A 57,671-nucleotide genomic window follows, 5' to 3' on the forward strand; every position below is an offset into this window, starting at 1 on the left:
TATTTCGATTAATTCACCTTTTAGGTATTCTATTTTTGATAATAATTTTACTTCATTATTGCTAGGAATAGTATTTTTCATATCAAGGTACTCCTTTGATTCAAAAGTACTATCTTTTATTATAAATGATTATAAATGATTATCCTAAATTTGTAAATCTTTTATTTGAAATAAATATCATTAATTAAAAATATTTTCCAGCTAGGCAAGGGAAATGTGAGAAAATTGAAACTTATTGTCGATTAATACGTTAATAATAATAGTGTCATAAGATTAGGCATTCTTATTACTATATTCAAATTAATCCTATGTAATCTATAAAGTAGTGTTTGTCGTATGCTAGTAAGTTAACAAGAGAAGAGTAATTGCTAATCAAGTATATTTTTTTTAGTCAATAGAGGAAAAGGGAGAAGATACGATTGTTATTACATTATAAGTGCCCAAATTGTGGGGACGATATGGCTTTTGATAGTGAATCGGGGAAACTTTTTTGCCATAGCTGTGGCAGAAAAGATACGATTGATCAGTTTAATGAAGATTTAATTGAAACAACATTTGAAGAGAATGAAGCAAAGGAATATCAATGTGAAAACTGTGGAGCCATCGTCATCACAGATGCAGATACGACCGCTACATCGTGCAGCTTTTGTGGAGCGGGTGTTGTCTTAGCTGACAGATTATCCGGTGAGCTTGCACCTGCAAAGGTTATCCCATTTACAATCAGTAAAGAGGAAGCTACTGAGGCATTTAAGAAATGGTGCAAAAATGGCTTGTTAACGCCAAAAGGATTTATGAATGCGAATCGGATAAAAGAAGTGACAGGTATGTATGTTCCGTTTTGGATGTATGACTTAAATAGTCAAGCAGAAGTGCATGCGACTGGAACAAAGGTTCGAACATATACACAAGGTGATTATATCTATACAGAAACAAAATATTATGACGTGTATCGTGCTGTCGATTTAAACTATGAAAAAGTACCAGTTGATGCTTCTGAAAAACTAAACGATGAGTTAATGGATAAGCTTGAACCCTTTGACTACAGTGAGTTAAAAGAGTTTAAAACACCATATTTAGCAGGATATTTAGCAGAAAAATATAATTATACAGACGAAGAGTTACTATCAAGAGTTAAAACAAGGATCGACGGCTTTGTTGAATCGTACGTTCGCTCAACAATATCTGGTTATTCAACCGTTCAATACAAGGACAAACATGTCCATACTCAAAAAAGAAGAAGTATGTACGTGCTGTTACCGGTATGGCTTGTTTATTATGACTACAATAAACAAGAGCATACATTTGCGATGAATGGTCAAACAGGTAAAATTGTTGGGAAACCACCTCTAAGTTATGGAAAGATTACCGCATGGTTTTCAAGTATTGCAGGTGGAGTTTTGTTAACTCTTAAACTCGTATCACTGATGTTAGGAGGGGGTTTTTGGTGAAAATGAAAGCAATATGCTCATTTTTAGTGTTTCTATTTCTACTTCAACCAATAACTGCTTTTGCAAATGATACTTCTGAGAAACAATATGTGTATGATTTCGCTGGAATCTTAACGGAGGATGAATTACAAGAGTTACAGACAATTGCTACAGAATATTCAAATAAACGTGAAACTGACTTTATTTTATTAACGACAAATGATACGGAAGGCAAAGATATTATCCCGTATATGCAAGATTTTTACGATGAAAAAGCACTAGGATACAATAAACCACATGGAAATACAGCAATTCTAACAATTGATATGGAGCATCGGGATTTTTATTTAGCTGGTTTTGGAGTTGCAGAGACATATCTACATGATTCAAGACTTGATACGATCCGTGATGAAATAAACCCTGACTTAGCAAATGGAAGTTATGCAGATGCATTCATTTCATTTATTACATTAGCTGATGAATATTTTGATATCGAACCTGAAGAAGAGATTTATGATGAGTCGGGGGCAGAATCCGGGTATTATGAAGACTATGCAACGACAGATGAATACGAACAAAGTGCAGGAAATATTCTCTTTCAATTTTGGTTTCAGCTTTTAGTTTCACTCGGAATCGCTGTGATAGTTGTAGGAATGATGATTTATCATTCAGGTGGTAAAGTGACAATAAATCAACGTACGTATTTGAATGAAACCAACTCTAGGTTAACAGATCGGCGCGATACATATGTAAGAACCTCTGTTACGAGACAATTAAGGCCACAGAATAATAATAACAACTCTGGTGGTGGTGGCGGTGTTACTGGCGGGGGTCATTCACATAGCGGCAGTAGAGGCAGCTTTTAATAAAGCGAAATAAGATACAGAAGGGAATGGAGTAGATGTCTTTTTTTAGAGGACAATTTGCAAATGTTGTTGAGTGGGAAGAATTTAGAGATGATATGATTTTTTGGAAGTGGAATAACAAGGAGATTAAAAAAGGCAGTAAATTAATTATCCGGCCTGGACAGGATGCAATCTTCATGAATAATGGCAGAATAGAGGGGATTTTTACAGAAAGCGGAGATTATAACATCGAGTCAGATATTATCCCATTTCTCTCAACATTAAAGGGCTTTAAATTCGGCTTTAACAGCGGCATGCGTGTCGAAGTGTTATTCGTTAATACGAAGGTGTTTCAAGTGAAATGGGGTACTAAAAATGCGATAAATATTCCATCTTCACAGCTTCCAGGTGGGATTCCAGTTCGTGCGAATGGGACATTTAGCTTTAAAGTGGATGATTACATTACATTAATTGACCAAATTGCTGGAATTAAGGAAAGCTATGTGGTTGATGAAGTTAAGCAGCGTATTTCAGCAAATCTTGACCAACTATTAATGAAGTGGATTACGAAGGAAGGAAAGGACCTATTTAATCTGCAAGCCAATGCTTTTGAGATTTCTGAAGGAATTAAAGAAGACCTTGATATGATAATCTTAAAGAATGGATTAACGATTGAGGAATTTAACGTCATGAGCTTTAACTATCCGAAAGAAATTCAAGAGATGATTACAAAGACAGCCTCACATGGAATGGTTGGCGATATGAATCGTTATCAAAAAATTGCTATGACAGAGGCAATGGCTAAATCCTTGTCAGAAGGCGGTAATAAATCAAGTTCGGCTGCAGATATGGCAGGGATAACGATCGGCATGAATATGGCAAATGAAATGATGAAACAAATGAAACAATCAGATAAAGAAGGGCAATCAACGCAGGAGAAGCAACAAAGTGAGCCTCCGAAACAAGAAAATACAGTGCCGAACTTCTGTCCTAATTGTGGAGAAAAAACAACCGGTACAAAATTTTGCCCGAACTGTGGATATAAATTAGTGTGATTTCGTTAATGAATGATTACAAGAGGATGTGAACACGGTCATGAATTACTACATTGTAACAGGTGCATCAAAAGGGTTAGGTGAAGCAATTGTAAAAGAACTGTTTCATCGTGACTCTTCTATTATTTACTTATCTAGAAATAAGAACACCTTACTTGAGAAACTAGCTGACAATCATGGTGTAACGATTGTTCATCAACAATGTGATTTAAGCAATGTCGAGACAATAAAAGCAACGGCAGTGAAAGTTTTTTCTCTGATAGATATGAATCAAGCTCATTCGATTACACTTATAAATAATGCTGGAATGGTCGAGCCAATTAAACATGTCGGTGATGCGAACGAGCAAGAAATCGTCGAACATGTCAACTTGAATCTTATTTCACCAATGTTACTCTGTGAATTTTTTATAAAAGAGTACAATCAATTTCAAGGACAGGTACGCATCGTAAACATTACTTCAGGATCAGCAAACAGGCCAACAGCCGGCTGGAGTACATATTGTAGTACAAAATCAGGATTGAATATGTTTACAAATACAATTGCGATTGAGCAACATGACAAAGAGAATCCGATTATCGCAATTGGCTTCTCACCAGGCATTATGGATACGGACATGCAAAGTACGCTTCGCACTGCTAAAGATACCGATTTTCCATCTATCGATCAATTTAAAGCCTACCATGAAAAAGGAATGCTAAGAAGTCCGAGCTTTGTTGCCAACACACTTGTGACGCTATTAACTCAACCTTTAGAAAATGGCCGGATTTATGATATAAAAGAATTTATCTGAATGTATTCAATATGACAACATACATAACAATTGTCTTGTCAAAAGTCATTACATGTTGTGGGAAAAAGTTCTCTTATAAAAAATAGGCAATTAGAAATGAAAATTTTCAAAAATATTGTAAAAAAGATTCGCAAATTTTGTCATCTGGTGTAATAATATCTGTAGGTATGAAAAAATGTTATGGGGTTATATTTTGCAAGTACAATTAAAACTCATACATTTTTTGTAAAGTAATCAGATTATAAACGTATAGAGGTGGCTGAAAATTAAACGAATAAAACAGAAGAAGTTTGCAGTCATCATCTCCGTAACAATATTAGTCATTATGGTACTCTCTTCAATTAACTTATATGCAACTTACTTGAATATGAAAAAGACGATTGAAATAACGATAGGGAATCTAGGAACGTTCAAAGCTCAAACTGTTTTAAATAGCATGGACCCAGATGTACTTCAAGAATATTTACTGGGCAAGGTATCAAATCCGGAGAATTTGCAAATATTGAACGAAGAAGTAAGAAAGGCAGAAAAGAATACGGGCATTCAATCAATTTATATAATTCAAGCTGATGAAAATGGCCAACCAAGATTAATAGTAGATGGATCGTTTTTAGAAGCTTCGGATAGGAAAAAAGGAAGTGTAAGTAAACACTCTGAAGCCTTTCATACGATGTATTTGCAGGATGCTCCATTCTATACTAGATTAGAAGATTCAACTAATAGTGTGTCAGTGCTAGCAGGGGTACCTATTTTGAGCCAAGACGGTAAAAATATAGGTTCTCTTGTCATTGAAGAAAGTTCTGAAACAGTCAATCGTATTACAGAAGAGGTCATGTCCGATAGTTTGCCATTTTTTATTTTTAGTGGTTTGTTTGTTTTATTCGCCTTCAGTACATTTTTTGTCTATCAATTTTGGCTTCGTAAGGAAATTAGCTATCAAGTTGGTGAAACGGAAGAAACATACCAAGGTGAGTTCCAATCAATCCTTCATACAATGCGTTCAATACGACATGATTTTATTAACCATATTCAAGTAATCCAGGGATTGTTAACATTAAAAAAAGAAGAGCGTGCTCTAGAGTATGTCAATTCACTAACAAGTGAAGTCGTTTCGATTGAACTCCCTTTGAAAGTGAAAAACCCGGCACTTTTTATCTTACTTCAATCTAAATGGGCTCGTGCACAAAATGATAAAGTTGATATGCATTTATTCGTAGATGATGACCAATTCCTAAAAATAAAATCAATTGACCTTATAAAAATTCTTTCTAACTTAATAGACAATGCTTTTGATGCAACAACAACACTGCCCGAGACAGAGAGATTTATCCGAATCGAAATCAAGGCAACCAGTTCGAACTATTCATTTACGATTGAGAATATCGGACCCACTATTCCAAAGGAAAACATAACTAAAATTTTCAAAACAGGCTTCTCAACTAAGGAAGAACGATTAGGAGTGCCAAGAGGTGATGGTCTGAGTATTGTAAGACAAGTTGTAGATAAATATGGCGGTACGATTAATGTTCAGTCAGAGAAAAATACAACGATTTTTCAAGTGAACATCCCAATAAAATTATAAAAGCTATCCTTAGTCGTTCTTAACGGCTTGAGGATAGCTTTTTTAATGCTTATTTTTCAAGTTTATTTACTACGTTTAGCTAACCAATACACTTGCATTGCAAAGAGAATGTTGTTCCGAATGGTGTCCTTTTGGCATATAGATAAAAGAAGAGTATCTTTTTTTATCAATGTTAAAATTTACTTGTCAGCAAATCATTCCTCGTAGTTGAAGAGGGAATAAATATATGTTACATTCATTAGAAAACTTTAATTAGGGGAGGATTACCATGCGTCGAGTTATGTTAATGGATATATTTACACATCCAATTGCACAGAAATATTTAAATCGTTCTGGGGTTGCTCATGCAATTAGTGTTGCAGAATATTCAGTTAAGCTCGCACTAAAGCATGATGTAAACCCTGATATTGCAGCAAAGTCCGGGCTGTTACACGACATTGGCCATTATGAGTGGTATACAAATGGTGAATGGGACTTTGAAAAATACAAGAAGAACGATATTCATGCAATAAAAGGAGCGGAACGGGCACATAAACTCCTGATTAGACTTGGGGAAGAACGCGCATCTGCAAAGGAAATTGCTCTTGCGATATTACTCCACACTGATTCCTATCTCCCTGAAAACTCAATGAATAAAACAACATTACAGCAAATTGTCCGAATGGCAGACGAAATGGATGAAGAACCACAAGGAAAGCACCATTATCGTAAAATAAGCAAAGATGATGCAATCAAACGAATTGAACGTCTTGATAATCTAATCGAACAGCTTTTTATTGACTTACGTGAAACCGTATGACGTTAGATATTTTGTAAAAGAGTGAGATGTGTCTTGCTCTTTTTGTCCTGTTCTGCGGGTCTGTGTTGATGAATCTAGTTTTAAAGGTTGGTGGCTGTGGTAACTTTTTAAGGGGGAAGAAGGTTATGAGAAAGATTTTTCCCGGCGAAACTCGTCTTCATCTATCTTTAAGAGGGAAGACGAAAATGAGAAAGTCCAGGAGCAGAAATGGTCTTCATAAAGTGTATGAAGCCCAAACCGAGAAAGTCCAGGAGCAGAAATGGTCTTCATAAAAGGGATGAAGCCCAAAACGAGATAGCCCAGGAACAGAAATGGTCTTCATAAAGTGTATGAAGCCCAAACCGAGAAAGTCCAGGAGTAGAAATGGTCTTCATAAAGTGTATGAAGCCCAAACCGAGAAAGCCCAGGAGTAGAAATGGTCTTCATATAGTGAATGAAGCCCAAACCGAGAAAGACCAGGAACAGAAATGGTCTTCATAAAGGGGATGAAGCCCAAACCGAGAAAGCCCAGGAACAGAAATGGTCTTCATAAAGGGGATGAAGCCGAAATGAGAAAGACTCTAAGCAGAAATGGTATTATCATTAACTCAATGAAAAAATTACTAAGTTCCAGAAGTACCAACCAAACTCTCCTTCCACCCGCACAAGTAATAACAGCTACACCAACCTCAATCAACATAAGAGTCCCTCACCTTAATAAACCAATCCCAACAGTATGACCGCAGAAAGTGTTCATTGTTTAAACGTCAAATCATATATATTAAAAAAGCGTAACGTTTGACTGTACGGTTTTTAGTCGATAAGATAAGAATATATATATGAGCATGAGGTGATAGGGTGGGATAATATGTATAAAATTGGAGAACTAGCAAAAAAGGTCAATATTTCCAAGCGGACAATAGATTATTATACCCAAATCGGCTTGCTGCAAGTTGAAACAACATCCGCAGCAAATTATCGGATGTATTCTGATAAAACAATTGATGACCTTAGATTTATCGAGCTATGCAAATCAATGAATATGAGCTTGCAGGATATAAAAGAGCGGATTGAACTAAGGCATTCAAAAAATGCACAAAGACGTAAAGATGAGACATGCATTAAACATGCAAAACTTTTAGCAACACATATGAAACAGTTAGATACGGAAATTAAAGAATTAAAACCAATAATTGAAAATCTTAATGAGGATTCAAAAGCAGAAGTTGCACAACATATTACTAAAGAGACGAAAGCATTGATGCAATCATTAATGTTATTTATGAAATGACCTAGAAAAACTAGAATGTTTTAGAAAAAGTGTAACAATCATTTGAAACTGCTTACTATCAAAAATCCAGCACAAGCAGAAAAACGATCAACTAGAGGAGGAAATCGATAGATGTTTTTTCATCCAATGGACTTTTTAATTTTTGCAGCTTTTGGGCTCTCCATATGGGCGCAATTTAAGGTGAAGGGTAATTTTAATAAATGGGCTAAAGTAGATGCTTCCTCATATAAAACAGGGGCTGAGATAGCTAGACAAATTCTTGATCAAAATGGCTTATATCAAGTTCGTGTTGAGCCAGTAAGAGGTACGTTAACAGACCATTATGACCCAATGGCACGTGTTGTCCGTTTATCAGAACCTGTTTACTACGGACATTCTATTGCCTCTATATCAGTTGCTTCACATGAAGTAGGCCATGCAATTCAACATAAAGAAGCATATGGTGCACTTGTTTTAAGACATAAAATGTTTCCTGTTGTAAATCTGACATCGGGTATTGCTCCATTTATGCTCATTGGTGGTTTACTGTTAGGGCAATTAAATTTAATAGGGCTAGGGATTATTCTTTTTTCCTTTGCTGTCGCTTTTCAATTAATTACACTGCCTGTTGAATTCAATGCAAGCTCACGTGCGAAAAAACTAATGATATCTGAAGGGATTATCACAAATAACGAAGAACGTGGTGTAAATAAAGTATTAGGCGCTGCTGCTTTAACATATGTTGCAGGTGCATTAATGGCACTATTTGAGCTATTAAAATTCATTATGATTTTTTTCCAAGGTGATAATGATTAAATATATTTAGGTTTTTAGGAGGTGACAGGGGCTGTCTACTATCACCACACTTGTAGGCAGACCCTCATTTTGGATATAGTTAACCTGATAATCATTGCGATGTTAATTGCGGTTACCGCATTTTTCGTAGCTAGCGAATTTGCAATTGTAAAGCTACGAAGCTCTCGAATTGACCAGCTTATAGCTGAAGGGAATTCCTCTGCACATGTTGCAAAGAAAGTCATCTCAAATCTTGATGGCTACTTGTCGGCATGTCAGTTAGGAATTACGATAACGGCATTAGGACTTGGTTGGCTCGGTGAACCGACATTTGAAAGGATGTTTCACCCGTTAATCGAAACATTTCATCTAAATGAATCCGTTACATCTGTTCTATCCTTTTTATTAGCATTTCTTATTGTAACTTTTCTTCACGTTGTCATCGGTGAACTAGCACCAAAAACGGTTGCGATTCATAAAGCAGAGAGGATCACATTAATATTCTCACGTCCGCTTATTCTCTTTTATCAGATTATGTTCCCTTTTATTTGGATATTGAATGGTTCAGCTAACTTACTTGTTCGTTCAATTGGACTTAAACCGGCATCAGAAAATGATCTTGCACATACTGAAGAAGAACTTCGTATCATATTGTCTGAAAGTTACAAAAGTGGAGAAATCAATCAATCGGAGTTCAAATATGTAAACAAAATTTTTGAATTTGATGACCGAATTGCAAAAGAGATCATGGTTCCACGGACTGAGATAGTGACTACCTCAGTTGAAATGACATTTGAAGAAAACTTAGAGATTATGAGGAGTGAGAAATTCACTCGTTATCCGGTTGTGAATGGTGATAAAGACCATGTTTTGGGAATGGTTAATATTAAAGAGATATTTACAGATTTATATTATTTAACACCACAACAGAGAAAAAATTCGTCGATTCAAAACTATATTAGACCGGTTATTCAAGTGATTGAGTCAATCCCTATTCATGATTTATTGATTAAAATGCAAAAGGAACGGGTTCATTTAGCTATTTTAGTAGATGAATACGGTGGAACAGCCGGACTCGTGACCGTTGAAGATATAATCGAGGAAATTGTCGGAGACATTCGCGATGAATTTGACCAGGATGAGGTGCCAGATATTCAACAACGTGGTGAGATGCACTATGTTGTCGATGGAAAGGTACTTATATATGAGATTAATAATATTTTAAACATAGATATTAATGATGAAGATATTGATACGCTCGGTGGATGGATTTTAACTCAAAATATTGATTGCCAAACTGGTGACAAACTCGTTTATAAAGGATTTGAGTTTGAAATTGTTGATATGGAAGGGCATTTAATTCGGTCGGTTGAGATAAAAAAAATCCCTGAAATTGAAGTCGTTGAAGAGGTTATCGTTGAATAATATGTTACGAAAAAGTCAGATTAATAGTCTGACTTTTTTTACTGAATTGCTATATATCAATCCGTTTTATTGCAAAATAACTGATGCCCGGTTTATATTATCTTGGGGCTCGATATTTTGTGAATACTAATAGTATAAACTGATAAAATCATGTACATTATTAGTAGAGGCCTACATTTTTTGAAATCTATGAAACATTTTCTAGATTTAAAACGTATAGCTATAGATATTATTATCTTAATTGCTTTGATACATAGGAGGAAAGCTCTTGTTTAAATCGAAAACCCATTTTTGGACTTTGCAAATTTTACTTGTATTATTAATTGTTTTTGTAGGTACAAAGGTTTCTTTTCTCTTTGAACCAATTATTGTGTTTGTGTCTACATTGTTTTTTCCGATTTTAATCGCCGGAATTTTATTTTTCATTTTTGCACCAATTGTAAAATTGCTAGAGAAAGGAAAGGTTCCACGAACAATAGCGATATTAATCCCATATATCGTCTTTATCGGTGTTATTTCGTTAGTCATAGCGTTTGTCGGGCCAGTTTTATCCGAGCAGGTAACTGATTTAGTGAAGAATTTTCCAATGTTTGCAAATGAAATTGTTCAATTTATTACTCAGTTAACACATACGTCAGAATTTGAGTGGGTAATGGAGCAGAAATATGTTTCACTAGACCAAATCGAGGAAACATTAACTGGATTTGCGACGAGTCTGCCTGAGAATATTACATCAAGCTTTACAAAAGTATTAGGTGTTGTGACAAACATAACGTTAACGTTGATTACTGTTCCTTTTATTTTATTTTATATGTTGAAAGATGGTCATAAGCTACCATCTACAGCTGTGAAAGTTCTCCCTACTACATATCGTCATGAAGGGTTAAAGATTTTCCAAGATTTAAACGAAACATTATCAGCATACATCCAAGGACAGCTCATTGTTTCCATCTTTGTAGGTGTAGGTTGTTTTATCGGTTATTCCATCATTGGATTAAAGTATGCTTTAGTCCTCGGGTTAGTTGTAGCCGTGGCAAATATCATTCCATATTTGGGGCCATTTATTGGTGCTGCACCAGCTGTCATTATAGGGCTACTTGACTCACCAGGTAAAGCGTTACTTGCTGCTATCGTTGTAACAGTCGTTCAACAAATAGATGGGAACTTTTTATCCCCGCTAATTATCGGAAAACGTTTGAATACACATCCATTAACGATTATTTTATTATTAATCGGTGCGGGTAGCTTTGGCGGTATAATGGGAATGATTCTTGCTGTACCGACGTATGCCATGTTAAAAGCGGTAACGTTAAATATTATTCGTTTAATAAAATTACGAAATAAATATAAGGAAGAATACGATAATCCTCCCAATATAGAGGCATAGGCCGCTTTATCACATATACTATTTCAGAACTGAATCTTGGGAATGGAGTGGTAAAATGCCGGCATTTGTTGGACCCGTAGATGTTAATGAAAGCGAAGGAATTTTTTCTGTCGGTGATGCATTTATGTTGTCACCAAAAAGCGCTGAAAAAAGCTCATTAGGTTCAGGCGCAGGAAATACAGGTGATTTTATCCAATATAAAAACTATTTTAACATTACAAAATTTGAAGATATTGATGTAAGTGACCAAAGCGACAGTGCTAATAAGTAAATCGCATATGCTGTGAAATAAGAAAAATAGACTGATTCTTTCACTAGATATAAAGTGGAAAAATCAGTCTATATTTATCGCGGGGCAACCGTCCGTAAGACGCCTACCTAAAAATAAGAGTGAATTGCAGAAATGTTTAGGTGGGAGATAACGGACGATAATACCCCGATTTTGTTCAACTAACAATCACAAGAGGATGAACTGAACCTCCTCTGATTGAAGTGTCACTTGATAAGAGATAGATTTTGCAACAGGGTATTTTGCTTTGCACTTAATGCAAATGTTACATATTGTTTGATGAAAAAGGAGAAATAATGATATGAAAATACGGAAAGCAAATGTTCAATCAGGCAACGATTTAATCACAAATGTTTATATTTATGAAAACAAAAAGCAGGAATTTAGTTTAATTGCTATTCCAGATATCGAATGGTCTACAATTGTGGCCTATGAGGAGGAAAGAGAAGAGGTTAGAAACCGGTTAACAGCCTCTTTAATTAAAACGGTAGAGCCTGACGTTGCTGAGGAATTAGTTGCGAAGCTGATTTTCTGGGTAGGAGAAATGTAATGATAGAAAATCCGCCTCGTTTATTTAATAAAAACGGGCGGATTTTGTAAACTAGTGCTCATTTAAAAATCGCTCAACGATTTTCAGATAATCCTCCCGTGGGTAGCCGTTGTATAAATTCGCGGCTAACTTTATAGGGTCACCAAAGAAATAACGCTCATATTGTGTTTGCCGAGTTCCAAAGGAGCTCATCGTTAAATCCCAAGCAAGTCGGAATAATCTCGTTTTTTCTGTTGCACTACATGCTGTACCTTGGCAATATACTTCTAAGTCTGATGCAATATCGGAACTGAAATCCTCTTCAGTCGGGATTGCAATTAGTCCACCAGCACCTATGATTTGTAAAATTTCAACCATCCTCGGGTAAAGCTTTGGAAATGTATTAATCGCGACATATAATGAATGGACATTAGGGTTCATCGTTCCCCATTCATCTTCTTTTGCATGTAATTCCGCTCTTTCTAGTAAACCATACATTGTTTCAAGGCCTATAATAATCTCACTAACCTTTTCCTTAATATGTTGATATTCCGATAAATTAAGTGCTGTGACCATTTTTTGAACGAGTCCTAGAATAAATTCTGTTTTTGTTATTTGTCTGATGACAGCTTGGTGTAAAGTATGAGCAGTAAAGCTGCTCTTTGAGAATAATTCATAGGCAATGTCTTGTCTATCGTAAAAAAAGACACGGTCCCAAGGAATAAGGACATTATCAAAAATAATCATCGTTTCCATCTCGTGAAAACGAGAGGATAAAGGGTAGTTAAACGAAGACTCACCTTGGTAAAAGCTTTCACGACAAACGAACTTTAGTCCATCTGTATCTGTAGGGATGGAAAAGCAGAAGGCGTTTTGGTTATCACCAAAATTACCGCCAGACGGAAAAATAAAGACTTCATCGGTCATTCCTCCCTGTGTAGCGAGAAGTCTGGCACCTTTAATAATTAAACCATCCATATTCTTATCTACAATTCTTGCTGCGATCGGTTTCTCTGCATCTTCAATATAGCTTTGTGCACGATTCACTTGGGGATTAATAAAGCTATGTGTAAACGATAAATCCTTTTCTCTTGCTTTTTCAAATAGATTCACTAAATTTTGCTGAAAGGCATCATCTTGTTGTTTGAGAATCGATGATGACATCGTAAGTGTCATTAAAACCGTATTTAAATAATCTGGTGTTCTTCCCATCATTCCCAACGTTTTACACGCCCATGTCTTAATCATCGTTCTTCGCTTCGCTAAATCATCAGTAGACTTCGGTTGCATAAAAGATAGACCAACACGATCACTAGTAAGTGGTGATGAAAAGGTCATCATTTCCACAAACTTCGGATCCACTTGTAAATCATATAAGGATGCTTTCGTTTTCATCGCACCTTTATAATCGGGATGCTCAAAGAGGTTACCCTCGATTTTTTGTCCTCTTAACCATATACTGGGCTTCAAACTATTCATACGGGTAATATATTGCTCTCCATTAATCGCAGGCACATGATTCACTCCTTACCCAAATAATCATGTAACACTATATGCTAAATGTGTTTCTAGGTGAAATGAAAAATGTAAGAAAAAGTGAATCTCTAAGAGGTATGTAATCATATGAGAGAGAATAAATTAGTAATGATAAGAAAAAGTTTCTTGAAAGCGCTTTAATTTAGTTTTAGAAATAACCACCGTGGTAAAAATAGTAAATATATTTCGATTTTGAAGGGTGTGGGAAAAGTGCACGAAGAGAACTTTTTTAAAGGTATGGCTTGGGCAACATTGCTTAGTGTACCATTATGGATATCATTTTTAGGCTGGATAAAAATCACCTTTCATTTTCTGAAAGGATTTTAGTTCAAAAGAACTGATGTATAATAATTAATTATACCTATTATTTTTGGTATAATTTATCACGACTTGTAATAAGTGTTATAATACTTCTGTGAATATAGTAAAATAGATAGATGTTTTGTGTAATCGTGGCTCTGGGGGTTAAGGGATGGAAGTATTTGTGGCTAAACAGCCAATATTTAATCGAAATGAAGAAGTAATAGCATATGAACTTCTATATCGAGGGAGTAAGGAGAATTATTTTCCGGATATTGATGGGGATCAAGCAACTGTAGAAGTCATTATAAACAGTTTTTTAAATATCGGCATGAATGAATTATCAGATGGTAAGAAGTGTTACGTCAATTTCACTAAAAAACTGTTGGAGACAAAAGTACCGACTTATTTTAATCCAAGTTCAATTGTTGTCGAAATTTTAGAAGATGTAGAAATTGATGAGTCATTAGTAAGGCTATGCAGAGAGCTTAAACAATTAGGCTATACAATCGCGTTAGACGACTTTAAAATTCAAGAGAAATATGCTTTATTACCTGCACTCATTCAATATATAGATATTATTAAAGTCGATTTTTTACATACTACGAAGGCTGCACAAATGCAGATAATTAAAAAGTACAAGCCTCATGATATTAAGTTACTAGCTGAAAAGGTAGAAACACGTGAAGAGTTCCTCTTTGCCTATAAAATAGGCTATAGCTATTTTCAAGGGTACTTCTTTAGCAAACCTGAAGTTATATCAAGCTATGATGTCCCAGTATATATGAATACCTATTACCAATTGCTAAATGAAATAGCGAAGCCTGAACCAAATATAGATATTATCGCAATGAATATTGAGCAAGATTTATCATTATCATATAAGCTGTTAAAACTTATCAATTCACCGGCTTTACGACCAAGAAATAAAATAACATCTATTAAACAGGCCATTGTATTACTAGGTTTGAATGAAATAAAAAAGTGGATTTATGTTCTATCAATTCAACCGGATAAACAAGGTAGTTCAAAGATGAAAGAAGTTGTAAGAATTTCTTTGATGAGAGCTAAGATATGTGAATTAATAGCGAGTTACCTAGGAGAACAGCTCACTTCCTCCTATATGTTAACAGGTATGCTTTCATTAATGGATACACTGCTACATCGTAGGCTAGAAGATATAGTAAAAGATTTACCATTATCAGATGAAATACAGGAAGCACTATTGTATCGAGAAAATAATCTTGGACAAGTATTAAAATGGTCAATCCAAATAGAAAAGGGTAATACCTCGATTGAAGGATTGAACATTTCAGATGAGAAACTTTTTACGTTTTATAAAGAAGCAAGCAAATGGGCTACCTCGATTATGGAGATTCAAGAAAACTCGTGAAATGCTAGGGTGATTTACCTAGCGCTTTCACGAGTTTTTTTGCTTTTTATATAACCGAAAGAAACTAAGCCTATCACAACAATAAACTCAAAGCTGTACTGCAGCCAATTATTTTCAAAGAATGCTTGTAAAAAAGGTTCCTTTACAATCATCTTTGTTGCTGTCCATGCGACAACTGCGGCACCTATGAAAATGATAATCGGATATTTCTCCATAAAGCGAAGAATAATTGTACTTCCTAAAATGACGATCGGGATAGAAATAATCAACCCTAAAATAACTAACAAGAAGTTTCCATGTGCAGCCCCTGCTACAGCTAGGACGTTATCAAGACCCATCGCTGCATCAGCGATCACAATTGTCCGTATTGCAGACCAAAAGCTGTTACCAGTTTTAATTTCATGATTATCCTCTTCTGTCATTAATTTATAAGAAATCCATAACAAGGTTAACCCGCCTATTAATAACAGTCCTGGGATTTTTAATAAATAAACGACGACAATTGTGGCTAGTGAACGAATTAAGATTGCTCCAACTGTCCCCCATATGATTGCCTTTTTCTGTTGCTCCTTCGGTAATCGTTTCGCAGCAAGTCCGATTACAATAGCATTATCACCTGCTAAAACCAAATCCATCACAACGATTGATAACAGGGCAGTGACAAACTCCATCGAAAAAACGTCCATTTCCTTCACCTCACTGTTAGTTAGCTTTTGCAAATGTAAAAAATGTAATCCAAGTAAATATTAGAAAAGATAAAAAAACTATTTACATAGGAGAAAATTCTGATTATTATATATTTAACGTTATATACTCAATGTTGAATAGTTAATGTTAATTATTTATGGAGGTGCTTGTAGTGATGGATTATATTTTAATAAATGGTCTAAAAAAAACCTATAAACAGATAGAAATTGTAAAAAATATTAGTTTTAACATTAGAAAAAATGAAATTTTAGCGATTATTGGGCCGAATGGCGCCGGTAAAACAACTACTTTAGACCTTATTCTACAATTGAAGAAAGCAGATGAGGGGAATATTGAATATTGGAAATCAAAGCCAAAAGAAAGTATTGGTGTACAGCTGCAATCATCATGTTTTTTCCCTGGGCTAACGGCATATGAAAACATCCAATTATTTGCAGCATTATATAAAAAACGACTTGAAAGAGAAGATATATCGCTGATTTTTAAGCAATATGGACTGGAAGATGTTATGAATATAGATGCAAGAAAATTATCTGGTGGACAACAAAAAAAATTATCAATTGCATTGGCACTTATCCACGAACCAGAAGTTGTTTTTCTAGATGAACCAACAGCTGCACTTGATCCGCGAGCAAGAATGGAAATTATACAATTAATCAAGAGGCTCCAAAGCGATGGAAAATCAATTGTTTTAACGACACATGATATGGGAGAGGTAAAACAGTTAGCGAATCGGATTTTACTATTAGAAAGAGGAGAAATTGTTGCCTCAGGTACGATTGAAGAACTATTTGATGAGTGGAATGCAACAACTGTTGATGAATTATATTTAAACATTATAAAGGAGGATAATCAGAATGCTTACAGTTTGTAAATCGATGATGCTAATGTCAATTCGTGATAAAATTACAGTCTTTTATGCAATACTCTTTCCGATAGGCTTAATGATTGGACTTGGATTGTATATTGGGTCGAAAGAGTATAATCCAATGTTAATGACTGGAGTAATCACAATCAGTATGATATTTTGGGGCTTACAAGGTACAGCTTTTCAAATCCATTGGCAACGAAATCGCGGTGTATTTAAACTAGTAAAGTTAACACCAATATCGTTACTACTGTTTATCTTGGCATTTTCATTTGCACGAACGCTTATTGGTACAGTCATAAATGTAATCATTCTATTAATAGGTATTGGATTTTTCGAGATTCCATTGAGCTTTACTGATTTCACAATGATGTTTCTATTCACAATTGTTGGTTCACTCATATTTTCTACTCTAGGTATTTTGCTCGCCAACATTACTAAAAATGAGGGGCAAATGAATATGTTTGCAACGCTTGTAAATATCCCAATGATATTTGGTGTAGAAGCATTTTTCTCAACAAATTCATTACCTGATTGGCTAATCGTGATGGGAAAGTTTTTTCCGGCAGCATATTTTGTAGAGGGATTTCACATTGTTTTAGGTTTAAGTAATGCGAACATCTTTGTGCAACTCCTTTTTTTAATCGGGTTCTTAGTCATTACAATTCTCATTACAACAATAACCTTTAGCTATGAGGAAGAACAAAGCTTTTTGAGCTATAAAAAGGCATAACGACGACCACCTGTCATCGATAGATTTGATATGTTATAATACTCAATATTGAATAGTAAATATTGAGGTGTTTACAAACATGACAAGACTTGTTGTTTTAGGGTTACTAAAAAGAAAACCAATGTCCGGATATGAAATACAACAACTACTTCTAACGAGTCAAACAGATAAATGGGCTGGCATATTACCTGGTTCGATTTATCATGCGTTAAAGAAAATGGATAAAGAAGGATTAGTAGCTATTGAGGCAGTAGAACAAACAGGTAATCGCTCTAAGGCAATCTATAAAATTACTGAGTCTGGCGAAACAGAATTTTTAGCGCTTTTAAAGGCAGCATTCAAGGAAAAGTCCGTATTATTACCAACATCTATTTATTCTGCTATCTCCTTTATTGAGGAATTACCAAAAGTGGATATTATCGAAGCATTGGAAGAGCAAAGAGAACGATTAGAAACAGACATGCAAGAAATGAAAATTGGTGAAGAAGTAAAGTCAAATGTCATGGATTTGGACTATATGACAAAACTTTCGTTTAAAAATATATATGACCAGTACACGTTGCAAATTAACTTCCTAACTGAAATGCTAGAATACTTATATTCTCAAAAAAAATGAGGAAATAAAGGAGTTTTCTTAAATATGTCGAAAGGTAATAAATGACATATATTTAAGGGGGTCTCTGTTTCTCTATGGGAGTTCAGCCAACATTTTATGTATTGGACGACAAGATGGTTGCTGTTTTTTCGGTTATGAAAGACAATTGCAAGGTCAATATGGAATGCTTGTTTTCAAAGACTGGAATTGAAGATTACACCTTAGAGTATCATGGACCTAACGAAAAGAAAGAAGAACTATTAAATATAGCCATTTTAAAGGCACAAGACATTTTTGAGCAAAGTATCCTAACTGTTTAGTCAAAGGTTGACCGTTATGCTTTCCTTGCATTGAGAAAGTATAACGGTCAACCTTTTTAATTTATCTAAAAGAGTAGTTAATGTTTTTACGATGTTTGAGAATTTATCGAATGATTTTGCAATGGAGTAAACTTAACTAATGATAGATTAAGAAATGAGTGTTGACTGAACCATAATAAATTAAAAAAGACTAGTATAATTCGTGTTTGAAATTTATAGAATCGGGTATATCAATCATTGATTAGCTCATTCTCTAGCACTAGGCAAGTCAACATCCTTTGGATTAAAACGTTGGGAAAAATATTTGAATATTGCTTGAATTTGTATATTTTGGACTATTGCGCAACCTTTGCGGTGTAACGCACTAAGTATTACGTAATGTTTTCGGTGTAAATGATCCTCAATTAAAGTAAACTTAGTATTGAAGATACATAGTGTTCGTTGGCCATGCATTCGCTTTAAATTTTATAAGGAGGGTGAACAATGGATCAGCAAAAAATTGAAGAACTAGCACAAATGTTATTAAAACTTGAACAAGAAATAATTGAAACAAAAGCATCGTTGCAAAACATAAATGAAAGTATAGATAAATATAACAAGTACGATTTTCTACATGTTTCATAATTATTCATTTCAACTTCTTCGAAACCGACATAAAAAAGTTAGTGACAACTGAAAATGGGAAACTTAAAAAACTTGGTGAATAACCAAGTTTTTTTGTGTAAAATATTGACAAATGATAGAGTGATAGTGGAAAATGTAATAGAATAAAGGTATTATCTACTAGTGTACCTACTCAAAGTTTTTGATATATAGTAAAATTATATCAAAGGGGTGACGGTGATAATCGAACTGAAACATAAAGAAATCGTGAAGCAACAAATGCAACAACTCATTACCTCACATATAAACAATCTTGAACAAAAAGACCTATTACTTTCTTTTTTAAATGCAAAGCAGCATATGAATTTTGGTCGTCTAGCAATTGTTCATCACCAAGTATTTGGTGGAAGAGATCCAGAAATCTTTAGATTAGCTGCAGCCATCGAACTTTTAGTTCTATCATTTGATATGTTTGATGACTTAGAGGACATGGATAATTTTGCAGAACCGTGGATGAAAATTGACCGAGCAATTGCACTAAATACCGCAACAACACTTTACTCATTAAGTCAGCAGTCAATTTTATCTCTAACATCCGAGAATAAACAACGCATTCTTCATCTCTTTTTAAGTTCAGCTATTAAAGCTATGGATGGACAACATGAAGATTTGCGAAATACCGCGACAACCGAAGCTGAGATGTTAGATGTAATAAAACGTAAATCAGGTACACTTATCTCATTAGCAACAGTATCTGGAATGCTCCTAGCAAATGAATTTCATCCGGAAGTGAAGGAATATTCCTATCACATCGGCATCGCTGGCCAAATAGACAATGATGTCAGAGATTTATTTAATGACGAGAAGCGTACAAAAGCAATTGGAAGAACAACACTAGCAACGTTATTTTTACAAAAAGGCTATAACAAACATTCAGAAGAGTTAGTAGTATTCTTTAATAGTGGTAAAACTATCAGTGATGAATTTGGCAGCATTAAAAGTTATAAGCAAAAACTAGCAGATGCAGGTGTTTTACAATATTTAAATGTGTTGAAGCAAGTCTCGATTAATAGAGCTTTCAAACAGATTGAAAAATTAGATTTAGATGTGCCTCTTAGGGATAAACTGAAGAATCAATTATTTAAAACCGAAAACTAATTAAGGGAGATGTTAATATGCAAGAACTTGTAAATTTTTTAATTGAAAATCCAGAAGTTGTTGAGAAAGTTGTAAATGGAGAAGCTAGTTTGTTAGGTGTAGATATTGAGGATGTTTTTAGTGTAGTTGAGGGGATTTTAGGAACGGGTAAATTAGTAAATATGTATTGGTATTAGTAGCATAATATTGAAAGGTGTTTTTAATGAAATTTCCCTTTAAAAAATTATTTCAACTTAGTGTTATTTTAAGCATTATCCTAACAATTTACATTATAATTTTTAACTTTAACTTTCCATATATAGGTGCAGGGGTAAAAATTACTCCTGAAAATGAAATGGTGGTTACAGCTGTTGAGCCTAAAACATGGGCTGATAAAGTTGGTATTGAACGTGGTGACATTATTTTAGAAATAAATAATACAACACCGTTGACACACCAACCAGCATTAACATATGGACTACTTGAGCAAGTTAATACCTTGGAAGTAATGCAAGATGGAATAATCAAGAAATTAAGTGTTCCTGCAACGTTATTTAGCTATCAAACAGTTTTTATTATCGTTATACCTTTGACCGTTCTATTATTATGTATTTTTTGTATGTTCTATATTTATAAGTCTAATAAGGAAACAAATTTAAAATCAGCTCACTTGTTAAATTTTTTCTTATTAATAATTAGTATGGCTTATATTAGTGCTAGTGCCTCTTCTAGGGGAGATATAATTAGCAGGTTTTTTAACTTAGCTTTATTCACAATGGTTCCTGTCAGCTACTTACATTTTATATACCAGTACTTTTTAGAATTAGGTAAGAAATTATTTAATATAAATTATATTAAGTTTGGTTATATACTTGTTTTATTAAATATACTTACTGAGATTAGTCTTTATATGAATTCTGTTGCTATAGGTTTTAATCGAATTATGAATTTAGCTACTTTTTTTATTATGTTAGTTTTAACCTTTTTACTAAAATTTAAAGGTTTGAAAAAAATAAAGTATTCTGAGCAAGCATATATCATTAAAGTCTTAATAGTGACCAACGTACTCGCTTTTACACCATTTTTATTATTTTATGTTATCCCATTTATTATTTTCCAGGAATATATATTTTCTGCAACATTTTTAGCGTCGTTTTTACTGTTGATTCCGCTTTCTTTAGTGTATCAATTTGTTGCAACAAAAATATATGATATTGAATTTTTATTAGGGAGAATTAGGTACTACTCATTACTAGCGGTAATCCCTACATTTATTATGTTAGGAATTATGTTTGCAATTGAGGAAAAAAATTCTTCGATATACCCTATTCAACTTTCTGTATATATATTTTTAGGTATGATATTAGTTTTCTATCTAAAAGAAATCATCGATTACCGCTTCCGCCTAAAGCGTTTTTCTGAAAAATATAATTATCAAGATAGCATCTTTAAATATACGCAAAGTATTCGGAAAGCGAAAAATTTAGACCAAGTCATTTCAGAGCTTAAACAAGTGATCGTTGATGTTCTACACGTTAGTAGAGCGTATGTTATAGAAGTAGATAAGCATAAACAAATTGTTTCCGTTGACTTAGCGGCAAAGGAATCGGATTATAGCCCATATCTTTCTGAAATAAGAGATGTCTCAAATGAGATTAGTAAAATTATTGAGCTTGATAAAGGATTTGTCATTAATATTGGTGAAACTGAAAATAAGAACTTTATTTTATTATGTTTGTCCGCATTAAATACACCAATATTAACTCGGGATGAAAACTCATGGCTAAAAACATTAGCCTTCTATACAAATGTTTCGTTAGAGAACTTCTTGAAAATTGATGAGTTAATGCACCATTTACAAGAAGTGAAAATGGAAGGACAGAGCCCAGAATGGTTATCGAAATTATTATTCTCAATTGAAGAGAAGCAGCGATCCAATTTGGCGAAAGATTTACATGATTCTGTTTTACAAGATTTAGTTTCGTTGAAGCGTCAGTGTGAACTTGCGATTGCCGATATCAATCAAGATGATTCGCAGCAGTTAAAGGAACAGCTCCAACAAATGAATTATAATATGACGAAAATTATTAAAACGACGCGTGAAACTTGCCAAGAGCTGCGTCCGCAATTACTATATGACTTAGGGCTAGTGAAGGCACTTAATAAACTAGTCTCTCAGTATCAAGATATGGTAGACTTTGAGATTCGTCTAAATACAGGCAATTTTACAAGCAGCCTTGATATTGATACACAATTGAATTTGTATCGAATTGTCCAGGAGCTTTTAACGAATGCCCATAAGCATTCACAAGCAACAAATGTACTAATTATTCTTGTATGTATTAAGGAGAAAATCGTACTTCATTATGAAGATAATGGGATTGGCTTTGATGGTCATACGATTATTGATAAGACTGAGAGTATGGGCTTATCAGGAATAAGTGAACGTGTTAAGGCGTTAAAAGGAACGATTGAAATTAATACAGCTAAAGGTCAAGGGGTTAAGGTAGATATTGAATTGTAAAATGTGGACTTGGCATTGCCAAGTCTTTTTTTAGCAAATATAGTATGAGGTGAGAAATACATATGATCCGTATATTAGTTGTCGATGATCATCCAGCAGTGCGCGAAGGGACAAAAGCAATTCTTGATACAGAACCGGATATCCAAGTTAATTGCTTAGATGTACCGTATACAATAGAAGCGTTTAATGAGTATGACTTCACACCGTATGATTTAATTTTAATGGATTTAAATCTCGGTGATATAAACGGAATGGAGCTTTCAAAACAAATTCTAAAATCACATACAAGCTGTAAAATCATCTTATTTACAGGATACGATGTTGAGGATTATTTTGAAGATGCAATCCGTTTAGGACTGCATGGTGCAGTAAGCAAGACAGAATCGAAGGAAAAGCTACTATCAATTATTCATTTTGTCATGAGTGGGGAAATTGTTTTACCATATTCATACTTTAAAGATTTAATTATGCAAAAACAAAAAAAGAGTGAGAAATCTACTATTGGAGAAAATGTATTTAATGAGCGTGAAAAGTCCATATTGCGCGAAGTTGAAAAGGGATTTACAAATCAGGAAATCGCCGATCAGTTGCATCTTAGTAAAAGGACGATAGAATATAGTTTGACATCGATTTTTAATAAGCTAAATGTTAGTAGCCGTACCGAAGCGGTCTTAATTGCGAAGGCTGAAGGTGTCATTGAATAGAAAGTGGTGAACGAAAGTGGAGTATAATGTAAAGAATACTTTGATGGAATCATTAGGTATCGATATTGTATCTGTCTCTGATGAGGGGGTTGTTGCAACGATGCCTGTTGACGATAGAACACGCCAGCCCTTTGGTTTATTACACGGTGGGGCATCAGTTGCTCTAGCAGAAACCGTCGCAAGCATCGGTGCCTTTCACTTCATTGATAAAGAAACAGAGGCATGTGTAGGCTTGGAAATAAACGCAAATCATATTCGTGGAAAGAAATCGGGTATTGTTACTGCACACGGTAATCCATTACATCGCGGGAAGACAACGATGGTTTGGGAAGTGAAAATTGTTGATGAGGACGAGAAGCTCATTTGTGTGTCAAGATGTACAATCGCAATCATCAAAAGAAAAATTTGACTTAAACTAGTCTGCTAAATAGATGTGGACTAGTTTTTATTATGTTTTCTTTAGGGAAATCCGAACACCCTATAAGTATAAAAAAGAGATGAGCAAAAATGCTCATCTACTCTTCATTCTCTTTTTATCCCTTTTTAAATCATCCTGCACACTATTTTTCCAAAGTGGAACACCGGAATTGTACGCAGCCCGGCTTATTAAATGGCCGGCAACTGGTGATGTAACAAAGACAAAGATAATACCAAGGAGGACCTTGGCGCTTACGTGATGGTCCAGCAAAAGATAATTTAGGAATAATCCTAATAATATGCTAATTACACCAAGTGTAGCGCTCTTTGACGCTGCATGGTTGCGTGTATACGTATCAGGCAGGCGGACAACTCCGATTGCGGCAATTAAGCTGAGGATTGCCCCTTGGAGAACGAGATAACCTATGATTATTTTACTGATTACGATCATTTTCGATAATCTCTCCTTTCTCCAAGAATTTAGAAAATGCGACCGTACCGATAAACGCCAATATTCCGATTAAGAGTATGACTTCAACGAACGCACTAGACTTAAGAACAATCGAAATAATGGCTGTAATCGCAACTAAATTAATTCCGATGGCATCTAAGGCAATGACCCGGTCAGGTGTTGAAGGTCCTTTTATAAGCCGATAAATATACAAGGAGGTTGAGATAGCAACTAATAGTAATGACACGTGCAAAATAATATCAAACATTATCGGCTCACCTCCTTGATCGCTTTTTCAAAGGTCTCTTTTATATCACGCTTTGCTTGTTCAACATCATCAATGTCCATTGCATGAATGTAGAGCGTTTTTTTATCAGCTGAAACATCTAATACTAGTGTACCTGGTGTTAACGTAATTAAATTTGAGAGAACAGTGATTTCCCAATCACGCTCTAACTCTGTTTCAAGTGCAAAAATACCAGGTTTCATTGAAAGCTTAGGTGACAAAATAACTTTTAATACAGAAATATTGGACTTAATCAGTTCAATACAGAAGATAAACAATAGCCTGATAATCGCGATGATATTAGCTAGGTAGAAGCGATGCTTGAAAAATCTCCTCATAATAAACATCACGAGCAATCCAAAAAAGTATCCCTTTAAAAATGCTAAAGGTGAATAGTCATTCGATAGAAACATCCAAGTTAAAGCTAGAAAAAAGTTTAGTAAAATTTGAAAGGCCATATGCACTACTCCTTCAATACGGCTTGTATATAAATTGATGGGTCAAGTAAAGTGTCTGCCGCTTGTGTGATATATGGTGATAACCACTCAACACCGAATCCATATCCGATCGATAGTGCGATTAACATCACAGTCGGAATCAGCATCCCCTTAATTGAGCCAACTTTTGGTTTGAAGTCTTTTATAGGCTCTCCCCAGAAGCCATTGATGAAAATTTTCATGACCGAATAAAGTACTAGGAGACTTGATAATAAAACAATTAACGCGATTGTATACTCTCCTGCCTCAAATCCCCCTTGAACGATTTTAAGCTTTCCAACAAATCCACTAAGTGGTGGTATTCCGGCAAGTGAGAGTGAAGCGATAAAGAATAACCAGCCTAAAAATGGATGGCTCGCGATTAAGCCACTCATTTTGCGGAGATTACTTGTTCCGGTAATTGCGATTATTGTACCAACTATGAAAAATAAAGCACCTTTAATGATCATGTCATGGACTAAATAATAGATTGAGCCTTCGATTGCTGTTTCTGTATTAGCAGCAACACCAAAGATAATGACACCGATAGCTGTAATAATGTTATAGATCACAATTTTTTTAATATCCCAATATGCAATCGAACCGATAATTCCAAAGATAATCGTTAGGGCTGCTAACCAAGCTAATATTTGATGTGTAAATGCTTGGTCGTGTGTGAATATTAGCGTATAGATTCTTGTGATTGAATAAACACCAACCTTTGTTAATAATGCACCAAACAGTGCAGTAACAACGGATGGAGGTGCTTGATATGAGCCTGGTAACCAGAAATACAACGGGAATAGCGCACCTTTCAGTCCAAATACAATGAGAAATAATATTGAAATGACTGTTATTAACCCGGATTGGCCAATTTCTGAAATCCGAACACTTAAGTCAGCCATATTCAGAGTGCCTGTTACAGCATATAAATAAGCAACTGCAATAACAAATAATGCGGAAGAAATGACATTTACTAAAATGTATTTCATTGATTCACGAAGTTGTGCTTTTGTACTTCCTAATACGATGAGCATATAAGAAGACATGAGCATCACTTCAAAGAAGACAAACAGGTTAAATAAATCACCGGTTAAAAAGGCACCGGATACACCTAATAGTAGAAACTGTACGCCTGAGTAAAAGTAAAATTTTTCTCTCTCAACATTTATTGTTGTAAATGCAAAAAGTAATGTTGTAAAACCGATTATGCTTGTTGTTAAGACTAACAAGCTTGAGTACATATCAGCGACAAGAACGATTCCGAACGGCGGCTTCCAATTTCCGAGTTCTAATGTTTGAATCCCGTTTTCATGAACTGTTTGAACGAGGATTGCGGAAATAATAATCGCTGCGAACGAGGCGATTCCACTTAACCATCGTTGTATGCGTATGTTTTTGTTAAAAAAGATAAGCAAAATGCCAGCTAATAGCGGCAAGACAAGTGGTAAGATTATCAAATTATTCATATTGGTCATTTCCCCTTAATTGGTCCATATCATCTGTTCCAAGTTCTTGATATGAGCGATATGCGAGGACGAGGAAAAACGATGTGACCCCAAAGCTTATAACGATAGCCGTTAAGATTAACGCTTGTGGAAGGGGGTCAACATAAAGCTCTGCATGTTCACCAAGTAATGGTGCTGCGCCTTTTTTTAACCCGCCCATAGTTAAGATTAACAAATGTGCACCATGACTTAATAATCCAGTGCCAATTATAATCCGTAATATACTTTTTGATAGCATTAAGTATGTTGCAGCAGTAAATAAAATACCAACGACAATACACATGATAATTTCCATTATTCTGTCTCTCCAATCGTTTGAATAATGGTCATCGTTACACCGATAACAACAAGATAAACGCCAAGGTCAAAGAGGACAGCTGTTGCGAGTGCTGTTTCTCCTAACACTGGTAATTCTACATAGCTGAACGTATGTGTTAAAAACGGTACATCAAAGAAGAATGAGCCGATACCTGTTAGTACAGCAATGAGTAATCCGGTTGCTGCCATTTTTATATAATCAAATGGCAGAATGTTGACAGCTGTTTTAATATCATAGGCTAACAACAGTAGAACGAGGGCACCTGAAGTCATAAGACCGCCGATAAAGCCCCCGCCTGGTGTGTAATGACCAGAGAAGAAGAGGTGCCACGAATATAAAATGATAATGAACACAATGACCTTCGTGGCTGTTTGAAAAATAACGTCATTTGTTTTCACATTCGTTTTCTTCACCCTTTTTCCTCCTCCTTCCGAACTTGCAAACGAATCATCCCGTAAATGCCTAGTGCAGCGATACCGAGTACAGTTATTTCAAATAATGTATCAAATCCTCTAAAGTCTACTAAAATGACGTTAACCATATTTTTACCGCCGGCTAGCTTGTAGCTGTTTTCAACGTAATAGCTTGAAATCGTCTCTGATATCCGCTGACTATTTGCTGCAAGTCCAAGCAGTGTAACAATTGTTCCTACACCAAGTGAAATGATTAAATTCTTTAAATTAAATGAAAGCTTTTTCTCTCTTTTCTTAAATTCCGGTAGATGATAAAAGCAAAGTAAAAATAATGCAACAGAAACGGTCTCAACACATAATTGCGTCAATGCTAAATCAGGAGCCCGGAATAGAACGAAAAATAGTGATAACGAGTAACCAACAGAACCTAGCGCAATAATCGAAGTTAATCGTGATTTAGCGAAAAGTACTGTAATCGTTCCACAGACCATTACGACAGCGAGGATTGCTTCATATACGCCAACAGGTGCTGTTTTTGTCAGGTCTAATGAAAAACCTTCCTTTAAAATGAGTGATGTTCCTAAAATGACAATCATAAAGATAAAAATGTATGATAGATAATCTCGGATAAACCCTGTCATATAAAAACGGGTAATCTTTGATGATGATTTATCTAATCCACGCAGTGTCGCGTCATACCCTTTATTCAAAGTAAGCTTTTGTGGTGTGAAACGATAAATACCAATCCACTTTGTTAACAATAAATATGCAATGACACCGATAATGACGACCCCTATCGTCATATATAACTCTGTATTAAAGCCATGCCATGGGTAAATATGAACATGGAATTTCTCTTCTGCACCTAACATGCTAGGAATAATCGAAGCCATTGCTGGTTCAATAATTGTGTACTCGAGCAGGCTTGGGAAGAAAAAGAAAATTAAAACAAGTGATGCTAAAATGATTGGTGAAATGAGCATACCGATTGGTGCTTCATGTGGTGTTACCTTTAACTTTTCCGGTTGATACTTACCAGCAAACGTTTTAAAGACAATAATCATACTGTAAATAAACGTAAAGATACTAGCAATCCATGCAATAACCGGGAATAAAATACCGATTGACTCTAGATTGAAAACATTCATTTCAGCAACTCTGACCATGCTCGTAAAGAACATTTCTTTACTTAAGAAGCCATTAAATGGTGGTAAACCAGCCATTGAGAAGGCACCTATAATCGAAATCGTAAACGTAATCGGCATGATGTTCATTAAACCACCGAGCTTCCTAATATCCCGCGTACCTGTTTCATGGTCAACAATCCCGACGACCATGAATAAGCTTCCTTTAAAGGTTGCATGGTTAATGAGGTGAAAAACGGCAGCAAGTGTTGCGACAGTAAAATAACTATCATCAATTGAATCAAGAACTAATGCTGCAGAGCCAACACCTAGCATCGCCATAATCATTCCTAATTGACTGACTGTTGAGAAGGCAAGAATACTCTTTAAGTCTGTCTGCTTTACAGCATTAAACGAACCCCAAAACATCGTGAAAATTCCAAATGATGAAACGATCCAGAACCATTCTGGTGTTCCAGCAAATATCGGACTAAATCTTGCAACGATATATATACCAGCTTTAACCATTGTTGCTGAATGGAGGTATGCACTAACTGGTGTTGGTGCTTCCATTGCATCTGGTAGCCATATATAAAATGGGAATTGTGCAGATTTTGTAAAGGCACCAAATAGGATTAAAATTAGTGCTGGTATAAACAATTCGTGTTCCACAATATTTGGTACTTGGTCAATTATTTCACGGATGCTAAAAGTATTTGTCATGAGGTAAAGCATGATAAAGCCACCTAGCATGAGCAATCCGCCAAAGATTGTAATCATCATTGACTTTTGGGCACCATAGCGTGATTTCTCACGTGTATACCAAAATCCGATTAATAAAAATGATGATAACGATGTGAATTCCCAAAATGTGTATAGGACGATGAGGTTATCTGATAACACAACACCAAGCATGGCTCCCATAAACATTAATAAATAGACATAAAACGTATTTAACTTCTCTTTATCCTTAGATAAATAATAAATTGAGTAAAGGATAACGAGTGACCCGATACCAGTGATTAATAAGGCAAATAACAGACCTAAACCGTCTATGTATGCTGTGAAGTTAATACCAAGTGAGGGAATCCAATTGGCAGTCTGAGTAATTGTTTCTCCTTCCATCATATCGCCGATGAATTGAAAGAAGTAAACAAATAGTGCGATAGGTAAAACGAGTACGAACCAGCCTGTATGTACTTGACGAAAATATTTATACAAGAATGGAACGAGTATGGCAAAAAGAAATGGAGCTAATATTGCCACATGAAGTAATGTCATGAATAAACCTCCTTACAGAAATGGCATCTTTTAATTGAATGGAAAATGTAGGTATCGTTAATTTAAATTAGTCTCTCGCTTAAAGTTTGTTTCGTTAATTAAGCTAGTACCAAAAAAACCACAAGAATAAACAATCTCATTGTAATACTTGTAAAATAAAACGAAACTACCTGAACATATTATGTTCTACTAACAGGATTAGTATGAAATAATACATAACTATTCACCATTTCGAGTTCATATGAACATAAAAATGATAACAAATTTTTTAAGGCTTGTATATTCTTAAAATCGAAAGTGCATGATAATCATGAGGTGATATCATGCCAAAGAGAAAAATCCTCGTGGCTGGCTGTGTCTTTTCGGCGATGTTTGGTGGTGCTTGGTATATGGATGGCAAAGTAAATAGAGAATATGTTGAACCATTAGGGCTAGAAGAACCCGATGTTCAACTTTTAAATACAAAGCTAGAATCACCAGTCGAATTAGTCACAGAAGAAATGAAGGCAATTGAAAAGTTCAAACCTCGTGAATATGTGCGCGTAGTCGCTCGTTAAACAGGATGAAATCGACATCCTGTTTTTTCCGTAGAGGCTTGTCAAAAAAATACTCCTCATTCATAATAATGGGAGTATAAGTAAAAAAATTATTAGAGATAAGGATAATTGGGGAAACAAAATGAAAAATACATACTTTACAAGTTATTTTCCACTCATCACGATATTATTGTTTAGTACCTCATTGTCAATTGCAACAGTTATGATTGTAATTGATTATTTACAAGTGTTGGGCATATACGATGGGATGTTAGAGTTTTTTTCGAATAATGGAATAAAGCTAGCGTTATTTATTTTATTTGCGTTAATCTACTTTATGGTGTTCTCTGCATTAAAGCTAATAGCAAATACTGTTACAGAATTGTCTTTATTGTTTTTCTCAAAAGACGTTGCAGGGGAAAACTTAACGAAAATTAGAGGCGGCTCTACCTTTTATTTAATCGCAGGTGCAATATCATTACTTGCGATCCAGCTTCCTGCAGCCATTGTCGGTATTTTTTTGCTAGCAACAATTTGCTATTTTGTATACGTTGTTTATAAAATTAGCAGTTCATTAACATCGGCTTCATTAATAGGTCTCGTATTATTTCATGTTTTATTTTGGTTTTCATTTATATTAGGAACACTATACATATGCTTTAGATTGTATAACAGTATTATGGCAAGCTTACCTGTTTAAAACAATGAAGATGACGAAACGACTGTTACTTCAAATGAGATATATAGTTTAAGTGGTATAAAAATAAATAGTGGGTTTGTTTGGATAGAGCGGGACTACAGTCACGCTCTTATTTTTGTTAAGAATTGACAATGCTATGTGATAGATGTAATATATAAATTACAAATGCAATATATTTATTACATAATGTAGGTGTTAATATGAAGAACAATGTAAAGATTACCAGGATAAAACGCTCACTAACACAACAACAGCTTGCGCAAAAAGTTGGTGTGACCAGGCAAACAATTGGCCTGATCGAGAAGGGGGAGTATAATCCTAGTTTGCAGTTATGTATTGCAATTGCAAAAGCGTTAAACCAAACATTAGATGAATTATTTTGGGAGGTTGAGGAATCATGAATTCGTGGTTGTCGATTATTTTACCGTCTGATGAGTATAAGGAAAAGAAGATGCTATACTTTTTTGCTGAGGGTGCAGTCGTTATGTTTATTTGTACATTGCTGTTCCTGCTAGCTTCGAAATATGTTCAGTTGGATGTGCAGTTCAGTTTACTGATTATACTGTTTGTTTTTGTAGCCTATGTAACAATCAGGTATATATTATCAGGGGTTGAATACACAGATGTGTCAACAGAGGAATCCTTTAAAAAGGAATTTCGTGTCATTACAAGACGGTCAATTGTGTTTGTTCTAACTTCAATTCTGTTATATACCCTATTAATTGAATTACCGAGTGGTAAGGAATGGTATGAGGTCATTGGTTTATTCATATTAGCGGGGATATTAATGTTTTTAACAAGCTATGTCTCTTTAAGACGTTCATATATAAAAAATAAGGAATTACTCTAAAGTAAAGGCTGTTTTCGTAAACATTGTTGCTTTTAACTTAGTTGTCGTTTAGGGTTTGTTTCCGCTACAGTACTCACGGGTAGCGGGGTGGGTGCTGAGCCTCATAGCTCCTTGCGGCAACCCGTTATCAAACTTCAGGTCATCTCCCTACGATAAGTCATCATCGATTCGTCCAAGGACTCATCGTGATTCCTTTATCTCAGTCGATGCCCCTCCAATTTGTACGTCGATGGGCAAGCCGCCTATGCTTTTCGTACTCCTCAGCGCAAGCGCCTGCTCACGTCTCAGCTCTCCTACGCATCCCGCAGGAGTCTCGCACTTCCGCTCCAGCAAACCCTTAAAAAATTTAGTGCAAAAAACCACAACCTTTTAGAAAAGAGCCAGAGGTCAGACTCCTCCAGTTGCATATCTGCAATTGGGGGAGTCTGACCCGTAATTTAAAGAAACCTTTTTCGCACTGAAGCCGATGGCAGCATGCACTGCTGTTTTATGCCAAACCATTTATAGCGGTTTTTCGCAATAATATCATAAATCATATCACGAAGCCTACTTGGAATAATGAAAAAGAGCTTAGCAATTTTCCAATAGCCGCCAAAATATGTGCAAAGTTTAATTGCGGCAGAGGATTTTTTATATACCTTTCCATCATAAATGAAGATAAAACTGTCAAAATCAGTTGTTGGCAGGTGATAATCATTCAGGAGTTGTTGCCCGCTATCAGATTGAAGAGCCGCAAACAATACCTGTTCCTTTTTATCATGCCTGATAACGAATTGTACTGCTTCGTTGCAAAAGTTACAAATTCCATCAAATAAAACGACAGGATTATTATCTCGGTTCATTGCGACCATGTCTCCCTTACTTCAACGTATCTCTCCAAATAAGCATTGCCGGACCTTTTGGATAAATATGTTCTACATTTCCAGAAGAATCTTTGCCGACCCAAATGCCTGCAGTATATTGATCTTTTAAACCAACAAACCATAAATCACGATAGTCATTTGTTGTCCCTGTTTTACCACCGACATATTCTCCACTTACGGAAGCTTTCTGACCTGTCCCGGTTTTTACGACAGATGCAAGAAGAGAACGCATTTCATTATTTGTTGACTTTTTCCATACTTGTACAGGTGGTTCTTCATTCCATTCATATAATGTATTTCCTGATAAGTCTGTTACTTTCGTAATTGCCCGGTTTTTATAATATTGCCCATCGTTTGCAAACGTTGTGTATGCACTCGTTAATTCTAATGGAGATACTCCGACATCAAAACCTCCAATTGCAGTTGTAAGTCGAGTTTTATCCCCCGCCGTTACTGAAGCAAATCCGAACGGTTCTAAATAGGAATATGCTTTTTCGAGACCTACTCTATCTAGTAATCTGACTGCAGCGGCATTATAGGAATATTTTAATGCAGTTTCCGTCGTGACAATGCCGTAATTTTTTTCACTGTAGTTTTTCGGACAATAATCATCTTTGCAAAATTCACTTGCATCGATCTTAGTTTTCGCCGTCGTACCCTTTACATCAATATATGGTGCATAATCTAAAAGTGGCTTTATGGCTGAACCTGGCTGACGATATGCTTGATATGCACGGTTAAAGCCAAACTTTTCATACTTTTTCCCGCCATATAGTGCAACGATTCGGTGTGCTTCGTGATCAATAACACTGGCTGCACCTTGTATATCTTTGTATGGAAGGTGTGTATCAACAGCGTTCTCCAGTTTCGATTGAATCGTAGAGTTAAGAGCTGTATGAATAATAACCCCTTTATTGATAACGTCATTGACGCGTTTTGTCACTTGTGCTTGAATGGCTTCCTCATTGAGCTTTTTCTCTGCTGCTGCTTCGCGGATTCCTTCACTCTTTGAGATGAGCTGTTTCAGTTCTTGATGAACAAATGTAACATAATCAGGATGGGCATCAACTAGTCCTTGTATGTTTAACGAAACCGGATATGATGTTGCCTCAGCTAGAGCTTCCTTTGAAATATGCCCTTCTTCAAAAAGCATCGTAAGCAATCTTTCCTGACGCTTTTTCGTATTTTCAAAATTATCTACTGGGTTATACAATGTCGGATTATTAGGAATCGCACTAATAAAAACTAGCTCTGCTAAGTTTAGCTCTTGAAGCTGTTTGCTAAAATAATACGTTGCGGCAGTGCCAATTCCATATGCACCATTACCAAAGTAAATGGCATTTAAATATCCTTCTAATATTTGTTCTTTTGACATATTGCGTTCGAGCTGATAAGAGTATAGCAGTTCACTAAGCTTGCGGTTATACGTTTTTTCATGTGATAGGTAAGCGTTCCGGGCAAGCTGCTGTGTAATGGTACTTCCGCCTTGTTCGACATCCTGTGATTTTGCATTAATAAACACCGCACGGATCATTCCTGCCGGATCAAAGCCGATATGCTCAAAAAAGCGTTGATCTTCTGATGTTACAAATAATGACTTTACAACCTCTGGTATTTCTTCAAAATTAGTATAAATGCGATTTTGCTGGTTTGTTGTTATTTCTGATATTAATTGTCCTTCTGAATCAAAGATAAAGCTATTTTGCGTGAGTTCAAGTGAATCAATCGGGATTTTCTCATCGAGTACAGTGCCTAATCCTTTAATGGCCTTTGATTCTTTACCCGCCACAAAGCCGCTAAATAGAAAGATAGGGACCATAACACATATACAAATCCATCCAAATACTTTTCTAACCATACGTTTCACTCTTTCTAATTTATATATCTTTCCTTATTGTAACCGATTATGACAAATGAAGGTAAAAATTTATTAAACGGTTGATACCAATTCTTGTTAAAAAATGTTTCGGATAGTTAACTCCTTGTTTCCTGAGTGACGTTCAGTTTGATTTCAGCAATGAGTACGGATTTTCCACTGGGTGGGGAGGTGAGCCTAGCTATTCACTGATATTGACGTACAAACTAAGTAGGGTATCAAATAAGCGATTTTTAATAGACAGGACTTGGGTAAGCATGAAAATAAAAATAGTCAAGGGATATTTCATTATTTTTTGAAAATTTGAAGTTAAATAGAGGTGTCGATGATATAATAATAGAAAAGAACTTTACAGAAAAGGGGTGAAAAGGTTGGAAGGACAAGAATCATTATTATTATTTATTGATTTTGAATTTACTATGCCTGAGAGTAAAGCAAACCCGAAAGGATTTTACCCGGAAATCATTGAAGTAGGCCTTGTAGCTGTTCAAAATCATAAAATAGTAGACCAATTTTCCTCTTATGTAAAACCGAATCGTTTTCCAAAATTAAGTGAACGCTGTAAAACATTTCTGCAAATCTCTCAAGATACGATTGACCAAGGCATTACCTTTAAAGAATTATTACACGTTTTAGCTAACTATAATGAACACGCTTCAGTTACTGTCATTACTTGGGGAAACATGGATATGAAGGTATTACGCCACAATTGTCAGATGAATAGCGAGCCATTTCCATTACATGGTGAATGTAGAGATCTATCAATGGAATATAAGCGATTTTTTGGTGACCGCAACCAAACGGGACTTTGGAAAGCGGTAGAAGACTATGGGAAAAAGGGAACGGGAAAACATCATCGTGCGCTAGACGATGCGTTAACAACTTTTAATATTTTTAAACTTGTTGAAGAGGATAAACGATATCTCCAAAAACCTGAGCCGTCAACAATTGGTGACCGTATTGATTTAACGGAGGTATTAAATAAGTTTGCAACATAAGGAGTGGGATTTTATTCGGATAGAGCTATTAAAAAGGCACACTCAATAACACTATTTGTTAATAAATCAAATAATGTTATTGAGTCATAATTGCCTTAATCGTTTGGAAAGTAATCTTTTTCAAGTTGTGATAGATGCTGAAGGGAGCGTGTTGCCCATTCTGTATCCAAATCTTCGAGTTCGTTCATTAAATGTTGAAGTGAATCCCTAAGGGAAGTGTTATAGTCTGGTACAGTACCTTCATAGCATTTTACCATCTTTTTCGGTATATTCGTTTGTTCATTCAATGCTAAGGCGCGTCGTTCATGGAACAGTTCAACATCTGCCTGTTTAGGATTATGTAAATCTCCTTGCTGTGGATGCTTTAAAACAGCCTTAACCTTCACCAAATAATGCATTGGTTTAATCGCTGTTATCTCCCCGATATATTTTCCTGTTTTATAAATTCCTGTGACTATATCACCTATTTTGAATTCTTCCATCTGTCAACTTCCCTTCAATTATTGGATTTAGAAAAAAACAATTGATAAATTTTTCGATTCGTATTTGTAATTTGTTAAAAGCTTGCTATAGTAATAAGGAAAGGTCGTGAATCGCGTGAATATGTATCAATTAGGTGTGTTTCCGGTATATTTTCCTGAAGATAAAACAGAATACATCCCAGCCCTTATAACAATGGTTATATTCGGAATTGCAGCATTCCTTGTCTTTCGTTTCATTGTGAAAATATCTAAACAAGAGCAAGGAAAAGTGGACAAGCAATATGAACAAATGAAGCAACCGAATAATGACCAGGAATGACTTCTGTACAGCTAGGTCTCAGGCCACTTGTGAGCGAGCCTGGACCTGTCGTTTAAGAAAATGCCTGAACAAGTCTGTTTAACCCGTCACGTAAAGTTTCACGTGGACAGGCAATATTCATTCTAAGGAAACCAGCACCATTTTCTCCAAATTTAGAGCCGGGTTCCAAGGCAAGCTTGCCTTTCTTCAGTAGCAGCTCCTTCATTTCTTCGTCAGTCTTCTGCTCTTTTCTTGCATCAATCCAAACCAGGTAGGTTGATTCAGGACGCATCACCTTAAAATGAGGTAGTTTTTCCTGTACTACTTTTTCAACTTCTTTTACATTATCTTCTAAATAGTTGATTAATTGGTCGAGCCATTCGCTTCCATGCTTGTAGGCTGCTTCCATCGATACCATTCCGAATGTATTTAACCCCATTAATCCGTGAAGTTGAAGGGTTTGGGTATATTTACGCTTTAAGGTTGCGTTTGGTATTAACACTGCAGACGCTTGAAGACCTGCTAAGTTAAATGTTTTACTCGGAGCGATACATGTTATCGTATTGTTCGCGATTTCCTCACTAATGGATGCTAAAGGTGTATATTCATTACCGAATAATAACAAATCAGAGTGGATATCGTCAGAAATGATAAGTACATCATGTTTTAAACACAGCTCAGCCATTTTGGTTAATTCGTCTCTGCTCCAAATTCTTCCACTAGGGTTATGTGGATTACATAAAATAAACATTTTCGTTTTTGGATCCGCAACCTTTTTCTCAAAATCAGCAAAATCTATTTCATAGCGATGATTTTCATTAAGCTTTAGTGCATTATATAATACCTCGCGTTTATGCTTTTTTGCCATTTCAAAAAAAGGATAATACACAGGTGGCTGGACAACGATCTTATCGTCAGCACCAGTAAACGTTTGAATCGCCATGCTAATAGCTGTAACAATTCCAGGGCTGTATGTAATGATATTATCGCTAATTTCCCAGTTGTGACGTTGTTTTAGCCAAGATTGAATCGCCTTTTCTGTTTCTTCCATTGGCATTGAATAGCCGAAAACACCATGATCTGCACATTGATGTATCGCTTCAATGACTTTATCGGGTGCCCTGAAATCCATGTCAGCGACCCACATCGGAAGCACTTCCTCATCACCAAATATCTTCTTCGTGCTCCATTTAGCAGAAGAGCTATCCTTGCGGTTAATCATTTCATCAAATTGATTCATTATGCTTCACCTCGTGAATGTATTTAAACTGGACGTCCATTAGTAGCCTTTGTGAATCACTTAAAACCTAATTCGCAAATTCTATTAAATATACGTCTAGAGTTCATATTAATTTAGAATTTACTATATGTATGACTACTTTTATCATATAGGTGTAGCAATGACAGTGCAAAAAATAAGATTAGTAACTTGGAGGAAATTGAAATCCATGACATACTATAGTTAGGATAACATAAACGCTTATTCCATAGAGAAAGAGCCAAATCCTAGGGAGTGGCTCTTTAGTATTAAGTTATTCGTTTTTTGTCAATGTAGAATTTCTTTTCGGCAATTTTAGTTTTAACAACTAATTTGCTAAACAAAAGTCAATAATTTTTTCAGTAACATATTCAGGACGCTCTTCCGGAACTAAATGTCCAGTGTTTTTTAAAGAATAAAACACAGAATTAGGTAAATCTTGTTTTAATCTTTCGCCAACATGGACGGGTACAACCTTATCTTCATTACCCCAAATGAGTAAACTCGGGCTTTCGATTTTTTTCAATTCCTCTGAAGTTAAATCCCCTTCATGGTCGCGAATCATGCGATTTAAAGCTCGAAATATTCCGTTATCATGAAATGGTTCTAAATAACCCTCCATCATTTCATTATCGATAAGAGAGCGGTCATACACAACGTTATGAAGGTTTTTTAATACACCTTGTCTTGCTAACCAATGCTTGATTCCTAAATAAAAATATGGGATATATGAGCCTACTTTTAAACTCGGATGTACCCCTTTCATATAACCCGAGCTACAGAGCAGAACAACCTTTTCAAATAAGTCTGGGCGTTCCTTTACAGCATGTAGAGATACTTGACCGCCCATACTATGGCCTACAATATATGCCTTTTTTATATTTAATGATTGAACTAATTCAATAACAAGCTTGGCCATATTTGAATAAGAATGGACAAACCTCGTTGATTTCTCAGACTTCCCAAATGGAGGCAAATCAATTCCTACTAAATTAAAGTCATTTTTTAATAACGGGATAATTTTTCGATAACAAAATGTTGAGGATAAAAAACCGTGTAATAACACTAAAGTTGGTTTCGTACGGTCAGTTTCATATACTTCATAGTGGACATTGACACCAAGAATTTTCGCGGTTCGACAAAAATATCGAGTTGAATTCATTCAATATCACTCCAATTTCATCTATATAGAATGCCCCTCCATATGATAGAATGAACTATCCATTTGAAAAAGTTTTTTATATTATTGGCTATGTAACCTGAAAATAAAACTGTAAAAACTTACCCGATATTCTTTTGGCAATAGATATGAAAATTCAATGGAAAATGGTATAATTATCTGAAGATTTGAAAAGTGGGAGTGGTGAAAATGAAGTTTACAGAGAAGGAAGTCGAGATTTTAGAAATCCTTGAAGATGACTGTCGCTTATCTGCTGAACAAATCGCCAAAATGATTGATTTAACAGAAGAAGAAACAAAAAAAATCATTCGAAATCTTGAAGACCAACGAATTATTGCAGATTACACAGCGCAAGTAAATTGGCGTAAAGTGGATGGTCATGAAGGTGTTAAAGCTATGATAGACGTAAAAGTGCAGCCGAAACGAGGCGTAGGATTTGATGAAATCGCAAGCCGTATTTACCGTTTCAATGAAGTGAAATCCGTTTATTTAATGTCTGGCGCTTATGATTTATCTGTCATTATTGAAGGAAAGTCAATGTCTGCAATTGCTCAATTTGTCTCAGATAAGTTATCAACGTTAGATTCCGTATTATCAACAACAACTCATTTTATCTTAAAAAAATATAAGCATGATGGCACGATATTTGAACAAGATGATGAGGATAAGAGAATTGTGGTGTCACCATGATAGAACCTTCTCATTATTTATCAACAACAGTTAAAGATTTAAAGCCATCAGGTATCCGGAAATTTTTTGATTTAGCAGCTGGCATGGAAGGTGTCATATCGTTAGGTGTTGGTGAACCGGACTTTGTGACCTCATGGAATATCCGCGAGGCATGTATTCTTTCGCTAGAACAAGGTTATACATCTTATACAGCAAATGCCGGGTTATATGAATTAAGACGTGAAATTAGTCATTATCTAAAAGAACAAACAACTGTTGAATATGACCCGGAAAAGGAAATTTTAGTAACGGTTGGGGCAAGTCAGGCGCTTGACCTTGCACTTAGAGCAATTATTAACCCAGGTGATGAAGTCATCGTCATAGAACCTAGCTTTGTTTCATATGCATCGCTCGTTTCATTGGCGGGCGGTGTTCCTGTTTCTGTACAAACGAATGGCGAAATGGAATTCAAGCTACAGCCTGGTGAACTCGAAGCGGCAATAACAAATAAAACAAAAGCAATTATCCTCTGTTCGCCAAACAACCCAACAGGTACATTGCTAAATAAGCAGGAATTAGAAAAGATTGCTTTAATTATCGAGAAATATGATTTGTTAGTCATCTCAGATGAAATCTATGCAGAGCTTACATATGATGAAACATATTCAAGCTTTGTTTCAATTGAGGGAATGGCGGAGCGAACAATTTTAGTTTCAGGCTTTTCAAAAGGCTTTGCGATGACAGGCTGGAGATTAGGTTATGTCGCTGCATGTCCGGAATTCTCAAGTGCGATGCTGAAAATTCACCAATATTCGATGATGTGTGCACCAACAATGGCACAGTATGCAGCGATTGAAGCAATGAAAAATGGAAAAGAAGATGTCCTTCATATGAAGAAGAGCTACAAGCAACGGAGAAACTTGTTTGTTAGTGCGTTAAACGAAATCGGCTTATCATGTCATATTCCTGGTGGTGCATTCTACGCATTCCCATCGGTCCATAAAACAGGGCTAACTTCTGAAGAGTTTGCCGAACAACTGTTAAAAGAGGAAAAGGTTGCAGTTGTACCAGGAAGTGTATTTGGAGCAAGTGGAGAAGGCTACATCAGATGCTCTTACGCATCGTCTTTAGAACAGTTACAAGAAGCATTACGACGGATGCAACGTTTTGTTCAAAATAGAGTGTAAAAAAAGAGGATGACTCAAGTTTGAGTCATCCATATAAGAGAAACAAAAGGGGGAATACTAGAAAGCCTTATGCTTCTAATTATTCCCCCTTTTTTATGATTTATACGTTTATTTTTTGTGTTTTTTCTATAGGCTGTTTTCTAAAAGATTGTGGCTTTGTGCACTAACCTTTTTAAGGATTTGTTGGAGCTGATTGCCAGACTCCCGCGGAAAGCGAGTACTGCAAGAGGAGACAAAGCCTAAACGACAACTCATTTAAAAGCAACAATGTTACTATAACAGCCTTTATAAAAAAAGTGGCTTTTTTATGAATAAAGTGTTCTTATGAAAGAAAGATAATCCTCAAAGCATGATTCCACACAATTGTTCACTTCAAAATTTCTTCATTTAATGAAACAATTTAAAACTGTGTTTCGTTTTATAACTAGGATAAAGGGAGGATAGAAGCATGACGGAAGATGAGTTAATCAAAAGAGCGAAGCAGGGGAATATGGTTGCTTTCGGGCAACTAGTCGAAAGTTACTATCCGACTGTTGAACGGTTTGCGTACCAGTTAGGAAATAAACAGGATGAGATTGAAGACATTACCCAGGAAGTATTTATTCGTGTCTATCGGTTTATCGACCAATTTTCAAAAGCAAAATTTTCGACATGGTTATATAAAATAACTTTAAACGTTACAAGAGATTTTGCAAGAAAACGTCAATCAAACCTTCGGAAGGTTTTTAAAATACAGCAAGATACGAGAGATACTGAGTATCCGGAAATAGAGACTATGGCTCTAAAAAATGAAGCGGACAGAGATTTGCACATTGCAATCCAACAACTAGATGAAAAATATCGTATACCAATCATTCTCTTCTACTTTCATGAGAAAAAATATGAAGAAATTGCCGAAATTATGTCAGTCACATTATCAACTGTTAAAACTCGTATTCTCCGTGGTAAAACAATGCTCAAAAAGAGAATGGAAGAGTTAAATGAGAAGGAAGGTGACATACGTGGATGATCGACAGTTTGAAGAACGATTAAAGAACTTAAAAAATGCATATGACAAAATGCCAACAGTATCATCGACAAATACGATTCTAAAGAACATTTCGTCTCAAGAAAAACCCATTCAAAAACGTCGCAAGCTTAAATTACCATATGTCGCTTCCTTTATCGGCGTGTTACTAATTGGTGGGTTAATCGGTGGTCAATTGCTCTCACAGACAGATTTTTCGACTGGAAAAAAGGAAACAGAGGTGTCGCAACAACCACCTACAGAAGAGCAAATAGAAGCAGCAAAAAATGAATTACGTGGATTATTTGAGCGAAAGGTTGATGAGCTAGGAGAAAAGCTTGATTTTGAAGATGTAAGACTTTATCGCTTTGTTCAGGAAACAAATGATATCGTCACGAGCTTTGAAGAACGAACAAGTTTTATTAATAAGAAAGAATTAACGAATCATGTTAATAAAGTGAAAGATATGATTAATCGCCGGATTTCATTGCCACAAGAAGAATTTGATTATTTAATAGAGAAGGTCAAGGACGAGAAATCGGTAAGTGACGAGGAAATTTTTGATTATATGGATAAATTAGATGCTATACATGAGAATTTAAATGCAATTTGGCACGGGAAAGGGTATGCTGTGCAACGTAGCGGAACAGTAGAAGGAACGGATCCTATATATGTTGATATGCTAAATAGTAAGAATGTAAAAGTTGGAGATGAAGCCTACATTCAATTTGTTGAAAACATAGTTGATTTTGGCTACGTATTTTATTCTGATAAAGAAAATATGATTCATTTTGAGATTAATACCGATCAAATTATCAAAGAATTTGAAGGTGAAGTAAGTGAGGAGATCATTAAATACCTTGAATCTAAATCATATGTACGTAATTTAAAGGATGTTTCTACTGTAAGTTCTGTTGAGAAAGATATCATACAGAAGCTAGTCACATTAGAGCAACTAATTATTGCAAACCCGACCTTCAGAAATATTGATGATGCAAAATCTCTTTATCGTGATATGGTTGGACACTTTCTCTGGAATAATAATAATGAAACTTTAGCGGTGTTACCAGAGCTATACCCAAATTCAGAAGTTGTACCATTAATTGAAGAGGTCAAATCATATAAAGAGGGAGAAAAAATAACCTATGTTCCAGAAGAAATTAGATATGAAATAATGAATAATCTTCCAAATGAATTTCTGCCTTTTGGGAATGACCAAGGCATAACCCTTTCATTGTTTCCATTAACGGAGCAAATGGTAGAAGTTTACAACCTATTCAAAGGAAATAATGAATGGGAAGCACTTTCAGGTATTATTTTCTATAACAAAGGGACATTTGAACTTGTAATTGCACGTCTATACCTATATGCCTTAGCAAATGGAGATTATGAAACAGCCTATACACTTACTGACTTTTCCACGGAAAAGAACCTCCCTGATTTAGGTACATTTAAGGCAAATATTATCGCTGAAAATATTGATTATTATCAATTATCTAAAGAAGTTGTCCGTGCATCTCGGGTGCAAGAGGGACAACGTATCAACTATATCTTATCAAAAAGAAATGGTGAAAAAGTCACGTTACAGATGAGTTTAAAAGATGGGTTTGAAAAAGTTGCATATCCTGCATTCCCTGCCTTTTCTGAAGAGGGCTACTAAAAAAGTAGCCCTTTAGTTTTGACCTCTTTTGGGTATAATACTATTGTTGAAACCAATAGCCCTTTGTCATATTCAATAAGTTGTGGTATAATTTTATATTGCGTATAAACGAACATATATTATAAGAAAATTAGGAGTGTTATCATGACAACAAAGTACGAAATTGGCAGTGTCCATACAGGTAAAGTAACAGGAATTCAACCATACGGAGCATTCGTAGCATTAGATGAAGAAACACAAGGACTAGTACACATTTCAGAAATTACACATGGTTTTGTTAAAGATGTGAACGAACATTTAAAATTAAATGATGAAGTTCAAGTAAAAGTTCTTTCAATCGATGAAAAGTCTGGAAAAATCAGCTTATCAATCCGTGCTACACAAGAAGCACCTGTTGAAGAAAAGAAAGAAGCGGCTCCAAGAAAACCTAAAAAGCGTCAAGCAACTGTAAAAACAGAAACAGAAACACCACAAGGCTTCAATACATTAAAAGATAAACTTGAAGAGTGGATTGAGCAATCTAAACGTGAAGAAGTAAAAAAATAATTTGTGCGGATTTAAAAGGATGTCAACTAGCTGTTGCATCCTTTTTTTCATGTTTATGGCTCTTTCCTAAAAGATTGTGGCTTTTTACACTAACTTTTTTAATGGTTTGTAGCTGACCTGAGAGACTCCTGCGGGATGCGTGGGAGAGGTGAGACGTGAGCAGGCGTTTACGCTGAGAAATACGAAAGGCGTAGGCGGCTTGCCCATCGACGTACAAACTAGAGACGGGCATCGACTAAGACCAAAGGAATCACGATGAGCCGAATGGCGAATCGATGATGACTTATCGTAGGGAGGTGACCTGAAGTTTGATAACGGGTAGCCGCAAGGAGCTATGAGGCTCACCACCCACCCCGCTGCCCGTGGGTACTGCAAGAGGAAATAAACCCTAATACAGCCTGATGTTTAAACGTTACGCTTATGGGATTTAAAAGTCAAAAAAAAGAGCCAACAAGAAGTTAGCCCTCTAATGAATTATCGAACATCTGCGCGTGGTTCTCTTACGCCCTCAGTAGATGGTTTAAAAAGAAGTCCAAGGTTGATTAAACCGGCAATTCCTACTAAACCATAAATGATTCGAGAAAGAGCGGTATCGTCCCCAAAAATGGCAGCTACTAGATTGAAACCAAAAAATCCAATAAGACCCCAGTTGATAGCGCCTATAATTGTTAACAATAATGCAATACGTTGAATTGCGCTCATGTGCAACCTCCTTTGGTATATTTATCATTTACATGATTAGATTGTGATAAATAGGTAAATCCTATTCGTTGGAAAATGTTGTGAAAGCACTTTTCTTTACAATAAAATACGAACTATACATAATCTATATTATGGAGGCGATTTAGAATGGAGAATTTTACATATTATAACCCAACAAAATTGATTTTTGGAAAAGGACAGGTTGAGCAACTTGCAAAGGAAATAAGCCCTTACGGCAAAAAGGTTTTACTCGTTTATGGTGGCGGAAGCATTAAACGCAACGGTTTATATGACCAAGTTGTCAATGAATTAATGAGCAACGGAATAGAGTACTTTGAGTTATCTGGAGTCGAACCAAATCCGAGATTGACAACAGTTCAACGCGGTGTAGAGATTTGTAAACAAGAGGAAATTGATTTTCTACTTGCAGTAGGTGGCGGTAGTGTTATCGATTGTACAAAGGCTATTTCAGTCGGTGCAAAGTATGATGGCAACCCTTGGGATATTGTCACGAAGAAATATACGCCAACAGAAGCGATTCCTTTTGGAACAGTCTTAACGTTAGCAGCAACAGGATCTGAAATGAACTCTGGTTCCGTTATTACCAATTGGGAAACGAAGGAAAAGCACGGATGGGGCAGCCCATTAGTATTCCCTAAATTTTCAATTCTTGACCCAGTTAATACCTTTACTGTTCCAAAAGACCAAACAATATACGGTATTGTTGACATGATGTCACACGTTTTTGAACAATATTTTCATCATACAAAAAATTCACCGTTACAAGACCGTTTCTGTGAGTCAACATTAAAAACAGTTATCGAAGCAGGACCGAAACTAGTGAACGATTTAGAAAATTACGAATTACGTGAAACGATATTATATGCGGGAACAATCGCATTAAACGGTCAATTACAAATGGGTTACCGTGGTGACTGGGCAACACATAATATTGAGCACGCTGTTTCAGCAGTATATGATATCCCACACGGTGGCGGCTTAGCGATTTTATTCCCTAATTGGATGAAACATACATTAAAAGAAAATGTAGACCGATTTGTCCAAATGGCTGTCAATGTTTTTGATGTGGAGCCTAACGGTAAAGACAAAGAAGCTATTGCATTAGAAGGTATCGAAAAGCTTCGCCAATTCTGGGATAGCATCGGTGCACCTAGCCGTTTAAAAGACTATGATATTGGCGAAGAAAACATTGAGCTAATGGCAGACAAAGCAATGGTAAATGGAGACTTTGGTAACTTTAAAAAATTAAATCGTGAAGATGTTTTAGCGATATTGAATGCATCGTTATAAAATTGTGGCAAACAGTGGGTCCTCCACTGTTTGCATATTGTATTTGAATGCGTTTACATAATGATCAAGGCTTGATTTACTACTATAGTTTAGATAAAGTGAGAGTAGGTATAAATATTTTGATGAATATTGGAGGAAATTGTGATGACACATGTACGTTTTGATTATTCAAACGCTTTAACATTTTTTAACGAGCATGAAATTACATACTTACGTGACTTCGTAAAAGTTGCACATCATACAATTCATGAACAAACAGGTGCAGGAAGTGACTTTTTAGGATGGGTTGACCTTCCGAAAAATTATGATAAAGAAGAATTTGCACGTATTCAAAAAAGTGCAGAGAAAATTAAATCTGATTCTGATGTTCTCCTTGTTATCGGTATCGGTGGTTCTTACCTAGGAGCAAGAGCAGCAATCGAAATGCTAAACCATTCATTCTATAATTCTTTATCAAAAGAACAAAGAAAAACTCCACAAGTTATTTTCGTTGGAAATAACATTAGCTCTACATACATGAAAGATTTACACGATTTACTAGAAGGTAAAGACTTCTCAATTAACGTTATCTCTAAATCTGGTACAACAACTGAGCCAGCCTTAGCATTCCGTATCTTCAGAAAGCTTCTTGAAGAGAAATATGGCAAAGCAGAAGCGAAACAACGTATTTATGCGACAACAGACAAAGCACGTGGAGCATTAAAAACATTAGCAACTGAAGAAGGCTATGAATCATTCATTATTCCTGATGATGTTGGTGGACGTTATTCAGTCCTTACTGCAGTTGGATTACTTCCAATCGCTGTTACAGGTGTTGATATCGAAGCAATGATGAAAGGTGCTGCCGCAGCGAGTGAAGACTTTGGTAAATCAGAGCTTGAAGAAAATGCAGCATACCAATACGCAGTAGTCCGCAATGTCCTTTACAATAAAGGAAAAACAATTGAAATGCTTATTAACTATGAGCCAGGACTTCAATATTTCGCTGAGTGGTGGAAACAATTATTTGGCGAAAGTGAAGGAAAAGACCAAAAAGGTATTTATCCATCATCTGCAAACTTCTCAACAGACTTACACTCATTAGGACAATACGTACAAGAAGGACGCCGTGACATCTTTGAAACAGTGATCAATGTTGAGAAGCCACGTCATGAGCTAATTGTTGAAAAAGAAGATAGCGATTTAGATGGATTAAACTACTTAGCTGGCAAATCTGTAGACTTTGTTAACAAAAAAGCGTTCCAAGGAACAATGCTGGCACACACTGATGGAGGAGTACCGAACTTAGTCGTTTCAATTCCAGAAATGGACGAGTACACATTCGGATACTTAGTATACTTCTTTGAAAAAGCATGTGCAATGAGCGGTTACTTATTAGGAGTAAACCCATTTGACCAACCGGGTGTTGAAGCATACAAAGTAAATATGTTCGCATTGCTTGGTAAACCAGGCTTCGAAGAGAAAAAAGCTGAATTAGAAGCACGTCTAAATAAATAATCATAAACGAAAAAAGAGGGTTACTCTAAACGAAGAGTCACCCTCTTTTTTGTAACTAGCCGGTAGTGCCCCCTCATTATACAAACAGATGCTGCCGCAATTCCTTATTTTTTTCATCAAAACGGCTATTGTGGGATGAAACCCTTGCTTTTGCAGGTGAATCGGGCTCTAAATAAAGCTTTGCCTGGTTGACTGCATTTGCGGCATCGGCAAAAGCCCCTAAAATTAAGTGTACTTTCCCATCGAAATTTAAAATATCGCCAGCTGCAAATAACCCCTCGATATTTGACTCGGATTTGCTCGTACCTTTAACGAAATGGTCGTTTACTAGCTCAATATTTAAAGGGCTTTCTTTAATGAACGTTAATTCCCGCTCAAAGCCGTAGCTAATGATGACATCATCAATCGCGATGCTTGTCTCTTCAGCAGTTTCATTATTTGTTAAAATAACCGACTGTATTTTTGTATTATCAATTGTCGAAACGAATTTTTTAATGGTTGTGTTTAAATGCTTATGTAACGGAAATTGGTCTAATTTTGATAGCTGTGCTTCGTGGCAATCAAACTGCCCACGTCTATGTACAATATGAAGGCTTTTTGTAATCGGAGCCAATTCGACAGCCCAGTCAATTGCCGCATTTCCTCCTCCACAAATGACTACGTCCTTACCCTTGAATTTTTCAAGACTTTGAACAACATAATGGAGATTCGTAATTTCAAAACGTTCAGCACCATCAATCTCTAATTTAATCGGTTTTAAAATTCCGCCACCAACAGCTAAAATGACTGTTTTACTCAAATGCTGTTTACCACTTGCCCCTGTTAACAAAAAAAGGCCGTTCTTTTTCTCAATCGAGGTAATTTTTTCATTGACAACAACTTCCGGTTCAAAGGTTAATGCTTGTTGAACCATTTGCTGGATTAGCTGTTCGCCTGTTAAAGGAGTGAGTGCTCCTACATCCCATATCATTTTCTCGGGATAAACGTGTACCTTGCCGCCAAGCTTTGGCTGGTACTCAATAATCTTCGTTTTCATTTCGCGCATGCCACTGTAAAAAGCAGAGTATAAGCCGGCAGGTCCCCCACCAATTATTGTTACATCAAATAATTCTTCATAATTTTGCATGTAAATCATCTCCCTTTCTTAAAAGTGTGTATATGCTGAAGTAAACATTAATGATAATGATTATCAATTTCATTATCAACTGTATTTTAGTAAATGTCAATATCGTACTAAAATGGAGAAATGAGGGCATGAAATTTTACCGTTAGGAAACTCTAATAAAAAAGGGGGTATAATCATGATTGAACTTACATCAAAGCTCGATGGAAAGGTGTTCCAGCTAACACACCTGGAGGAAAAGCTTAAGCCGCTAGGATATGATATCGGTGGGAATTGGGACTATGATCACGGGTATTTTGATTATAAAATTGACTCTGAAGTAGGGTACCAATATTTAAGAATTCCGTTTATCGCTGTCGATGGTCAGTTAGATGTGCCGAACACAACGGTCAAGCTTGGAACCCCGTTTTTGTTATCTCATAAATATCAAATCGGTCTTGATGACAATGCTCGAATTGGAAACTTAACTGCAGCGATTAATCAATTCCAAGAACCACAGGATAAAGATGCTACCTTCCCAGATGAATATATTGATGATGGGAAGGCGCTTGTTAGCAAATTAGAAGCAATATTATTAAGTTAATGTTTTAGGACAATTAAGGAATCTAAGCGAGTAATTTGATAGGTGAGGGGCGGATTTATTTTCGTTTCCTCGCCTGTTTTTATGCCAATTAATATGCATTCTTTTTCTAAAAGAATTTGGCTAAGCTCACGAAATGTTTTACCGATAAATTTTTCATTGTAGGGAAGGACTTGAAATGAGTTGCCACTTGCAGGGTTTAATTCCGAATAAAAGTTTGCCAAGCCATTTTTGGCGAAAATACTTGTCATCATAAAATAGCTAGTTAGCTTGTACGTTTTTATAAGGTCATTTGCACCTGCACGTTTAGCATTTATCGCTTGTTTTTCTGTTAGAACTTCAATAACACAATGCAAGCTCGGATTAACGCCTTTTAGTGTTAGTAAGACGAGAATAGAATACATATCAGCATCATACTCATTTTTATGCTGGTCTGCTGTAATGATTGCTGCCTCCGCGCTTCCAATATTGGCCCTCGCTAATGTTTCATCATCTGTCGGGTCTCCTTTAATGTAATAGACATTTTCAATAAGTGGCGCTGTTTTCAGTGACCCATCAATAAGAACAATCTTCTTGTCTGGCTTAACAGTTGTGAGAGATTCGACCATTTCCTTTGTCTTCTCATTCCATCCTATTAAAATGATCTGGTTACTGCCTCGAAATGTAATTTCGCCTTCGCGAAAAGAATGCTGTTTCCTAATCGCTGCTGCTGAAATTGTTGCAAAATATGCACTGACAAAGCTAGCACCAACTAACACCATTAGCATCGCAATCGCTCTACCAAGATAGGTTTGCGGTACATAATCACCGAAACCAACTGTTGACAGTGTAATGAGTGCCCACCATATTCCATCAAACATAGTTGGGAATTCATTAGGCTCTATAAATGAAATCGTCACCCCAAAAAATAGAATGATGAATAGAACAACGATGGAAACCTGTGTATAAAGCGGCCATTTTAACCAATGCAGAATTGTCCGATTAGACTTTGCCAATTATGTGTCTTCCTTTCCTTGCTTATTTGGCAAAAAAGATAGTACTTCCTTAACAATTGTGTTAATTTTTGCTGTAACTTCATCCTTTCCATATGCTTCAATGGCACGAGCTATCGTTTCCATTGTTTCATCTGTAAATTCGATGAGAGGTTTATCTTCTTCAGATTCATTATAAAATTGGATAAATGCATCAAGTCCCTCGTTCATTTTATCGATCGCTTCACTCAGTTGTTTTTTCTCATCATCAGTTACCTTCAAAATACATCACCACTTTCATTGAACATAAGAGGTATTATTTAGTTAGTATGTACAATTACTTGTTTAGTTTGCGTTAGAGAAGTGATTATCATTATGTTAAATAAACTTATTGTTGAGTAATCTATCCTAACTTGAAATAATAGAAATAATCTTTACTTTAAGGGAGCATCTCGGAAGGTATGAAAAGGTATAAGCTTAAGCGGAATTTTAGAGGGATTAAAAAAGGAACACAGTTTTATTTAATTGCTGAATCTGAATTTATCGGAATTAAGGATTTCGTGTTGCGAACGAAGGATTTTAAGACAAGAATTTCAATTAATGAGACAGAGCTGCAAACATATTTTATTTTAATGAAAAGGGTTGAGGATAGAGATTTTAATCGATATTAAGAAATGCGAAAACCGCTTTTATCCTCTTATGAGCTAGGATAAAAGCGTTATTACATAAAACAAATGAATAGGAGTTGAATTCATTGTTATCGCAACATTCAATTACAACAAACAATCGTGACCAAATGATAGACATCACAGCATTTGTACAAGATGAAGTTCATGCGCTTGGAATGAAAGAAGGAACCGTTATTGTATACTGTCCACATACAACCGCAGGGATTACCATTAACGAAAACGCTGACCCTGATGTCAAAACAGACATGATACGCAGATTTGATGAAGTGTATCCTTGGTATGAAAAAGACGACCTCCATGCAGAGGGAAACACAGCAGCACACATGAAAGCAAGCACAGTTGGTTCTTCCCAAACGGTAATTGTTACAGCTGGAAAACTTCTTTTAGGTATATGGCAAGGGATTTATTTTTGTGAATTTGACGGGCCGAGAAACCGGACATTTTATATTAAGCTTGTACTCGATAGTTAATGAAAAGTTGAAGCATTTGGCAAGTGGGAAAGTGAGAGGCTCCACTTGCTTTTTTGTATAAAGGGCGATTTTGTGAATTGAACTAGTTTGAAGTATATCTTGAGGATTTACTGTTTTACAAAAAGGAATGTGTAAATAGCAGTTTTAGAATATTATTTATTAAAAGACACTTATATAAGTGATGGAATAATTCATAAATACGATGAAGCCCAATTTGATTTTAAGCGAAGGGAAATGGTCTTCATAGTTTTGATGAAGCCCAATGTGGATTTTTAAGCGAAGAGAAATAGTCTTCATAGCGTCGATGAAGCCCAATTTGAATTTTAAAGCGAAGGGAAATGGTCTTCATAGATTCGATGAAGCCCAATTTGAATTTTAAAGCGAAGAGAAATGTTCTTCATAGCGTCGATGAAGCCCAATTTGAATGTTTGAGCGAAGAGAAATGTTCTTCACAGATTCGATGAAGCCCATTTTGAATTTTTAAGCGAAGAGAAATGTTCTTCATAGCGTCGATGAAGCCCAATTTGAATGTTTGAGCGAAGAGAAATGTTCTTCATAGTTTCGATGAAGCCCAATTTGAATGTTTGAGCGAAGAGAAATGTTCTTCATAGATTCGATGAAGCCCATTTTGAATTTTTAAGCGAAGGGAAATGGTCTTCATAAGTACGATGAAGCCCATTTTTAATTTTCAAGCGAAGAGAAATGTTCTTCATAGATTCGATGAAGCCCAATTTGAATTTTTAAGCGAAAGGAAATGTTCTTCATAGATTCGATGAAGCCCATTTTGAATTTTCAAGCGAAGGGAAATGGTCTTCATAAGTACGATGAAGCCCGATTTGAATTTTTAAGCGAAGAGAAATGTTCTTCATAGCGTCGATGAAGCCCAATTTGAATGTTTGAGCGAAGAGAAATGTTCTTCATAGATTCGATGAAGAACATTTTGACTTTTCAAGTGAAGGGAAATGGTCTTCATAGATTCGATGAAGACCATTTTTGTTTTTCAAGCGAAGAGAAATGTTCTTCATAGCGTCGATGAAGCCCATTTTTAATTTTAGCAATAAGAAAAATGTTCTTCATTTATATTCATAAACATAATGAAGCCGAAAAATCACAGAACTCAAATCCAAAACCGTCTTCAACGTAACCAACCTATTACCCCTAAAATCCGTCACCCAGTAAAAACAGCTCGCCCAACCCTTCCAACAACAAGATTGGATGCAATAAACTCAGGCTCTCCCCTTTGTTGCAAACCAGGTGAAGCAAAATGATAAAGATATTGATCATCTAGCCTGGTTACTTGTGAAAGTAAATAAGCTGATACTGTTGCATTAGGTTTTCTACGACTATTCAGCGCTTCAATCATTTTTTCAGCAGTTTTAATGCCAATCCCGTGACCGAAAAAATGTCCATTGCCTAAATCGATCGCATTTTCAACCCTCCAATATGACACATTAGGATCGAACTCTGGATTATTAAAATATAAACAGTCTCCAGGAAGGAAATCATTTCCTTTTCGCGTGTTAATAGGTAAATCCTCATCTGAACGCCAATCTCTTAAATAAAGTCCTTGGTAAATCCGGTTAAACTGTTCAATATTAATTGATTCAAGCGCTGCTTTATAAAAAATAATGACGATTGCCGTTGCACATTCAAAGGCATATAACGGGCCGTTTTGAAATATATCTTTTATAGCATCTGCAGGCTGGACATCTTGTTTGAGCTTAAATCCGCCATTTGCTGTTAGTGTCCAATATTTTGGATTACATGTGGAATCAGCGAAGTTAGCAAATTTTGCTTGACTACTTAGTAAATCCCTTGCCGCACGAATGATCATCACTCGGAGTTTTAAAGCAAACCGAAACTGTTGAAAATGAGAAAAGTCATATCTTATTCGATAGCGTCCCATACGAGTTATGAGTTCATTTTCCTCTACTGTATATGAAGGAGATTTGAGCTGGACTGCATAATAGAGCCTATTTCCAATATAAATCATGATCTCACTCCTTATTACGTCATTTTGAGTCTTATTAATATATATGATGAATTCAGCAATGCAGAAGCTTAAGGAACTGCTAAAAAATGTTAACAATAAAATATATGGAAGTCATTGACAAACTAAATGGTGCGTTTTATAGTTAAACAGTTGAATAGTTAAACACTTTAACTATTAGAAGGGTGGCACCTCATAATGGATGAAAAGAAAATAGAAGATTTAATAAATAGGTACTTATCAGTTTCTTTTTCTGTCACAAAGCGTGGCGAAAGTCTGATGAAGGACAGTATCGGCGATTATATTACATATGATCAATGCTACACATTGCGCTATATCTATTTGAATCAGACATGTACTTCAACTGAGCTGGCTGAAGTTTTCGATGTGAAAAAAAGTGCAATTACAGCAATCATTAATCGCTTAACAGAAAAGGAGCTAATTAAACGAACACGCGATGAAAATGATAGGAGGGTTATTTACTTAACATTAACGGACAAGGGAATTGACTTCTACACAAAAACAGAAAAAAATATTCAGAATTTAGTAAAGTCATTTATTACTAGCTTTGATGAAAAAGAAATTGTTTCCTTTATAGAAACATACGAGAAATTAAATACGATACTTTATAATTTTAAAGAAATAAAGGTGGAGGAATAATCGTGAAAGCAATCATTAAAGGGAAATGGGCTGTTATCGTTGCATGGGTCGCTGTTGTTGTAGGGTTATTTTTTATTGCTCCTAACATGGCACATCTCGTACATGAAAAAGGACAAATAAGTGTACCTGAAGGGTATTCATCGACTTTAGCATCAGAAATATTAGATGAAGTACAGTCAGAAGAGAACTCTGCTGATGAAACACAGGTTGCACTCGTTTTTCATAATGAAAAGGGATTAACAGATGAAGAAATAAAAGAGGCTGAAAAAGCAATAACATTGCTAGAGGACAATAAAGAGTTAGCTGTCACAAGTGTGTTAACTCATTTTCGTGAAGAGGCTCTAAAAAGTCAGCTAGTATCGGAGGATGGAAAGACAATCCTTACTTCTGTTAATTTACGCTGGGACGATCGTACAGCTCAGGAAGTAACAGACCAACTATACGAAACAATTGATGAGATTAACGTAGAACATTATTATACGAGCGGTTGGATGATTGATGAGGCTGTCATGACAAGCTCACAAGAAGGCTTGAAAAAAACAGAAGGGATTACAGTTGTCTTCATTTTAGCAGTATTACTTCTCGTTTTTAGATCAGTCATTGCACCAATTATTCCACTTATAACAGTTGGGATAACGTATTTGGCATCACAATCAATTGTGTCAATTTTAGTTGATACAGTTAATTTTCCAATCTCAAACTTTACGCAAATATTTTTAGTAGCGGTATTATTCGGTATAGGTACAGATTATTGTATTTTATTATTAAGTAGATTCAAAGAGGAATTATCACATCACGAGAATGTTGCAGATGCAATTGTTGAAACGTATCGCAATGCCGGTAGAACAGTATTCTTTAGTGGTGTTGCAGTAATGATTGGTTTTGCCGCAATTGGTTTCTCTCAATTTAAGTTATACCAATCAGCATCAGCAGTAGCTGTTGGGGTTGCAGTATTATTAGTCGCTTTATTTACGGTTGTACCTTTCTTTATGGCGGTATTAGGAAATAAAATTTTCTGGCCTTCAAAAGGTAAACTTGAACATAAGGATAGTAGGCTTTGGGGTACTGTAGGAAAATTCTCTTTAGCAAGACCGTTAATTGCTTTAGCTGTAGTTGCGGTAGTTTCCGTACCATTTTTACTAAAATACGAAGGTGAGCTTTCGTACAACTCATTAGAGGAAATTAGTAGCGATGTCCCTGCAATAAAAGCATTTAATGCTATTGCTGACGGCTTTGGTCCTGGAGAATCGATGCCGACACAAATTGTATTGAAAAACGATGAGGAAATGGACTCAACAGAATATATTAGTCTTGCAGAAGGTATCTCAAAAGAGTTAGAAACAGTTGATTTAGTCGATACTGTTCGTTCTGTTACGAGACCAACTGGGGAAAAGATTGAAGATTTTTATGTTTCAAAACAAGCCGAGACTTTAGAAGAAGGTCTTGGTGAAGGGAAAGAGGGGCTTAAGCAAATAAGTGACGGGTTGGCAGAGGCTGAGACTGAACTGTCAAAATCATCACCACAGCTAACGGAAGCAACCGATGGGATTAATGATTTGATAAACGGTACGACAGAAATTAATTCTGGTCTAACAGAAATCCAAACAAATCTAGCAAAAATTGAAGATGGGATTCGTCAAGGCACGGCCGGCTCTGAAGAAATTAAGAAGGGCTTAGCAGAGGCAAAAAACGGAGCGGAGCAAATTCAGAAAAACAGTAATGCACTGTTAAATGGATATAAAGAAGTATCAGGTGGATTATCGGCTCTTAACACGGAATATGAAAAAGTTGGCAAAGGAATTAGTGCATTATCAGAAGCATTAAAAGGATTAGATAACGATTTTACAACATTAGAAAAGAATCCAGAATTCGCGGCATTGCTTGCTGATCAAACGTTTTTACAAACATATGGGAAAATTAAAGGTACAGTACAAAATGTCGCAACGGAACAACTACCTGCACTTGCTACAGGTCTGACTACGTTGAATGGAAAATTTGCTGAGGCAAGCACGGGTGTTAACACAGCGAACGAGAATTTTGCTAAGCTAATTGAAGGTCAGTCTCAAATTTCTACTGGAATTACCAAACTAATTGAGGGAATTGAGCAACAACAGAAAGGGCTAAATCAATTAGCAGACGGTCAAGGTCAAATTGTTAGCAATATGCCGAAGCTTTCTGATGGATTATCAGGTGTTGCCGATGGACAAAAGCAATTGTTAGATGGCTTTGGTGACCTTGATGGACAAATGGCACAATTAACGGATGGTCTTGGGCAAAGTGTTGATGGCTTAAATCAAGTTTCAGATGGCTTAGGCTCTGCTCAAACATATTTAGCCGATTTATCAAAAGCAGAAGAATCGGTAGGCTTTTATTTACCTGAAGAGGTGTTAACAAGCGAAGATTTTTCAGAAGCACTTAATACGTATCTTTCGACAGACCGAAAAGTGATGACTTTTGACGTAATTTTTCACGCTAACCCATATTCAAACGAAGCTATTAATCAAGTAGATGAACTTACTGCTGCGGTTGAACGTGCGACAAAGGATACAAAACTGGAAAATGCGAAGGTGGCTATTGGTGGAATTACGAGTGTAAATGCTGATTTAAGCACAATGTCTAATAATGACTATACACGCACTGTAATTTTAATGCTTGTCGGAATATCGATTATTCTTATTTTCTTATTCAGATCGATTATTATGCCGATGTATTTAATCGGATCACTCATCTTAACTTATTACACAGCAATGGGTATTAATGAATTAATATTTGTAAACATTTTAGGCTATACAGGAATTAGCTGGGCAGTTCCTTTCTTTGCTTTTGTTATTCTCGTCGCTCTAGGTGTTGATTATAGTATTTTCCTAATGGACAGATTTAACGAATATAAAGAAATGTCTGTTGCTGATGCGATGTTACTTGCGATGAAGAAAATGGGAACGGTCATTATCTCGGCTGTCGTTATTTTAGGTGGTACATTTGCAGCGATGATCCCGTCAGGAATGTTATCACTTATCCAAATTGCATCGATTATCTTAACAGGACTATTACTCTATGCATTTATTGTTCTACCATTATTTGTACCTGTTATGGTGAAAACATTTGGTCAAGGAAATTGGTGGCCTTTTAAAAGAGTATAAATTGGGAAATGGGAAATTGGTCATGAAACCCAATTCAAACCTTGCGTTCATTTTGAAACGATGTTAGAATATAGTTAATTATTTTTGTTCGGATAGTGATATTTAGATGGATGTTGCTTCAAAAGTTTCCTCCTCTTAATACAATCGTTGTCTAGCAAGAATATTAATACAATGTGGATATTTATCATATTCATTCCACACAGGAGGAAAAGTAATGTTAGAAGGTAAAGTAAAATGGTTTAACTCAGAAAAAGGTTTTGGATTTATCGAAGTTGAAGGTCAAGACGATGTATTCGTACATTTCTCTGCTATCCAAGGCGAAGGTTTCAAAACTTTAGAAGAAGGCCAAACAGTTACTTTTGAAGTTGAACAAGGCGCTCGTGGACCACAAGCTGCTAACGTACAAAAATAAGTATAACGCTGCATAAGCAGCTCTTATAAAAAGACCTCACTTAAGTGAGGTCTTTTTCTGTTCTTTTCATATTTAAAACGAAAGTGCGAGACTCCTTCGTTCTCATATCTAGACAGGCTATCACCTATCTCGAAAAGGCGTAAACT

Annotated in this window: 63 protein-coding genes (1 of these 63 cut by a window edge); 43 read left to right on the forward strand and 20 right to left on the reverse strand. The window is 35.7% G+C overall.

The features are described from left to right. A protein-coding gene (locus J2S19_RS04720; RefSeq protein WP_307337997.1) for an aspartyl-phosphate phosphatase Spo0E family protein crosses the window boundary here: on the reverse strand, positions 1–81 show its start. 102 nt of this gene lie to the left of the window's left edge; 81 of the gene's 183 nt are visible here — the first part of the coding sequence; the start codon lies at positions 79–81; its stop codon lies beyond the left edge, outside the window. A 338-nt stretch (positions 82–419) separates the two neighbouring features. Between J2S19_RS04720 and J2S19_RS04725 the strand changes: the two genes are divergently transcribed. From J2S19_RS04725 to J2S19_RS04785, 13 genes are all read left to right on the forward strand, one after another. Continuing rightward, positions 420–1,448 carry a TFIIB-type zinc ribbon-containing protein gene (locus J2S19_RS04725; protein ID WP_307338000.1) on the forward strand — a complete coding sequence of 343 codons (1,029 nt, stop codon included), beginning with the start codon at positions 420–422 and terminating at the stop codon, positions 1,446–1,448. A 2-nt stretch (positions 1,449–1,450) separates the two neighbouring features. Beyond that, entirely contained in the window at positions 1,451–2,293 is an 843-nt protein-coding gene (locus J2S19_RS04730) for a TPM domain-containing protein (protein WP_307338416.1), read from the forward strand. A 35-nt stretch (positions 2,294–2,328) separates the two neighbouring features. Further along, complete coding sequence (locus J2S19_RS04735; protein WP_307338003.1) at positions 2,329–3,327, forward strand: SPFH domain-containing protein; 999 nt, start codon at positions 2,329–2,331, stop codon at positions 3,325–3,327. Between the two features lie 40 nt (positions 3,328–3,367). After that, positions 3,368–4,120 carry a (S)-benzoin forming benzil reductase gene (locus J2S19_RS04740; RefSeq protein WP_307338007.1) on the forward strand — a complete coding sequence of 251 codons (753 nt, stop codon included), beginning with the start codon at positions 3,368–3,370 and terminating at the stop codon, positions 4,118–4,120. 367 nt (positions 4,121–4,487) lie between these two features. Further along, entirely contained in the window at positions 4,488–5,702 is a 1,215-nt protein-coding gene (locus tag J2S19_RS04745; RefSeq protein ID WP_307338010.1) for a sensor histidine kinase, read from the forward strand. Positions 5,703–5,970: 268 nt separating this feature from the next. Further along, positions 5,971–6,501 (forward strand): HD domain-containing protein, encoded by a 531-nt coding sequence (locus J2S19_RS04750; protein WP_307338013.1) that lies wholly within the window; start codon positions 5,971–5,973, stop codon positions 6,499–6,501. Between the two features lie 125 nt (positions 6,502–6,626). Next, on the forward strand, positions 6,627–6,773 hold the full coding sequence (locus tag J2S19_RS04755; RefSeq protein WP_307338016.1) for a hypothetical protein: 147 nt from the start codon (positions 6,627–6,629) through the stop codon (positions 6,771–6,773). 575 nt (positions 6,774–7,348) lie between these two features. Further along, entirely contained in the window at positions 7,349–7,771 is a 423-nt protein-coding gene (locus tag J2S19_RS04760) for a MerR family transcriptional regulator (protein WP_307338019.1), read from the forward strand. 111 nt (positions 7,772–7,882) lie between these two features. Continuing rightward, on the forward strand, positions 7,883–8,566 hold the full coding sequence (locus tag J2S19_RS04765; protein WP_307338021.1) for a zinc metallopeptidase: 684 nt from the start codon (positions 7,883–7,885) through the stop codon (positions 8,564–8,566). Positions 8,567–8,635: 69 nt separating this feature from the next. Next, positions 8,636–9,970, forward strand: a complete 1,335-nt coding sequence (locus J2S19_RS04770) for a hemolysin family protein (RefSeq protein WP_307338024.1) — start codon at positions 8,636–8,638, stop codon at positions 9,968–9,970. Between the two features lie 268 nt (positions 9,971–10,238). Further along, a complete protein-coding gene (locus tag J2S19_RS04775; protein ID WP_307338026.1) occupies positions 10,239–11,357 on the forward strand; it encodes an AI-2E family transporter in 1,119 nt (372 codons plus the stop codon). A 55-nt stretch (positions 11,358–11,412) separates the two neighbouring features. Then, positions 11,413–11,628 (forward strand): spore germination protein, encoded by a 216-nt coding sequence (locus J2S19_RS04780; protein WP_307338029.1) that lies wholly within the window; start codon positions 11,413–11,415, stop codon positions 11,626–11,628. Positions 11,629–11,947: 319 nt separating this feature from the next. Further along, positions 11,948–12,196 (forward strand): YueH family protein, encoded by a 249-nt coding sequence (locus J2S19_RS04785; RefSeq protein ID WP_307338032.1) that lies wholly within the window; start codon positions 11,948–11,950, stop codon positions 12,194–12,196. 51 nt (positions 12,197–12,247) lie between these two features. On the opposite strand, the gene hpaB is transcribed toward J2S19_RS04785, so the two are convergent. After that, on the reverse strand, positions 12,248–13,690 hold the full coding sequence (gene hpaB, locus J2S19_RS04790; RefSeq protein WP_307338034.1) for a 4-hydroxyphenylacetate 3-monooxygenase, oxygenase component: 1,443 nt from the start codon (positions 13,688–13,690) through the stop codon (positions 12,248–12,250). Between the two features lie 493 nt (positions 13,691–14,183). Between hpaB and J2S19_RS04795 the strand changes: the two genes are divergently transcribed. After that, positions 14,184–15,404 (forward strand): EAL and HDOD domain-containing protein, encoded by a 1,221-nt coding sequence (locus J2S19_RS04795; RefSeq protein WP_307338037.1) that lies wholly within the window; start codon positions 14,184–14,186, stop codon positions 15,402–15,404. Between the two features lie 14 nt (positions 15,405–15,418). On the opposite strand, the gene J2S19_RS04800 is transcribed toward J2S19_RS04795, so the two are convergent. Further along, a complete protein-coding gene (locus J2S19_RS04800) occupies positions 15,419–16,090 on the reverse strand; it encodes a TerC family protein (RefSeq protein WP_307338041.1) in 672 nt (223 codons plus the stop codon). 176 nt (positions 16,091–16,266) lie between these two features. On the opposite strand from J2S19_RS04800, the gene J2S19_RS04805 reads away from it, so the two are divergent. The 10 genes from J2S19_RS04805 (at position 16,267) to J2S19_RS04850 (ending at position 24,005) form a co-directional block, all read left to right on the forward strand. Then, positions 16,267–16,986 carry an ABC transporter ATP-binding protein gene (locus J2S19_RS04805; protein ID WP_307338421.1) on the forward strand — a complete coding sequence of 240 codons (720 nt, stop codon included), beginning with the start codon at positions 16,267–16,269 and terminating at the stop codon, positions 16,984–16,986. Then, on the forward strand, positions 16,970–17,713 hold the full coding sequence (locus tag J2S19_RS04810) for an ABC transporter permease (protein ID WP_307338044.1): 744 nt from the start codon (positions 16,970–16,972) through the stop codon (positions 17,711–17,713). Before J2S19_RS04805 ends, J2S19_RS04810 begins: the two co-directional genes overlap by 17 nt. Positions 17,714–17,792: 79 nt before the next feature. Next, on the forward strand, positions 17,793–18,329 hold the full coding sequence (locus J2S19_RS04815) for a PadR family transcriptional regulator (protein WP_307338047.1): 537 nt from the start codon (positions 17,793–17,795) through the stop codon (positions 18,327–18,329). 74 nt (positions 18,330–18,403) lie between these two features. Beyond that, complete coding sequence (locus tag J2S19_RS04820) at positions 18,404–18,628, forward strand: hypothetical protein (RefSeq protein ID WP_307338050.1); 225 nt, start codon at positions 18,404–18,406, stop codon at positions 18,626–18,628. Positions 18,629–19,111: 483 nt separating this feature from the next. Next, positions 19,112–19,252, forward strand: coding sequence for a DegQ family regulator (locus J2S19_RS04825; RefSeq protein ID WP_307338052.1), 141 nt, complete (start codon positions 19,112–19,114; stop codon positions 19,250–19,252). 216 nt (positions 19,253–19,468) lie between these two features. Beyond that, entirely contained in the window at positions 19,469–20,389 is a 921-nt protein-coding gene (locus J2S19_RS04830; RefSeq protein WP_307338055.1) for a polyprenyl synthetase family protein, read from the forward strand. 17 nt (positions 20,390–20,406) lie between these two features. Continuing rightward, entirely contained in the window at positions 20,407–20,565 is a 159-nt protein-coding gene (comX, locus tag J2S19_RS04835; RefSeq protein ID WP_307338058.1) for a competence pheromone ComX, read from the forward strand. Positions 20,566–20,591: 26 nt separating this feature from the next. Beyond that, positions 20,592–22,892 (forward strand): histidine kinase, encoded by a 2,301-nt coding sequence (locus tag J2S19_RS04840; RefSeq protein ID WP_307338061.1) that lies wholly within the window; start codon positions 20,592–20,594, stop codon positions 22,890–22,892. Positions 22,893–22,954: 62 nt separating this feature from the next. Further along, positions 22,955–23,596, forward strand: a complete 642-nt coding sequence (locus J2S19_RS04845) for a response regulator transcription factor (protein WP_307338064.1) — start codon at positions 22,955–22,957, stop codon at positions 23,594–23,596. Positions 23,597–23,639: 43 nt separating this feature from the next. Further along, complete coding sequence (locus tag J2S19_RS04850) at positions 23,640–24,005, forward strand: hotdog fold thioesterase (RefSeq protein ID WP_307338424.1); 366 nt, start codon at positions 23,640–23,642, stop codon at positions 24,003–24,005. A gap of 102 nt (positions 24,006–24,107) precedes the next feature. On the opposite strand, the gene mnhG is transcribed toward J2S19_RS04850, so the two are convergent. From mnhG to J2S19_RS04885, 7 genes are read right to left on the reverse strand one after another with little or no spacing between them, the layout of a single operon-like run. After that, positions 24,108–24,464, reverse strand: a complete 357-nt coding sequence (gene mnhG / locus J2S19_RS04855) for a monovalent cation/H(+) antiporter subunit G (protein WP_307338066.1) — start codon at positions 24,462–24,464, stop codon at positions 24,108–24,110. Further along, positions 24,448–24,732, reverse strand: a complete 285-nt coding sequence (locus tag J2S19_RS04860; RefSeq protein ID WP_307338069.1) for a Na(+)/H(+) antiporter subunit F1 — start codon at positions 24,730–24,732, stop codon at positions 24,448–24,450. Before J2S19_RS04860 ends, mnhG begins: the two co-directional genes overlap by 17 nt. After that, positions 24,732–25,208: a Na+/H+ antiporter subunit E gene (locus J2S19_RS04865; protein WP_307338071.1), complete on the reverse strand. Its 477-nt coding sequence runs from the start codon at positions 25,206–25,208 to the stop codon at positions 24,732–24,734. The genes J2S19_RS04860 and J2S19_RS04865 overlap by 1 nt, the downstream gene beginning before the upstream one ends. 5 nt (positions 25,209–25,213) lie before the next feature. Beyond that, on the reverse strand, positions 25,214–26,695 hold the full coding sequence (locus J2S19_RS04870) for a Na+/H+ antiporter subunit D (RefSeq protein WP_307338073.1): 1,482 nt from the start codon (positions 26,693–26,695) through the stop codon (positions 25,214–25,216). After that, the gene (locus tag J2S19_RS04875; RefSeq protein ID WP_307338076.1) at positions 26,688–27,029 is read right to left on the reverse strand and encodes a Na(+)/H(+) antiporter subunit C; all 342 of its coding nucleotides are present in this window, start codon (positions 27,027–27,029) and stop codon (positions 26,688–26,690) included. The genes J2S19_RS04870 and J2S19_RS04875 overlap by 8 nt, the downstream gene beginning before the upstream one ends. Beyond that, on the reverse strand, positions 27,029–27,451 hold the full coding sequence (locus tag J2S19_RS04880) for a Na(+)/H(+) antiporter subunit B (RefSeq protein WP_307338427.1): 423 nt from the start codon (positions 27,449–27,451) through the stop codon (positions 27,029–27,031). Before J2S19_RS04880 ends, J2S19_RS04875 begins: the two co-directional genes overlap by 1 nt. Before the next feature lie 11 nt (positions 27,452–27,462). After that, a complete protein-coding gene (locus J2S19_RS04885; protein ID WP_307338079.1) occupies positions 27,463–29,871 on the reverse strand; it encodes a Na+/H+ antiporter subunit A in 2,409 nt (802 codons plus the stop codon). A gap of 323 nt (positions 29,872–30,194) precedes the next feature. Between J2S19_RS04885 and J2S19_RS04890 the strand changes: the two genes are divergently transcribed. From J2S19_RS04890 to J2S19_RS04905, 4 genes are all read left to right on the forward strand, one after another. Then, complete coding sequence (locus tag J2S19_RS04890; RefSeq protein ID WP_307338082.1) at positions 30,195–30,428, forward strand: hypothetical protein; 234 nt, start codon at positions 30,195–30,197, stop codon at positions 30,426–30,428. 121 nt (positions 30,429–30,549) lie between these two features. After that, positions 30,550–31,107 carry a YufK family protein gene (locus tag J2S19_RS04895; RefSeq protein WP_307338084.1) on the forward strand — a complete coding sequence of 186 codons (558 nt, stop codon included), beginning with the start codon at positions 30,550–30,552 and terminating at the stop codon, positions 31,105–31,107. Positions 31,108–31,307: 200 nt separating this feature from the next. After that, positions 31,308–31,508 carry a helix-turn-helix transcriptional regulator gene (locus J2S19_RS04900; RefSeq protein WP_307338088.1) on the forward strand — a complete coding sequence of 67 codons (201 nt, stop codon included), beginning with the start codon at positions 31,308–31,310 and terminating at the stop codon, positions 31,506–31,508. Next, positions 31,505–31,957, forward strand: a complete 453-nt coding sequence (locus J2S19_RS04905; RefSeq protein ID WP_307338091.1) for a DUF3278 domain-containing protein — start codon at positions 31,505–31,507, stop codon at positions 31,955–31,957. Before J2S19_RS04900 ends, J2S19_RS04905 begins: the two co-directional genes overlap by 4 nt. A gap of 437 nt (positions 31,958–32,394) precedes the next feature. Here the strand turns inward: J2S19_RS04905 and J2S19_RS04910 are convergent, their stop codons facing one another. Next, positions 32,395–32,799, reverse strand: coding sequence for a thiol-disulfide oxidoreductase DCC family protein (locus tag J2S19_RS04910; RefSeq protein WP_307338093.1), 405 nt, complete (start codon positions 32,797–32,799; stop codon positions 32,395–32,397). A gap of 16 nt (positions 32,800–32,815) precedes the next feature. Further along, the gene (locus J2S19_RS04915) at positions 32,816–34,678 is read right to left on the reverse strand and encodes a transglycosylase domain-containing protein (protein ID WP_307338097.1); all 1,863 of its coding nucleotides are present in this window, start codon (positions 34,676–34,678) and stop codon (positions 32,816–32,818) included. A 389-nt stretch (positions 34,679–35,067) separates the two neighbouring features. On the opposite strand from J2S19_RS04915, the gene kapD reads away from it, so the two are divergent. Continuing rightward, positions 35,068–35,694, forward strand: coding sequence for a 3'-5' exonuclease KapD (gene kapD, locus J2S19_RS04920; protein ID WP_307338100.1), 627 nt, complete (start codon positions 35,068–35,070; stop codon positions 35,692–35,694). Between the two features lie 95 nt (positions 35,695–35,789). Here the strand turns inward: kapD and kapB are convergent, their stop codons facing one another. Next, positions 35,790–36,176 (reverse strand): kinase-associated lipoprotein KapB, encoded by a 387-nt coding sequence (gene kapB / locus J2S19_RS04925; protein ID WP_307338103.1) that lies wholly within the window; start codon positions 36,174–36,176, stop codon positions 35,790–35,792. Between the two features lie 121 nt (positions 36,177–36,297). Between kapB and J2S19_RS04930 the strand changes: the two genes are divergently transcribed. Next, on the forward strand, positions 36,298–36,495 hold the full coding sequence (locus tag J2S19_RS04930) for a hypothetical protein (RefSeq protein ID WP_307338430.1): 198 nt from the start codon (positions 36,298–36,300) through the stop codon (positions 36,493–36,495). Between the two features lie 52 nt (positions 36,496–36,547). Here the strand turns inward: J2S19_RS04930 and J2S19_RS04935 are convergent, their stop codons facing one another. Further along, positions 36,548–37,714, reverse strand: coding sequence for a MalY/PatB family protein (locus J2S19_RS04935; RefSeq protein ID WP_307338106.1), 1,167 nt, complete (start codon positions 37,712–37,714; stop codon positions 36,548–36,550). A 346-nt stretch (positions 37,715–38,060) separates the two neighbouring features. Next, entirely contained in the window at positions 38,061–38,894 is an 834-nt protein-coding gene (locus J2S19_RS04940; RefSeq protein WP_307338109.1) for an alpha/beta fold hydrolase, read from the reverse strand. 207 nt (positions 38,895–39,101) lie between these two features. Here J2S19_RS04940 and J2S19_RS04945 point away from each other — a divergent pair, with 207 nt between their 5' ends. From J2S19_RS04945 to yugI, 5 genes are all read left to right on the forward strand, one after another. Further along, complete coding sequence (locus tag J2S19_RS04945) at positions 39,102–39,602, forward strand: Lrp/AsnC family transcriptional regulator (RefSeq protein ID WP_307338112.1); 501 nt, start codon at positions 39,102–39,104, stop codon at positions 39,600–39,602. Next, complete coding sequence (locus tag J2S19_RS04950; protein WP_307338115.1) at positions 39,599–40,768, forward strand: aminotransferase; 1,170 nt, start codon at positions 39,599–39,601, stop codon at positions 40,766–40,768. Before J2S19_RS04945 ends, J2S19_RS04950 begins: the two co-directional genes overlap by 4 nt. Before the next feature lie 448 nt (positions 40,769–41,216). Further along, positions 41,217–41,777 carry an RNA polymerase sigma factor gene (locus J2S19_RS04955; RefSeq protein WP_307338117.1) on the forward strand — a complete coding sequence of 187 codons (561 nt, stop codon included), beginning with the start codon at positions 41,217–41,219 and terminating at the stop codon, positions 41,775–41,777. Beyond that, positions 41,770–43,434: a hypothetical protein gene (locus tag J2S19_RS04960; RefSeq protein ID WP_307338119.1), complete on the forward strand. Its 1,665-nt coding sequence runs from the start codon at positions 41,770–41,772 to the stop codon at positions 43,432–43,434. The genes J2S19_RS04955 and J2S19_RS04960 overlap by 8 nt, the downstream gene beginning before the upstream one ends. Before the next feature lie 144 nt (positions 43,435–43,578). Beyond that, the gene (gene yugI / locus J2S19_RS04965) at positions 43,579–43,980 is read left to right on the forward strand and encodes a S1 domain-containing post-transcriptional regulator GSP13 (RefSeq protein ID WP_307338122.1); all 402 of its coding nucleotides are present in this window, start codon (positions 43,579–43,581) and stop codon (positions 43,978–43,980) included. 474 nt (positions 43,981–44,454) lie between these two features. On the opposite strand, the gene J2S19_RS04970 is transcribed toward yugI, so the two are convergent. After that, positions 44,455–44,682 (reverse strand): DUF378 domain-containing protein, encoded by a 228-nt coding sequence (locus tag J2S19_RS04970; protein ID WP_307338125.1) that lies wholly within the window; start codon positions 44,680–44,682, stop codon positions 44,455–44,457. A gap of 147 nt (positions 44,683–44,829) precedes the next feature. Between J2S19_RS04970 and J2S19_RS04975 the strand changes: the two genes are divergently transcribed. Beyond that, positions 44,830–45,993: an iron-containing alcohol dehydrogenase gene (locus J2S19_RS04975; RefSeq protein ID WP_307338128.1), complete on the forward strand. Its 1,164-nt coding sequence runs from the start codon at positions 44,830–44,832 to the stop codon at positions 45,991–45,993. Between the two features lie 144 nt (positions 45,994–46,137). Then, positions 46,138–47,490 (forward strand): glucose-6-phosphate isomerase, encoded by a 1,353-nt coding sequence (locus J2S19_RS04980; protein ID WP_307338130.1) that lies wholly within the window; start codon positions 46,138–46,140, stop codon positions 47,488–47,490. Between the two features lie 76 nt (positions 47,491–47,566). On the opposite strand, the gene J2S19_RS04985 is transcribed toward J2S19_RS04980, so the two are convergent. Then, positions 47,567–48,616 carry an NAD(P)/FAD-dependent oxidoreductase gene (locus J2S19_RS04985; protein WP_307338131.1) on the reverse strand — a complete coding sequence of 350 codons (1,050 nt, stop codon included), beginning with the start codon at positions 48,614–48,616 and terminating at the stop codon, positions 47,567–47,569. Positions 48,617–48,791: 175 nt separating this feature from the next. Here J2S19_RS04985 and J2S19_RS04990 point away from each other — a divergent pair, with 175 nt between their 5' ends. Continuing rightward, positions 48,792–49,196, forward strand: coding sequence for a YugN-like family protein (locus J2S19_RS04990; RefSeq protein ID WP_307338135.1), 405 nt, complete (start codon positions 48,792–48,794; stop codon positions 49,194–49,196). On the opposite strand, the gene J2S19_RS04995 is transcribed toward J2S19_RS04990, so the two are convergent. Together J2S19_RS04995 and J2S19_RS05000 are read right to left on the reverse strand one after the other, a co-directional pair. After that, positions 49,193–50,188 (reverse strand): potassium channel family protein, encoded by a 996-nt coding sequence (locus J2S19_RS04995; protein WP_307338138.1) that lies wholly within the window; start codon positions 50,186–50,188, stop codon positions 49,193–49,195. The two genes, J2S19_RS04990 and J2S19_RS04995, sit on opposite strands and share 4 nt — an antisense overlap. Continuing rightward, entirely contained in the window at positions 50,189–50,446 is a 258-nt protein-coding gene (locus tag J2S19_RS05000) for a protein mistic (RefSeq protein ID WP_307338141.1), read from the reverse strand. It abuts the gene before it with no gap. 179 nt (positions 50,447–50,625) lie between these two features. Here J2S19_RS05000 and J2S19_RS05005 point away from each other — a divergent pair, with 179 nt between their 5' ends. Further along, positions 50,626–50,835: a hypothetical protein gene (locus tag J2S19_RS05005; RefSeq protein WP_307338145.1), complete on the forward strand. Its 210-nt coding sequence runs from the start codon at positions 50,626–50,628 to the stop codon at positions 50,833–50,835. 83 nt (positions 50,836–50,918) lie between these two features. Further along, a complete protein-coding gene (locus tag J2S19_RS05010; RefSeq protein ID WP_307338148.1) occupies positions 50,919–51,323 on the forward strand; it encodes a secondary thiamine-phosphate synthase enzyme YjbQ in 405 nt (134 codons plus the stop codon). Positions 51,324–52,491: 1,168 nt separating this feature from the next. On the opposite strand, the gene J2S19_RS05015 is transcribed toward J2S19_RS05010, so the two are convergent. Continuing rightward, on the reverse strand, positions 52,492–53,316 hold the full coding sequence (locus J2S19_RS05015) for a protein-glutamine gamma-glutamyltransferase (RefSeq protein WP_307338150.1): 825 nt from the start codon (positions 53,314–53,316) through the stop codon (positions 52,492–52,494). A gap of 195 nt (positions 53,317–53,511) precedes the next feature. Between J2S19_RS05015 and J2S19_RS05020 the strand changes: the two genes are divergently transcribed. The 3 genes from J2S19_RS05020 to J2S19_RS05030 all read left to right on the forward strand — a co-directional run bounded on the left by J2S19_RS05020 (position 53,512) and on the right by J2S19_RS05030 (position 57,525). Beyond that, positions 53,512–53,973 carry a MarR family winged helix-turn-helix transcriptional regulator gene (locus tag J2S19_RS05020; protein WP_307338155.1) on the forward strand — a complete coding sequence of 154 codons (462 nt, stop codon included), beginning with the start codon at positions 53,512–53,514 and terminating at the stop codon, positions 53,971–53,973. Between the two features lie 2 nt (positions 53,974–53,975). After that, positions 53,976–57,113: an MMPL family transporter gene (locus J2S19_RS05025; RefSeq protein WP_307338158.1), complete on the forward strand. Its 3,138-nt coding sequence runs from the start codon at positions 53,976–53,978 to the stop codon at positions 57,111–57,113. Between the two features lie 214 nt (positions 57,114–57,327). After that, the gene (locus J2S19_RS05030) at positions 57,328–57,525 is read left to right on the forward strand and encodes a cold-shock protein (protein ID WP_066330280.1); all 198 of its coding nucleotides are present in this window, start codon (positions 57,328–57,330) and stop codon (positions 57,523–57,525) included. The last annotated feature ends 146 nt before the right edge of the window (positions 57,526–57,671 follow it).

Origin of the sequence: Metabacillus malikii (assembly GCF_030813355.1) — a bacterium.
GTDB classification, from domain to species: domain Bacteria; phylum Bacillota; class Bacilli; order Bacillales; family Bacillaceae; genus Metabacillus; species Metabacillus malikii.

Coding starts and splice junctions, on each gene's coding strand:
- J2S19_RS04730 (WP_307338416.1), top strand. CDS start 1,451: ATGAAAGCAATATGCTCATTTTTAGTGTTTCTATTTCTACTTCAACCA.
- J2S19_RS04735 (WP_307338003.1), top strand. CDS start 2,329: ATGTCTTTTTTTAGAGGACAATTTGCAAATGTTGTTGAGTGGGAAGAA.
- J2S19_RS04740 (WP_307338007.1), top strand. CDS start 3,368: ATGAATTACTACATTGTAACAGGTGCATCAAAAGGGTTAGGTGAAGCA.
- J2S19_RS04745 (WP_307338010.1), top strand. CDS start 4,488: ATGAAAAAGACGATTGAAATAACGATAGGGAATCTAGGAACGTTCAAA.
- J2S19_RS04750 (WP_307338013.1), top strand. CDS start 5,971: ATGCGTCGAGTTATGTTAATGGATATATTTACACATCCAATTGCACAG.
- J2S19_RS04755 (WP_307338016.1), top strand. CDS start 6,627: ATGAGAAAGATTTTTCCCGGCGAAACTCGTCTTCATCTATCTTTAAGA.
- J2S19_RS04760 (WP_307338019.1), top strand. CDS start 7,349: ATGTATAAAATTGGAGAACTAGCAAAAAAGGTCAATATTTCCAAGCGG.
- J2S19_RS04765 (WP_307338021.1), top strand. CDS start 7,883: ATGTTTTTTCATCCAATGGACTTTTTAATTTTTGCAGCTTTTGGGCTC.
- J2S19_RS04780 (WP_307338029.1), top strand. CDS start 11,413: ATGCCGGCATTTGTTGGACCCGTAGATGTTAATGAAAGCGAAGGAATT.
- J2S19_RS04785 (WP_307338032.1), top strand. CDS start 11,948: ATGAAAATACGGAAAGCAAATGTTCAATCAGGCAACGATTTAATCACA.
- J2S19_RS04795 (WP_307338037.1), top strand. CDS start 14,184: ATGGAAGTATTTGTGGCTAAACAGCCAATATTTAATCGAAATGAAGAA.
- J2S19_RS04800 (WP_307338041.1), bottom strand. CDS start 16,090: ATGGACGTTTTTTCGATGGAGTTTGTCACTGCCCTGTTATCAATCGTT.
- J2S19_RS04805 (WP_307338421.1), top strand. CDS start 16,267: ATGGATTATATTTTAATAAATGGTCTAAAAAAAACCTATAAACAGATA.
- J2S19_RS04810 (WP_307338044.1), top strand. CDS start 16,970: ATGCTTACAGTTTGTAAATCGATGATGCTAATGTCAATTCGTGATAAA.
- J2S19_RS04815 (WP_307338047.1), top strand. CDS start 17,793: ATGACAAGACTTGTTGTTTTAGGGTTACTAAAAAGAAAACCAATGTCC.
- J2S19_RS04820 (WP_307338050.1), top strand. CDS start 18,404: ATGGGAGTTCAGCCAACATTTTATGTATTGGACGACAAGATGGTTGCT.
- J2S19_RS04825 (WP_307338052.1), top strand. CDS start 19,112: ATGGATCAGCAAAAAATTGAAGAACTAGCACAAATGTTATTAAAACTT.
- comX (WP_307338058.1), top strand. CDS start 20,407: ATGCAAGAACTTGTAAATTTTTTAATTGAAAATCCAGAAGTTGTTGAG.
- J2S19_RS04840 (WP_307338061.1), top strand. CDS start 20,592: ATGAAATTTCCCTTTAAAAAATTATTTCAACTTAGTGTTATTTTAAGC.
- J2S19_RS04845 (WP_307338064.1), top strand. CDS start 22,955: ATGATCCGTATATTAGTTGTCGATGATCATCCAGCAGTGCGCGAAGGG.
- J2S19_RS04850 (WP_307338424.1), top strand. CDS start 23,640: ATGGAATCATTAGGTATCGATATTGTATCTGTCTCTGATGAGGGGGTT.
- mnhG (WP_307338066.1), bottom strand. CDS start 24,464: ATGATCGTAATCAGTAAAATAATCATAGGTTATCTCGTTCTCCAAGGG.
- J2S19_RS04860 (WP_307338069.1), bottom strand. CDS start 24,732: ATGTTTGATATTATTTTGCACGTGTCATTACTATTAGTTGCTATCTCA.
- J2S19_RS04865 (WP_307338071.1), bottom strand. CDS start 25,208: ATGGCCTTTCAAATTTTACTAAACTTTTTTCTAGCTTTAACTTGGATG.
- J2S19_RS04870 (WP_307338073.1), bottom strand. CDS start 26,695: ATGAATAATTTGATAATCTTACCACTTGTCTTGCCGCTATTAGCTGGC.
- J2S19_RS04875 (WP_307338076.1), bottom strand. CDS start 27,029: ATGGAAATTATCATGTGTATTGTCGTTGGTATTTTATTTACTGCTGCA.
- J2S19_RS04885 (WP_307338079.1), bottom strand. CDS start 29,871: ATGACATTACTTCATGTGGCAATATTAGCTCCATTTCTTTTTGCCATA.
- J2S19_RS04890 (WP_307338082.1), top strand. CDS start 30,195: ATGCCAAAGAGAAAAATCCTCGTGGCTGGCTGTGTCTTTTCGGCGATG.
- J2S19_RS04895 (WP_307338084.1), top strand. CDS start 30,550: ATGAAAAATACATACTTTACAAGTTATTTTCCACTCATCACGATATTA.
- J2S19_RS04900 (WP_307338088.1), top strand. CDS start 31,308: ATGAAGAACAATGTAAAGATTACCAGGATAAAACGCTCACTAACACAA.
- J2S19_RS04905 (WP_307338091.1), top strand. CDS start 31,505: ATGAATTCGTGGTTGTCGATTATTTTACCGTCTGATGAGTATAAGGAA.
- J2S19_RS04910 (WP_307338093.1), bottom strand. CDS start 32,799: ATGAACCGAGATAATAATCCTGTCGTTTTATTTGATGGAATTTGTAAC.
- J2S19_RS04915 (WP_307338097.1), bottom strand. CDS start 34,678: ATGGTTAGAAAAGTATTTGGATGGATTTGTATATGTGTTATGGTCCCT.
- kapB (WP_307338103.1), bottom strand. CDS start 36,176: ATGGAAGAATTCAAAATAGGTGATATAGTCACAGGAATTTATAAAACA.
- J2S19_RS04930 (WP_307338430.1), top strand. CDS start 36,298: ATGTATCAATTAGGTGTGTTTCCGGTATATTTTCCTGAAGATAAAACA.
- J2S19_RS04935 (WP_307338106.1), bottom strand. CDS start 37,714: ATGAATCAATTTGATGAAATGATTAACCGCAAGGATAGCTCTTCTGCT.
- J2S19_RS04940 (WP_307338109.1), bottom strand. CDS start 38,894: ATGAATTCAACTCGATATTTTTGTCGAACCGCGAAAATTCTTGGTGTC.
- J2S19_RS04945 (WP_307338112.1), top strand. CDS start 39,102: ATGAAGTTTACAGAGAAGGAAGTCGAGATTTTAGAAATCCTTGAAGAT.
- J2S19_RS04950 (WP_307338115.1), top strand. CDS start 39,599: ATGATAGAACCTTCTCATTATTTATCAACAACAGTTAAAGATTTAAAG.
- J2S19_RS04955 (WP_307338117.1), top strand. CDS start 41,217: ATGACGGAAGATGAGTTAATCAAAAGAGCGAAGCAGGGGAATATGGTT.
- yugI (WP_307338122.1), top strand. CDS start 43,579: ATGACAACAAAGTACGAAATTGGCAGTGTCCATACAGGTAAAGTAACA.
- J2S19_RS04970 (WP_307338125.1), bottom strand. CDS start 44,682: ATGAGCGCAATTCAACGTATTGCATTATTGTTAACAATTATAGGCGCT.
- J2S19_RS04975 (WP_307338128.1), top strand. CDS start 44,830: ATGGAGAATTTTACATATTATAACCCAACAAAATTGATTTTTGGAAAA.
- J2S19_RS04980 (WP_307338130.1), top strand. CDS start 46,138: ATGACACATGTACGTTTTGATTATTCAAACGCTTTAACATTTTTTAAC.
- J2S19_RS04985 (WP_307338131.1), bottom strand. CDS start 48,616: ATGCAAAATTATGAAGAATTATTTGATGTAACAATAATTGGTGGGGGA.
- J2S19_RS04990 (WP_307338135.1), top strand. CDS start 48,792: ATGATTGAACTTACATCAAAGCTCGATGGAAAGGTGTTCCAGCTAACA.
- J2S19_RS05005 (WP_307338145.1), top strand. CDS start 50,626: ATGAAAAGGTATAAGCTTAAGCGGAATTTTAGAGGGATTAAAAAAGGA.
- J2S19_RS05015 (WP_307338150.1), bottom strand. CDS start 53,316: ATGATTTATATTGGAAATAGGCTCTATTATGCAGTCCAGCTCAAATCT.
- J2S19_RS05020 (WP_307338155.1), top strand. CDS start 53,512: ATGGATGAAAAGAAAATAGAAGATTTAATAAATAGGTACTTATCAGTT.
- J2S19_RS05030 (WP_066330280.1), top strand. CDS start 57,328: ATGTTAGAAGGTAAAGTAAAATGGTTTAACTCAGAAAAAGGTTTTGGA.